Annotated in this window: 43 protein-coding genes; 24 read left to right on the top strand and 19 right to left on the bottom strand. The window is 56.3% G+C overall.

The features are described 5' to 3' along the window. Positions 1-128: 128 nt before the first annotated feature. Together G1E_RS11930 and G1E_RS11925 are read right to left on the bottom strand one after the other, a co-directional pair. On the bottom strand, positions 129-1,484 hold the full coding sequence (locus G1E_RS11930) for a sigma-54 dependent transcriptional regulator (RefSeq protein ID WP_029887010.1): 1,356 nt from the start codon (positions 1,482-1,484) through the stop codon (positions 129-131). Further along, positions 1,484-2,701 carry a PAS domain-containing sensor histidine kinase gene (locus G1E_RS11925; protein ID WP_009684226.1) on the bottom strand — a complete coding sequence of 406 codons (1,218 nt, stop codon included), beginning with the start codon at positions 2,699-2,701 and terminating at the stop codon, positions 1,484-1,486. The genes G1E_RS11930 and G1E_RS11925 overlap by 1 nt, the downstream gene beginning before the upstream one ends. Positions 2,702-2,978: 277 nt before the next feature. Between G1E_RS11925 and ihfB the strand changes: the two genes are divergently transcribed. The 11 genes from ihfB to G1E_RS11870 all read left to right on the top strand — a co-directional run bounded on the left by ihfB (position 2,979) and on the right by G1E_RS11870 (position 17,757). Next, entirely contained in the window at positions 2,979-3,275 is a 297-nt protein-coding gene (gene ihfB / locus G1E_RS11920) for an integration host factor subunit beta (RefSeq protein WP_003252675.1), read from the top strand. 19 nt (positions 3,276-3,294) lie between these two features. Continuing rightward, positions 3,295-3,558, top strand: coding sequence for a lipopolysaccharide assembly protein LapA domain-containing protein (locus G1E_RS11915; RefSeq protein ID WP_009685995.1), 264 nt, complete (start codon positions 3,295-3,297; stop codon positions 3,556-3,558). A 102-nt stretch (positions 3,559-3,660) separates the two neighbouring features. Beyond that, positions 3,661-5,094: an MBL fold metallo-hydrolase RNA specificity domain-containing protein gene (locus G1E_RS11910; RefSeq protein ID WP_033691029.1), complete on the top strand. Its 1,434-nt coding sequence runs from the start codon at positions 3,661-3,663 to the stop codon at positions 5,092-5,094. A 324-nt stretch (positions 5,095-5,418) separates the two neighbouring features. Next, complete coding sequence (locus G1E_RS11905) at positions 5,419-6,861, top strand: mannose-1-phosphate guanylyltransferase/mannose-6-phosphate isomerase (protein ID WP_047149838.1); 1,443 nt, start codon at positions 5,419-5,421, stop codon at positions 6,859-6,861. A 129-nt stretch (positions 6,862-6,990) separates the two neighbouring features. Further along, positions 6,991-8,352: a phosphomannomutase/phosphoglucomutase gene (locus tag G1E_RS11900; RefSeq protein WP_009685991.1), complete on the top strand. Its 1,362-nt coding sequence runs from the start codon at positions 6,991-6,993 to the stop codon at positions 8,350-8,352. Between the two features lie 8 nt (positions 8,353-8,360). Then, entirely contained in the window at positions 8,361-9,554 is a 1,194-nt protein-coding gene (locus G1E_RS27530) for a glycosyltransferase family 1 protein (RefSeq protein WP_084728201.1), read from the top strand. A 114-nt stretch (positions 9,555-9,668) separates the two neighbouring features. Beyond that, positions 9,669-10,469 carry an ABC transporter permease gene (locus G1E_RS11890; protein ID WP_009685988.1) on the top strand — a complete coding sequence of 267 codons (801 nt, stop codon included), beginning with the start codon at positions 9,669-9,671 and terminating at the stop codon, positions 10,467-10,469. A 1-nt stretch (position 10,470) separates the two neighbouring features. Then, positions 10,471-11,679: an ABC transporter ATP-binding protein gene (locus G1E_RS11885; RefSeq protein WP_009685987.1), complete on the top strand. Its 1,209-nt coding sequence runs from the start codon at positions 10,471-10,473 to the stop codon at positions 11,677-11,679. 361 nt (positions 11,680-12,040) lie between these two features. Next, positions 12,041-13,246 (top strand): class I SAM-dependent methyltransferase, encoded by a 1,206-nt coding sequence (locus G1E_RS27050; RefSeq protein WP_165944124.1) that lies wholly within the window; start codon positions 12,041-12,043, stop codon positions 13,244-13,246. A gap of 18 nt (positions 13,247-13,264) precedes the next feature. Beyond that, positions 13,265-16,147: a glycosyltransferase gene (locus G1E_RS11875; RefSeq protein ID WP_009685984.1), complete on the top strand. Its 2,883-nt coding sequence runs from the start codon at positions 13,265-13,267 to the stop codon at positions 16,145-16,147. Next, positions 16,144-17,757: a glycosyltransferase family 4 protein gene (locus G1E_RS11870; protein ID WP_009685983.1), complete on the top strand. Its 1,614-nt coding sequence runs from the start codon at positions 16,144-16,146 to the stop codon at positions 17,755-17,757. Before G1E_RS11875 ends, G1E_RS11870 begins: the two co-directional genes overlap by 4 nt. A 72-nt stretch (positions 17,758-17,829) precedes the next feature. Here the strand turns inward: G1E_RS11870 and G1E_RS11865 are convergent, their stop codons facing one another. The 6 genes from G1E_RS11865 to rfbB all read right to left on the bottom strand — a co-directional run bounded on the left by G1E_RS11865 (position 17,830) and on the right by rfbB (position 23,484). Further along, complete coding sequence (locus G1E_RS11865; protein WP_009685982.1) at positions 17,830-18,774, bottom strand: NAD-dependent epimerase/dehydratase family protein; 945 nt, start codon at positions 18,772-18,774, stop codon at positions 17,830-17,832. A 63-nt stretch (positions 18,775-18,837) separates the two neighbouring features. Beyond that, positions 18,838-19,950: an acyltransferase gene (locus G1E_RS11860; protein WP_009685981.1), complete on the bottom strand. Its 1,113-nt coding sequence runs from the start codon at positions 19,948-19,950 to the stop codon at positions 18,838-18,840. 93 nt (positions 19,951-20,043) lie between these two features. Continuing rightward, complete coding sequence (rfbC, locus tag G1E_RS11855; RefSeq protein WP_009685980.1) at positions 20,044-20,592, bottom strand: dTDP-4-dehydrorhamnose 3,5-epimerase; 549 nt, start codon at positions 20,590-20,592, stop codon at positions 20,044-20,046. Next, positions 20,592-21,473 carry a glucose-1-phosphate thymidylyltransferase RfbA gene (gene rfbA / locus G1E_RS11850; protein WP_009685979.1) on the bottom strand — a complete coding sequence of 294 codons (882 nt, stop codon included), beginning with the start codon at positions 21,471-21,473 and terminating at the stop codon, positions 20,592-20,594. The genes rfbC and rfbA overlap by 1 nt, the downstream gene beginning before the upstream one ends. Positions 21,474-21,484: 11 nt before the next feature. Beyond that, on the bottom strand, positions 21,485-22,387 hold the full coding sequence (rfbD, locus tag G1E_RS11845; protein ID WP_009685978.1) for a dTDP-4-dehydrorhamnose reductase: 903 nt from the start codon (positions 22,385-22,387) through the stop codon (positions 21,485-21,487). After that, on the bottom strand, positions 22,384-23,484 hold the full coding sequence (rfbB, locus tag G1E_RS11840; RefSeq protein WP_009685977.1) for a dTDP-glucose 4,6-dehydratase: 1,101 nt from the start codon (positions 23,482-23,484) through the stop codon (positions 22,384-22,386). Before rfbB ends, rfbD begins: the two co-directional genes overlap by 4 nt. Before the next feature lie 368 nt (positions 23,485-23,852). Here rfbB and G1E_RS27525 point away from each other — a divergent pair, with 368 nt between their 5' ends. After that, positions 23,853-25,157, top strand: coding sequence for a hypothetical protein (locus tag G1E_RS27525; protein WP_081264838.1), 1,305 nt, complete (start codon positions 23,853-23,855; stop codon positions 25,155-25,157). A gap of 98 nt (positions 25,158-25,255) precedes the next feature. Here the strand turns inward: G1E_RS27525 and G1E_RS28305 are convergent, their stop codons facing one another. The 8 genes from G1E_RS28305 to G1E_RS11795 form a co-directional block, all read right to left on the bottom strand. Further along, positions 25,256-26,533, bottom strand: coding sequence for a hypothetical protein (locus G1E_RS28305; protein ID WP_132475617.1), 1,278 nt, complete (start codon positions 26,531-26,533; stop codon positions 25,256-25,258). Between the two features lie 496 nt (positions 26,534-27,029). Next, positions 27,030-29,348, bottom strand: coding sequence for a rhamnan synthesis F family protein (locus G1E_RS11830; RefSeq protein WP_033691024.1), 2,319 nt, complete (start codon positions 29,346-29,348; stop codon positions 27,030-27,032). Between the two features lie 17 nt (positions 29,349-29,365). After that, on the bottom strand, positions 29,366-30,415 hold the full coding sequence (locus tag G1E_RS11825) for a hypothetical protein (RefSeq protein ID WP_033691023.1): 1,050 nt from the start codon (positions 30,413-30,415) through the stop codon (positions 29,366-29,368). Between the two features lie 86 nt (positions 30,416-30,501). Then, positions 30,502-31,668 (bottom strand): nucleotide sugar dehydrogenase, encoded by a 1,167-nt coding sequence (locus G1E_RS11820; RefSeq protein WP_009685973.1) that lies wholly within the window; start codon positions 31,666-31,668, stop codon positions 30,502-30,504. Between the two features lie 20 nt (positions 31,669-31,688). Continuing rightward, on the bottom strand, positions 31,689-34,094 hold the full coding sequence (locus tag G1E_RS27520) for a glycosyltransferase (protein ID WP_009685972.1): 2,406 nt from the start codon (positions 34,092-34,094) through the stop codon (positions 31,689-31,691). After that, a complete protein-coding gene (locus G1E_RS11805) occupies positions 34,091-36,562 on the bottom strand; it encodes a glycosyltransferase family 2 protein (RefSeq protein WP_009685971.1) in 2,472 nt (823 codons plus the stop codon). Before G1E_RS11805 ends, G1E_RS27520 begins: the two co-directional genes overlap by 4 nt. Positions 36,563-36,706: 144 nt before the next feature. After that, positions 36,707-38,146, bottom strand: a complete 1,440-nt coding sequence (locus G1E_RS11800) for a DUF4214 domain-containing protein (RefSeq protein ID WP_047149837.1) — start codon at positions 38,144-38,146, stop codon at positions 36,707-36,709. A gap of 17 nt (positions 38,147-38,163) precedes the next feature. Continuing rightward, positions 38,164-39,045, bottom strand: coding sequence for a hypothetical protein (locus G1E_RS11795; protein WP_009685968.1), 882 nt, complete (start codon positions 39,043-39,045; stop codon positions 38,164-38,166). Positions 39,046-39,577: 532 nt separating this feature from the next. Between G1E_RS11795 and G1E_RS11790 the strand changes: the two genes are divergently transcribed. From G1E_RS11790 to G1E_RS11740, 11 genes are all read left to right on the top strand, one after another. After that, the gene (locus G1E_RS11790; RefSeq protein WP_047149836.1) at positions 39,578-41,386 is read left to right on the top strand and encodes a type I secretion system permease/ATPase; all 1,809 of its coding nucleotides are present in this window, start codon (positions 39,578-39,580) and stop codon (positions 41,384-41,386) included. A 12-nt stretch (positions 41,387-41,398) separates the two neighbouring features. Continuing rightward, a complete protein-coding gene (locus G1E_RS11785) occupies positions 41,399-42,724 on the top strand; it encodes an HlyD family type I secretion periplasmic adaptor subunit (protein ID WP_009685966.1) in 1,326 nt (441 codons plus the stop codon). Continuing rightward, complete coding sequence (locus G1E_RS11780) at positions 42,721-44,136, top strand: TolC family outer membrane protein (protein ID WP_033691017.1); 1,416 nt, start codon at positions 42,721-42,723, stop codon at positions 44,134-44,136. Before G1E_RS11785 ends, G1E_RS11780 begins: the two co-directional genes overlap by 4 nt. A gap of 325 nt (positions 44,137-44,461) precedes the next feature. Further along, on the top strand, positions 44,462-45,493 hold the full coding sequence (gmd, locus tag G1E_RS11775; protein WP_009685964.1) for a GDP-mannose 4,6-dehydratase: 1,032 nt from the start codon (positions 44,462-44,464) through the stop codon (positions 45,491-45,493). Next, positions 45,493-46,389, top strand: coding sequence for a GDP-mannose 4,6-dehydratase (locus G1E_RS11770; RefSeq protein ID WP_009685963.1), 897 nt, complete (start codon positions 45,493-45,495; stop codon positions 46,387-46,389). The genes gmd and G1E_RS11770 overlap by 1 nt, the downstream gene beginning before the upstream one ends. Next, the gene (locus tag G1E_RS11765) at positions 46,386-47,528 is read left to right on the top strand and encodes a glycosyltransferase family 1 protein (RefSeq protein WP_009685962.1); all 1,143 of its coding nucleotides are present in this window, start codon (positions 46,386-46,388) and stop codon (positions 47,526-47,528) included. The genes G1E_RS11770 and G1E_RS11765 overlap by 4 nt, the downstream gene beginning before the upstream one ends. Next, the gene (locus G1E_RS11760; protein ID WP_047149835.1) at positions 47,525-48,634 is read left to right on the top strand and encodes a glycosyltransferase family 4 protein; all 1,110 of its coding nucleotides are present in this window, start codon (positions 47,525-47,527) and stop codon (positions 48,632-48,634) included. Before G1E_RS11765 ends, G1E_RS11760 begins: the two co-directional genes overlap by 4 nt. Before the next feature lie 141 nt (positions 48,635-48,775). Further along, positions 48,776-49,747: an SDR family oxidoreductase gene (locus G1E_RS11755; protein WP_009685959.1), complete on the top strand. Its 972-nt coding sequence runs from the start codon at positions 48,776-48,778 to the stop codon at positions 49,745-49,747. Then, a complete protein-coding gene (locus tag G1E_RS11750; RefSeq protein ID WP_047149834.1) occupies positions 49,744-50,748 on the top strand; it encodes a glycosyltransferase family 4 protein in 1,005 nt (334 codons plus the stop codon). The genes G1E_RS11755 and G1E_RS11750 overlap by 4 nt, the downstream gene beginning before the upstream one ends. A 105-nt stretch (positions 50,749-50,853) precedes the next feature. Continuing rightward, positions 50,854-52,860 carry a nucleoside-diphosphate sugar epimerase/dehydratase gene (locus G1E_RS11745; RefSeq protein WP_009685956.1) on the top strand — a complete coding sequence of 669 codons (2,007 nt, stop codon included), beginning with the start codon at positions 50,854-50,856 and terminating at the stop codon, positions 52,858-52,860. Continuing rightward, positions 52,861-53,088 (top strand): KpsF/GutQ family protein, encoded by a 228-nt coding sequence (locus tag G1E_RS11740; protein WP_009685955.1) that lies wholly within the window; start codon positions 52,861-52,863, stop codon positions 53,086-53,088. Between the two features lie 47 nt (positions 53,089-53,135). On the opposite strand, the gene kdsA is transcribed toward G1E_RS11740, so the two are convergent. The 3 genes from kdsA to G1E_RS29445 all read right to left on the bottom strand — a co-directional run bounded on the left by kdsA (position 53,136) and on the right by G1E_RS29445 (position 54,979). Further along, positions 53,136-53,978 carry a 3-deoxy-8-phosphooctulonate synthase gene (gene kdsA, locus G1E_RS11735; protein WP_009685954.1) on the bottom strand — a complete coding sequence of 281 codons (843 nt, stop codon included), beginning with the start codon at positions 53,976-53,978 and terminating at the stop codon, positions 53,136-53,138. Between the two features lie 304 nt (positions 53,979-54,282). Continuing rightward, positions 54,283-54,558, bottom strand: coding sequence for a DUF3077 domain-containing protein (locus tag G1E_RS11730; RefSeq protein WP_009685953.1), 276 nt, complete (start codon positions 54,556-54,558; stop codon positions 54,283-54,285). A 298-nt stretch (positions 54,559-54,856) separates the two neighbouring features. Continuing rightward, positions 54,857-54,979, bottom strand: a complete 123-nt coding sequence (locus G1E_RS29445; RefSeq protein WP_009685952.1) for a hypothetical protein — start codon at positions 54,977-54,979, stop codon at positions 54,857-54,859. Positions 54,980-55,296: 317 nt separating this feature from the next. Here G1E_RS29445 and G1E_RS11725 point away from each other — a divergent pair, with 317 nt between their 5' ends. Continuing rightward, positions 55,297-55,632: a helix-hairpin-helix domain-containing protein gene (locus G1E_RS11725; protein ID WP_029885250.1), complete on the top strand. Its 336-nt coding sequence runs from the start codon at positions 55,297-55,299 to the stop codon at positions 55,630-55,632. The last annotated feature ends 111 nt before the right edge of the window (positions 55,633-55,743 follow it).

The raw sequence follows: 55,743 nt of genomic DNA, 5'->3' as shown, positions 1-55,743 counted from the left end.
GCCCTGATGCGATCCCCGTGCGGGCTTGCCCGCGAACACCGGCGCAGCCGGTGCCATGCAGCGCGTTGGATTCTTCGCGGGCGCGCCTGCTCCCACACACGCCGCGTCGCGCGTTCGAACTGGGCCTGTCAGCCGAACAAGCTGGCCTCGACGTCAAACCCGGCATCGCGCATCTGCGCCAGTTTGTAGCGCAGGGTGCGCGGGCTGATGCCGAGCCGTTCGGCGGCTTCCTTGCGGCGGCCACGCTCAGCGCGCAAGGTATCGATGATCATCTGGTACTCGTGGCGGCGCATGTCATCCCCCAGTCCGCTGGCTTCAGCGGCGGCTGTCGGTAATGGCTCATTGCCAGCTGACAAGGGAATGGCGCCTGCCAGACAGAAATCCGCCACTTCGATCACCCCGCCCTGCTGCAGAATCAGCGCCCGCTGCAGGGCGTTGTCCAGTTCACGGACGTTGCCCGGCCAGGCGTAGCCTTGCAAACAGGCCTGTGCCTGCGCCGACAAGCGCACCGGGGCATGCTTCATCTTCGCCACATGCCGCGCCAGCAGGCGCTCGGCCAGTTGCAAAATGTCGCCAGGGCGCTCGCGCAACGGGCGCCAGGCCAGGGGGAAGACCGAAAGCCGGTAATACAGGTCTTCACGGAAACGCCCCGCGGCCACCTCGCCAGCCAGGTCGCGGTTGGTCGTGGCCAATACCCGAATGTCGAGACTGACCGGCTTGCGCCCGCCTACCCGCTCTACCTCGCGCTCCTGCAGCACCCGCAACAGCTTGGCCTGCAGTGCCATGGGCATTTCCGAAATTTCGTCGAGCAGCAAGGTGCCGCCCTCGGCCTGCTCGAACTTGCCGGGCTGGGAGGCAATGGCACCGGTAAAGGCGCCCTTTTCGTGCCCGAACAAGGTGGCTTCGAGCATGTTGTCGGGGATCGCCGCACAGTTGATCGCCACAAAGGGCTGTGCCGCCCGTGGGGATTGCTGGTGAATGTAGCGCGCCAGCACTTCCTTGCCGGTACCAGACTCACCGGAAATCAGCACGGTGGAATCGCTGCGCGCCACGCGCGCCGCCAGCTCCAGAAGCTGGCGGCTAGCCGGCTCGCAGGCCACCGGCCCCTCTTCGCCCGTGACCCGGCCGGCCGCATGCCGCTCGACCAGGCTGAGCAGCGCCTTGGGCTCGAACGGTTTGACCAGGTAATCGGCAGCCCCTTGGCGCATGGCCTCCACCGCACGCTCGACCGCCGCATGCGCGGTCATCAACAACACCGGCAACTGTGGTTGCTGGCGGCGCAACTGCGCGAGCAACTGGTGGCCATCCATGCCGGGCATGTTCACATCGCTCACCACCAGGCTGAAGGCGCCATCGTGCAAGGCCTCCAGGGCTTCCTCGGCACTTCCGACTGCCTGGTAGGCAAAGCCGCCGATTGCCAGCGTGTCACCCAGGGCCTGGCGCAATACGCGGTCATCCTCGACCAGCAGCACCTTGATCGCCATTACACGCCCTCCGCCAATTGCCCGTCGATCAACGGCAGCTCGACCCGCACGCAGGTGCCACGACCGACCTTGGAGCGCAGGCTCAGGCTGCCCTGGTGCGCCCGCACCACCGCCTTGACCACCGCCAGCCCCAGGCCGGTGCCGGTGGCCTTGGTGGTCAGAAACGGCTCACCCAGGCGCGCCAACAAGCTGGCGTCGATGCCGCTGCCGGCATCACACACGCACAGGTGCAGGGTGCGCTGGCGGCGGTACAGGTGCACTTTCAACTGCGCCGGGCCTTCGCTGGCCTGCAAGGCATTCTCGATCAGGTTGAGCAACGCCCCCACCAGGGTGTCCCGATTGCAGAGCAGCTCACCCAGGTGGCTGTCGCACTGCCAGCGCACGGCGTGCCCCTGCACATGGGCCTGGGCGGCCTGCTGCAAGGCCTGGAACAGGGCCTTGGGGGTGAGCCGATCGCCCAGCGGCAGCTCGCCACGGGCGAATACCAGCATGTCGCGCACCTGGTGTTCCAGTTCGTGCAGGCGCTCTTTCAAGGTCGCGGCAAAGCGCTGGCGGGTTTCGGCATCAAGCTCGTGCGCGCTGTCGGCCAGATGGCTGGCGTAGAGCATGGCTGCCGACAAGGGGGTACGGATCTGATGTGCCAGCGAGGCGACCATGCGCCCCAGCGCCGACAGGCGCTCATGGCGCGCCAACTGGTCCTGCAGGCGTCGGGTTTCAGTCAGGTCGTTGAGCAGCACCAACTGGCCAGGCTCGGCGTCCAGGGAACGGGTGGCGATGGACAGGCGGCGGCCGTCGCGTAGCGAGACTTCATGGCCGTCGTCCTTGCGCGGTGCAAAGCTGCGGGCGATCACCTGGCGCCACAGCTGGCCGAGCAACGGCTCGCCGAGCAGTTGGCAGGCGGCCGGGTTGGCTTCACGCACAAGGCCTTGGCCATCGATCACGATCACCCCGCCAGGCAGCAGGTCCAGCAGGTTCTGCAGGCGGTTGGCCAGGCGTTCCTTTTCACTCAGTTCGTCGATGCGCTGGGCGCTGACCACCGCCAGTTCGCCCTTCAGCTCGCTGACCCGGGCTTCGAGCAGGCTGTAGGACTGGCTCAGCTGGCTGGACACCTGATTGAACAGGGCGAAGGTGTGCTCGATACCCTGGCGGCTGTCCTGCTCGACCGGGGTATGCCCCTGCGGACCGGGGGCTCGGGATAGTTTGGCGGCCTGGGGCATCGTGCTCTCTCGCGTGGCTGACCGTCATAAAAACGGTGTGGTGCCAGCGGTGTAGCAATAGCCGTGCCGGGGATGGGGGCATAACGCTTGGCTTGAGATTTATGGCGGGGGCGCAAATCGAGCGCCGCCCGCGCGGCGCGGCCTCCCTAGACCATTCCGGTAAAACTTCAATCTTGAAATTTTTTATTAAGTCAAGATGCACCCTGTTCAAATCCTTCCCAGCGTGCTACAACCTGCTTAAGCAATGATCTAGCTGCTTGATAACGAAGGGAAAAATATGACGAAGTCGGAGCTGATCGAACGTATTGTCACCCATCAAGGGCTGCTCTCGTCCAAGGACGTGGAGTTGGCCATCAAGACCATGCTTGAACAGATGTCACAATGCCTGGCTACCGGCGACCGCATCGAGATCCGCGGTTTTGGCAGCTTCTCGCTGCACTATCGCGCCCCACGCGTGGGGCGTAACCCCAAGACCGGCCAGTCGGTCAGCCTCGAAGGCAAGTTCGTCCCGCACTTCAAGCCCGGCAAAGAGTTGCGCGACCGGGTCAACGAAGAAGATGAGGCCGAGGCCTGAGCACTCAAGGAGCAATCTGATGCGTAACCTGAAGCGCGCCCTGGCGGCTATTTTCGTGCTGCTGTTGGCGGCGGTGGTGTTGTTCTTCGTGCTGGAGAACCAGCAGCCCGTTGCGCTGGTGCTGTTCGGCTGGGCTGCGCCGGAAATGCCCGTGGCTGTCTTGGTGCTGGCAGCGCTGGTCATCGGCCTGGCTATAGGCCCGCTACTGGGCGCATACGGCGTTCAACGCAGCAAGCGCAAGATCAAGGCCTCTGCCCGGCAAGCGGCATTGAGCGGTAACTAAGGAAATTTCCTACGCCTTCCTGGGAATAGTCCGCCTATGCACAGGCTGGCCGCCATGAAGTAATAGCCCACTTCATTTATGGCCAAGTTGAGTGTGCGTAGCATGGAGTTCCCCTGCCTTTTCCATCACGGTGGCACCCGGGGTGTGACTGGGTCCTGCCACCAGTTGCACTTGGCCTCGTGTAGCAGTTTGCTGGTCGACTGTGGGTTGGAGCAGGGCACCGATGCGGCGCCTGGTGCAGAATCCGCGCCGCTCAGCTTCGATATTCAGGGCATTCGCGCGCTAATCGTCACCCACGTACATCTGGACCATGTCGGGCGCATACCTGCGCTGCTGGCTGCAGGTTACCGCGGCCCCATAATCTGCAGCGAGCCATCGGCGCGGCTATTGCCGCTGGTACTGGAGGACGCCTACAGGGTGGGCATCAACCGCGAGCCTGCTCAGGTGGCGCGGTACCTTGAACGGGTCACAAGCCTGATTGTGCCTTTGCCCTTCGAGCAGTGGCATGAAGTGGTGATGGAGCCGGGTTTGCAGTGTCGCATCCGCTTGCAGCGTGCAGGGCACCTGCTTGGGTCGGCATATGTCGAGTGCGACCTGTTGCATGGAAGTATCAACACCCGTTACGTGTTTTCAGGCGACCTGGGCAATGGTGCCAACCCATTGCTGCGCCCGCTTCGGCCCCCAGAGCGGGCAGATGTGCTGGTGCTGGAGAGTACCTACGGTGACCGCCTGCACCCGGTCAAGGGCGGTCGGCAGCAGCAGCTGGAGGCGGCAATTGATCGCGCCTTGGCCGACAAAGGCACCATTCTGATTCCGGCCTTCAGCCTGGGGCGTACGCAAGAGCTGCTGTACGAAATAGAGGATATTCTGCACTGCAAGGCATTGACCGGAGCCCGCGGCGAACCGGGTGACGAAGATCCCGTCAACTGGTCGCAGTTGCCCATCATCCTCGACTCACCCTTGGCCCAGCGTATTACCGGTGCCTACCGCGACCTGCACGAGTTCTGGAACGAAGAGGCGAGGGCGCGGCTGGCGCAAGGGCGTGATCCGCTTGGCTTCAACCAGTTGATCACAGTGGACACCCATGCCAAGCACCAGCAGGTAGTCAATTACCTCAGCAGCACCGTTCGACCGGCCATCGTCATTGCAGGCAATGGCATGTGTTCGGGCGGGCGGATTGTCAATTACCTCAAGGCCATGCTGGGGGATCGGCGGCATGAGGTGATGTTTGTGGGGTATCAGGTGAGGGGGACGCCGGGTGCGGTGATCCAGGCCAGTGAAGGGGCTGAAGGGTTGGTGCTGATTGATCTGGATGGGCAAATGTACGAAATACGCGCGAAAGTGTTGACCCTTGATGGATATTCGGGGCATGCCGACCAGGCGGGGCTGGTCGGGTTTGCAACCAGCGTGGCGCAAAGCCCCCGCAGGATTGTACTGGTGCACGGTGAGCGCCGAGCCAAAGTCGAGCTGTCCCGGGTATTGGCGCGGAGGCTTTGCGAGCTGGAGTGGGTGACGCAAATACAGATTCCCGCATAAAGTCGTTTTCCATGGAACATTCATAATCGTGATTGTCTTATGGCAGCCCTCAGGCGTTTCGCGCTCTCCCGCCAAGGCTAACGACCGGCCTAAATTGGGTGATTGCCGCGGGATAGCCAGCTGCCGGCCGGCAACCTACGAAGAAAAATCTCTGGTATTCTACGGGGTGAATCTTGCGTCTTGTGCCTATGGATGGTCGGGGATTTAAATACGCTGTGCGCTCTAATTTTCGCGCCGTTGCGCATTTGCGACGGTGATCAGCAGTAAGACACATGCCGGTTTCTTGAAGTGAAACAACATCAAGGGGCCGTTAAGGATCCGAATATGGAATTGATCCCGGTAATTTTATCCGGTGGCGTTGGTAGCCGTTTGTGGCCAGTATCCCGTGAGGCTCATCCGAAGCCGTTCATGACGTTGCCTGACGGGCAGAATCTAATCCAGAAGACCTTTCTTCGCGCAGCCCGGCTGGAAGGTGTGGTCGAAGTCCTCACCGTCACCAACCGCGAGTTGTTGTTCAAGACCGAAGACGAATATCGTACGATCAATACCAAGGGCCATGCACAGGGCTATATCCTCGAGCCATTCGGTCGCAACACGGCTGCCGCGGTGGCTGCTGCCGCGCTGCAACTGCACCAGAGCCACGGGCCGCAAGCGCATATGTTGGTGCTGGCAGCAGACCACCTTATTCAGGATGAAGTAGCTTTTTCTCGAGCTGTTGACAAGGCGATCCATCTCGCTGAACAAGGCTGGCTGGTGACGTTTGGCATCAAGCCGCAGTATCCAGAAACCGGCTTTGGCTATATCGAAGCCGCTGCCGGGGCGGCACTTGAAGGCGGGTTGAAGGTCGAGCGTTTTGTCGAAAAACCCGATGCCAAGACTGCCGAGGCTTACGTAGCGGCTGGCAACTACTTCTGGAATGCCGGTATGTTCTGCTTCCAGGTAGGCGCCGTAATTGAAGAGTTCAAAACTCATGCGCCTGATGTGCTGGAAGCTGTTGCCGCTACTCTGGAAGCTTCTCGCATTGCCTCGTCGGCAGGCTACCGCTGCCTTGCGCTTGATGCTGAAACCTTCGCCAATGTCCCTGATATTTCAATCGATTACGCCCTCATGGAGCGTTCTCGAAAGGTCGCGACCATCCCATGCGACATAGGCTGGAGCGACATAGGATCGTGGAACGCGGTCAGCGAACTTACCCCGCCGGATGAGCACGGCAACCGTTTCGAAGGCGAGGTGATGGCCTACGAAGCAACCAACAATTATGTCAGCACTGAAGATCGCCTTGCTGCCCTTGTCGGTGTGCAGGACCTGTTGGTGGTCGATACGCCCGACGCTCTGCTGATTGCCCACAAGGACCATGCCCAAGACGTCAAGCATATCGTCAAACGCCTGAAGGGCGATGGCCACGCCGCGCATTTGTTGCACCAGACGGTGCATCGTCCTTGGGGAACATACACCACGCTTGAAGACGGCGAGCGCTTCAAGATCAAGCGTATCGTGGTTAAGCCGAAAGCATCGTTGTCCCTGCAGATGCACCATCATCGTAGCGAGCACTGGATTGTGGTCAGCGGCATGGCCCTGGTGGTAAACGATGACCAGGAGCTGATGCTCAATACCAATGAATCCACGTTCATTCGTGCCGGTCACAGGCATCGCTTGCAAAACCCAGGTGTCATTGACCTAGTGCTGATTGAAGTCCAGAGCGGTGACTACCTCGGCGAAGACGACATCGTTCGTTTCGAGGACAAATACGGTCGTTGCGACGCCTGAACTCAGGTTTTTCCCGTCGGCCCGTGAGTGCCTTTTCGAGGTGCCGGGCCAATTTCATGCGACTGACCATCGCCCGCCATCCCCTTCTAGGCGTTGCACGCTCAGGCGGCAACGCATCCAGAGAGATGTATGTACGCACCTATCCAGACCCGCTGCTTCAAAGCCTATGATATCCGAGGCCAAGTTCCGGCCGACCTCAATGACGACATCGCTTATCGCATCGGGCGCGCCTTGGTGGCCCAACTGGGCGGTTGTAGCTATGTAGTGGGTCGTGACATGCGCCTGGAGAGCCCTGGCCTGGCAAGCGCTTTGGTAAAAGGCCTGACGGAAGCCGGGGTCGATGTAATCGACATCGGCTTGTGCGGTACCGAGGAGGTTTATTTCGCCACTAGTCACTACCAAGCCGACGGCGGCATCATGGTAACCGCCAGCCATAACCCCAAGGGTTACAACGGCATGAAGCTTGTACGCGAGCACTCCCGCCCGATCAGCGGTGATACAGGTTTGGCGGACATCCGTGCGCGTGTCGAAAGCGGCAATCTTGGTACTCCTGGCAAAACCCAAGGCGCTGTTCGTGAGGCATTCGACAAGAGTGCCTACATTGACCACTTGCTGACCTACGTTGATCGGTCTGCCCTCAAGCCACTCAAAGTGTTGGCTGACCCCGGGAATGGTGCAGTCGGCCCGGTGCTCGAACTGCTGAAAGCGCGCCTGCCACTGGAGATGACAATCATCAATGGGGAGCCGGATGGCAACTTCCCTAACGGTATCCCCAACCCACTGCTGCCTGAAAATCGCGACCTGACTCGGCAAGCCTTGCTCGATACGGGTGCTGATATAGGGATAGCGTTCGACGGTGATTTCGATCGCTGCTTCTTCTTCGACAACCAGGGGCGGTTCATCGAGGGTTACTATGTTGTCGGTCTGCTGGGTGAAATGCTGCTGGCCAAGCACCCAGGTAGCAAGATCATCCATGACCCGCGGCTGACATGGAATACCATTGAACAGGTCGAGGCCGCGGGCGGTATTGCCATCCAGAGCAAGACCGGCCACGCCTTCATCAAGGAAAGAATGCGTGCCGAAGATGCCGTTTATGGCGGTGAAATGAGCGCCCACCATTACTTCCGCGACTTCGCTTACTGCGACAGTGGCAATATTCCATGGTTGTTAATTGCCGAGCTGATGAGCACGACCGGGAAGAGCCTGGCGCAACTGGTGGACGAGCGCATCGAAGCTTTTCCGTGCAGCGGTGAAATAAATTATGAAGTTGGCGATGTGAAAGGCACTATCGAGCGCATCCTCGCTTTTTACCTGCCGCATAATCCAGAAGTCGACCGTACCGATGGTATCAGCGTGGCATTTGCCGACTGGCGTTTCAGCCTGCGCGGTTCGAACACCGAACCGCTGTTGAGACTGAACGTCGAGAGCCGGGGTGACAGCGCCTTGGTCGGACGCCGTGTCAACGAGATCGCGCGTTTGATCAGGGGCTGACTGGTTTCATGAAGCTTTTGCTCAATACTGAATCGCTGGTCCCGCCGTTGACCGGGATCGGGAACTATACCTTCAACCTTCTTGAGCAACTGCTTGCTCAGGAGGTAGGTGTGATCGAGTGTTTTCATGGGGCCAGGTTCTCAAGTGCAGAAGGCGCATTGGCCCAGTGTCTGGCCGCCACATCGCTCTATGTGAAGCCAGCTGCCGAGCAAGTGAAGCTCACTGGGCGTCAGGCTCTTGAAGCACATGTTCGGAGTATCCTTAAACGTTGGACGTTCACCTACCATGCCAGGGAGGCGTTGCTCAACGCACGGCGCTACTCTCGGGCAGGGGAACGCCGGCAGTACATCTATCACGAGCCGAATTTCATCCTTAAACCCCACGTAGGCCCTTGCGTGGCGACCATTCATGACCTCTCGTTCCTGCATTTTCCGCAGTTTCATCCGCGCAAACGCGTGGAGTGGCTAACTTCCAAGCTGCCTCAGACTTTGAAACGAGCGGATATGCTGATCACCGATTCGGATGTGATACGTGATGAGCTAGTGGGTGACTTCGGGGTAAGTTGCGACAGAGTGAAAACGGTATATCTGGGTGCGTCCCAGGCGTACCGGCCGCAAACGTCCGATGAAACCTGCGTGGCTCTTCAGCGGTACGGGCTTCAGCATGGGCGCTATGTATTGTTCGTGGGTACACTGGAGCCGCGCAAGGGCGTAGGCAGCCTCATTGAGGCTTGGTGCCGCCTGCCGCGGGCCGTGCGTGAGGAGTATCCACTGGTATTGGCTGGCGCACCCGGGTGGCACAATCAGGACCTTGGCGATCGCATCAAGGCCCTGGAACTCAGCCACGGCTTGCGCCAGCTTTCCTTTGTGCCGGGGGCTGACCTACCGGCCCTTTATGCCGGGGCCTCAGTATTTGCCTACCCATCGCTCTATGAAGGTTTCGGTCTGCCTGTGCTAGAGGCAATGCAATGTGGCGTGCCGGTGATCTGCACGGCAGGTACATCCATGGCCGAATTCACCCAGGGCAGTGCGTGGCTGGTGGAGGCTGGCAATATCGAACAACTGAGTGCGCAGCTCAACGACCTGCTTGGCGACCCCGCTGGCCGCTCCGCATTGGCGGATGCCGGCTTGAAGCGTGCTGCCGAATTTTCCTGGGGGCGTTGTGCTGAGGAGACGCTGGGGGTCTACCGTGAAATCGGCTAGTAGCCGGGCGGCCTTACCAAGTGCCATGCCTGGCATAGCCTGCGCCGTACGTTACAGATTGGGCGCGAATACCTTACATACAGGAAGTCTTATGAACATGGTGAGTCGAATACAATGAATACGCCGCTGTCTTTGATAAAAGACGTACTGCGCTATCGGGGTCTGATCTTTGCGATCACCCTGCGTGAGATCAAAAGCCGTTATGCGGGCTCTACTTTCGGTGCCCTGTGGTTGGTGGTGCCACCGATTTTCATGGTGTTTATCTATACGGTGATCTTCTCGCGCCTGATGCAGGCGCGGATGCCCGGTATTGAGCACCAGTATGCTTACAGTATATACCTCTGCGCGGGGCTGATTACCTGGAACCTGCTGCTTGAGTTGGTACAGCGGGGCAAGGGTGTATTTCTTGAGCATGCGAACCTGATCAAGAAGTCCAGCTTTCCCAAGTTCATCCTATTCATTCCAGTCATCGCGACGGCGGCGCTGAACAGCTTGATCCTGCTGGTGCTGGTGGTCATGTTCATGTTGGTGTCGGGCTTCCCGATCATGCCTACGACGCTGGTATTGATTCCGGTGTTGGCCACTGTCGTATTGCTGGGGGTTGCAGTAGGGGCCTTGCTGGCGACATTGAACGTATTCTTTCGCGATATCGGCCAGTTGAGCGATGTTTTTTTCCAAGCACTGTTCTGGGCCACCCCGATCGTCTATCCGCTGAGCATATTGTCTGAACATGTACAGTCGATGCTGTCGTGGAACCCCGTTTTCCCAATGGTACTGACGGCGCAGAAAGCATTGTTGGGTGAACCGGTCGGGATGTCCCAATTGGCTTACCCGCTTGGCTTCGCTGTTATCGTCTTCATCCTGGCTGTTGTGTTGTACCAACGCAGCTACAACGACTTGCTCGATCAGATCTGACATGACAATTCAAGTAAACCAGGTAGGTAAGGCCTATCCGAAACTCAAAGGTCGCTGGCACGCACTAGGTACTTGGCTCGGGCTGTGTAAACGCGACCAGAACTGGATTATCCGGGATGTCAGCTTCAAGGTAGGGCAGGGCGAATCGGTGGGCATCATTGGCGTCAACGGCGCCGGCAAGAGTACCTTGCTGAAGATGATCACCGGCACAGCGATGCCAACCGAGGGCTCGATCACCACCACTGGCCGCATTGCCGCGCTGCTCGAGCTGGGCATGGGTTTTCATCCCGAGTTCACTGGCCGGCAAAACGTTGCGTTAGCGGGGCGCATGCAAGGGCTCGAGCGTGCGGAAATTATCGCGCTGATGCCGGAAATTGAAGCATTTGCCGAAATTGGCCACTATTTCGACATGCCTGTCCGAACCTATTCATCGGGCATGTTCGTGCGCCTCGCGTTCAGTGTGGCGACAGCTGTGCGCCCTGAAGTCCTGATTGTTGACGAAGCATTGGCGGTAGGCGACGCCTACTTCCAGCACAAGTCGTTCGCGCGCATTCGTGAGTTTCGCGAGCAGGGCACGACCTTGCTGTTCGTTTCCCATGACCCAGGTGCCATCAAAAGCCTTTGCGACCGTGCGATCTTGCTGGGCGACCACAAGATGCTGATGGATGGCCGCCCCGATGAAGTACTGGATTACTACAACGCGCTGATTGCCCGCAAGGAAGAAGGATCGCTGCAGGCCCAGGCTGTAAATGCGCCGTATGCTGGGCGCTCGGGCAATGGCAAGGCTCGGATCGAGGAGCTTACCCTCAGCAGCAATGGCCGAGCGGCGACCATGCTGGAGGTAGGCGCGCCGCTCACATTGAGCCTGAAGATCCGCTCCAATGAGCCTATCTATGATTTGTCGCTGGGCTTCATGTTCAAGGATCGCACTGGCTACGACATTTTCGGTACAAACACTTGGTTGCGTGGAGAGTTGCGCGACCTGGGTGTCGAGGCTGGCAAGGAACAGACGCTGACCGTGACCATTCCAGCCTTCAATGTCGGGCCCGGAAGCTACAGCCTTACCCTTGCCTTGCATGGGGGCGCCGATCACATCGAGGACAACTTCGACTGGTGGGACAAGGCTGTTGTGTTCAATGTGATTGGCAACAGCAGCTACAAACATTTCGCCGGGGTATGCGCCATGCAGGCAGAGTTCAAGCTTGACTGAGGCGTTTGAGAGGTGCCCGGCTTGAACAAGGCCGAGGGTCTTGCCCATTGGGGCTTGCTCGACGCTAGCAAGACGACCTGCGTAGAATGACGGCCTCTGGTGTTCCCGTAGCGTACGAAGCTAGTGCCATACACTCATCCGCCTACACTGGCCACTCAACCAGTTTTGAACACAAATAATGACTATCGATCTTAAAAAACTGCAAAAAACCATTCAGGCTGAAGTCAATCGTCGCGAGTATGAGCGAGTTACTGCCAGTGCCGATAGTGCAAAGCTGCCTAGTAATGTACCCAACGACATTGTACGTACTTTCGAGCTTTTGGATCTTGAAGGGTACCTGCCGCCCAAGCCTGAAGCGCCAGTGCAACCTGAAGTAGCGGCCACCCCAGCGGCCAACGACGACACCCCGCAAGCCCAGACGCCGCCGCCGAGCCTGTATCGCCGGCTGCGCGGGTTGCCGATAGTCGGCAAGCTCTTCAGCCACCCGCGTATCATGAATTTCCTCACCAGGGTGCGGCAGCGCCCTGGTGGTGCCACGCTGAAAAACCTGTTCATTACCCTGGCACACGCGGTAGCCGTGCGTGTTCCCGGTGTCTTGCGCATGCGGCAGGTGCTTGCCGTGGTGCGTCACCTGCCCGAACGAGTGGGCGCGTTGGAGTGGCACATCGCCGACGGTGCTGCTCGTTTGCGCAACGTCGCTGTGCAAGTACAGAACCAGACCAACCAAAGCCTTTACACCCACGGTTTGGCAATCCAGCAGAACGAGCAGTACCTGATAGAGCGCATGCGCCGTCTGGAGCAGATGCTACGCGAACAAACCTTGACCATTGCCGAACTTCAGGCAGCACGACCGCGGCTCGACAACGCTGCCCAGGCAATGCCGGCGGTGGTAGATGAACCGGGCATGCCGGCAGAGCTCTACCTGGAGTTCGAGGCCAGTTTCCGTGGGGCGCCTGAAATGATCCGCGAACGGCTGAAGCGGAACCTTGACTACTTCCGGAATGATCCAGAGCTGGTTCAGTTGCCAGTGCTGGACTTGGGCTGTGGTCGCGGCGAGTGGTTGCAACTGCTCAAGGAAGAAGGCATCCCGGCGATCGGCGTCGACTCCAACAGTGCGATGATTGAGAACTGCAAGCAGTCCGGTCTTGAAGTCTACATGGGCGATGCGCTGCAGTATCTGGCAGCTATGCCTGCCAACAGCCTGGCGGGGCTTACTGCCTTCCATATCATCGAACACTTGCCATTAAACGTTCTAGTTCGCCTGATTGATGAGGCTCGTCGTGTCGTGTGCCCTGGTGGCGTTGTTTTGTTTGAAACGCCAAACCCGGAAAACCTGATTACCGGGGCCTGCAATTTCTACGTCGACCCTACGCACCGCAACCCATTGCCACCCGCGCTGGTGGCGTTCCTACTCAAGGCGCGTGGGTTCGAGCGAGTTGAAATCGACCGTCGACACCCGGGTGACCCTTCCCTGTTGCTGCAAGGCAACGATGAAGCCATCACCACCCCTCTCAACCGATTGCTGTTTGGCCCACAGGACTACGCCGCCATCGGTTATGCGCCCTGAACAGGTTGAATTGATTCCATGCATCTGATTATCTGCAACGAGCGCCTGCTGTTCCGTTTTGGCGTAGACCGTGTATTGCTGCTGCTGGCGCAAGGCCTCAAGGCCTCGGGTTGGCACATTACCTTTGTCGCCCAGCGCGCCAACCATGATGTATTGCGCCGTATCACTGACGATATCCATACCCCGCCAGAGCATCTGGGGCCGTATACCGACCTGGATCAGGTGACTGCCGAATGGTTACGCGACAACCGTCATCTCTTCTCGCCGGCCGGTAGTGACCCGTCCGGCACGGTAGCGCTGATCGGCGGTTGGCCGTTCTATGCCTCGATTGCAGTCTTCCGCCAGTGGGGCGTACCCACCGTGGCGCTAGATTGCGGTGGTGTCCCTTATGAAGATATGAAGGGCCCTGCGCGTATGGTGCAGGAGCGCTTGCGCGCCCAGCGTCGCGAATACCTTCCCGAAGCGCGAGTGGTCACCCCGATCAGCCATTTTGTATCGCGTAGCCAGAGCTTGCCCGATGCTGGCCCCGAAGTAGAAATCGCCATGATTCACCTGGGCGCTGACCACTTGGCCGGTGGTGTTGACCAAAGCCTGTGGCTACATGGTCATCAGGTGGCTGGTGATCAGGCTGGCGCCGATCCAGCCGACGGCCCCATGATCATCAACCTGGGCCGCTGGGAAACCGGTAACTACAAAAATAGCGAAGGGCTTTACCCGATTGCCCGGCAAATCATTGCCGTACACCCCAAAGCACGTTTCAGCGTACTGGCGACTGCCGACGAACTGAAACTGCCGGCTGACCTAGTGGGGTATATCTTGCCTTTGGGCCACCCCAGCGATGCCGAACTGTCTGCATTGATGGCCAACGCCCAGTTGGGCTTGAGCGTATCGCACTGGGAAGGTTTCAACTTGCCGCTGGCCGAGATGCAGCAGTTGCGCAAGCCTGTGCTGGTGTTGAATATTGGCGCGCATCCCGAAGTGGTTGCCGACGCTCGGCAGCTTTGTGCCGACGAGCACGATATGGCTGCAAAGGCACTGCGGGTGCTTGCGGGCGACCTGCTGACAGGCCCCGAATGGGAAGCCAACCTGGACAACTTCCAGCAGACCTTTACCTGGAAGCGCACCATCAAGGCATACGCCGATTTGCTCGCCACCTTGAATCCTATCCAGGAATTGCCCGTACCTAAGCTTGTCATCGACACCAGCGCCTGCCTGCGCGATACCGCCAACACGGGCGTGGCGCGGGTAGTGCGTAGCCTTACCCGTAAGTTGCAGGACTTTGGCGAGCCACTGTTCGTGACCTGGGACGAAACCTTGCGCGAGTATGTGCTGCCCACCGAGGGTGAGTATCACAACCTGGCTTTGTACGGCGGCCCCAAACCTGACCCGCAACACTACGTACTGCCCCGCTCCCCGGCCCACCGTCGGCAGACGTTGTCCAGCCTTGGGGGCAGAGCCCTGCGCGGTGGCTGGTTGCTGCAAAGCGAGATCGTCTTCGAGCGGCAAGGACCTGCACGCCGTGCCGCAGCCCGGCAGCTAGGCCTCAACGTTGCGGCGATTTTCTACGACGCCATTCCGGTCACGCACCCCGAATGGGTTGCCGATACCGCTATTCGTGACAACCACGCTGCTTACATGCGTGGCCTGGCCGAGACCGACCGCGTGCTACCGATTTCTCCGGATGCCGGTAAGCAGTTGCAAGCCTTCTGGGAGCGTGAAGGCATCAACCCGCATGCCCACGTTAAAACCTGCTGGATTCCCGGCGAATTGACCGCATCTGTACGAGCTACTACGCCGGCTGCTGCGCCTGGTGCGGGTGAACCGCTGCGTATCCTGTGCGTTTCGACACTCGAACCGCGCAAGAACCACAAAGTGCTGCTCGAAGCTGTCTCTCGCCTGGCCAGAGACTACCCGCAACTGGACTGGCAACTGGACCTGATCGGCAATCGGTATGCTGGTGCCGACCATATTGTCGATGCAGTACGTGCGGCCAATGCTGCTGACCCGCGCATTGTCTGGCACGGGGTGGTCGACGATGCCACCCTCAACGACTATTACGCCAAAGCCCATGTCAGCGTGTATGCCTCCCTCGTAGAAGGTTATGGCATGCCGATCGTCGAATCGCTTTGGCATGCGCGTCCCTGCATCTGCCATAACGGCGGGGTAATGGCCGAGCTGGCGGCGGAAGGTGGTTGCCGTACAGTAGACATGACTGACCCCGATGCACTCGCCAGGCAAATCTATGCGCTGGCAAGCGAGCCGCAGGCTTACCTGAAACTGGCCAGCGAAGCCGTGGCCCGGCCAATCCTGACCTGGCGCAGCTACGCGCGGGCCATGCTGCGGCAATTGGCCAGTCACACATTGCGAACGGTTGCCAAGCCGTTGCCGCGCCAGTGGCAACATTTGCTGATCGACCCGCAGCTACAATTGGTGGACGAGCCTGGTCAACTAGCCTTGGCTTGCCTGCTGCACCAGCGGCCGGCCCAATGCGCACTGCTGCTGGGCGAGCATCCCCAATGGGTTACCGACTTGATCGGCCACCACGCACTGCGAGCTTGGCAAGTGGCGGATGGGACCCTGTTGGGTGACGTAAGCCGACAAGGCGCGATTAGCCGTATTGAAGCGCCCGTGGATGCAGCCTTGCCGTTGCTGCTGGCCGAGTTGCGCGACAACGAAATTACCGTCGACTTGGTCGTGCTGGCAGCCGAGCCGTACAACCCTGCATTGCGTGAAGCGCTCAGCCCGTTACTGACGGGGCAGGCTGAAGGGCTGCTGTTAATAGCGCAAGGCCTGAGTGCAGAGACAACGCTGGCATTGGGCTTGCCACCCGAAGCTGCTATCGAGCTGCCAGGGTTGCGTGGCTATCATTACCCTCTGGTGAAGCTAGGGGCGGATAAATGAAGGTTCTGGTCATCTCCAACTTCTTCCCGCCGCACGTCATTGGTGGCGCGGAGATCATAGCCTACCACCAGGCCCGGGCGTTGGCAGCGCGGGGCCATGAAGTGCGCGTGCTGGCAGGGGATAACAGCCGTGGCCTGCCAGGCTATCCCATTGAGCAGGAGATGTTCGATGGGCTGCCGGTTACGCGCGTTTCACTCACTTATCTGGATTTTGCGCCCACCGGCAACAATGTCGCTCACCTGGGCGTAGAGCGAATTTTCCTTCGACTCATCGCCGATTGGCGCCCCGATGTGATTCATGCGCACCACATGGCTGGCCTGTCGCTCGGTATTCTGCAGTTGGCCCGGGCGCGCGGCATTCGTATCGCGCTGACTTTGCACGACCACTGGGGTTTCTGCATGAACAGTACGCGGATCACCACCCAGGACACGCTGTGCCAAGACAGCACGCAGTGCCACAAATGCCACTCGCATATCTACAACGGCGACCTCTTGCTGCCGCAGCGTATGCGGCAGGACTACCTTCGCTGGCAGTTGGATGCAGTCGACCACTTCATTTCGCCCAGCCACTACCTGGCGCAAACCTACATCGCCAACGGCCTGCCCGCCGAACGCATGAATGTGATCGCCAATGGCATCGAGCTGGAGCGTTTCAGTTCAACCACACCTGCGCCCCCCGGCCCTCGCCTGAATGTGCTTTTCACGGGCTACATGGGGGGCCATAAAGGTGTGCCGTCCCTGCTCAAGGCGTTGGCTTTGCTGCCGCCTGACAAGGTGCATGTCGACATGGTTGGCGACGGCCATATGCTCGAAAGCTACAAGGCTGAACTGCGAGCAATCGCCCCGCGTCTTTCGGCAAAGTTCTGGGGACGGTTGCCAAACGCGCGTATTGCCGAGCGTTTCGCCCAGGCCCACGTGTTCGTGCTGCCATCGGTGTGCCCGGAGAATCAGCCAGTGACTATTACCGAAGCCATGGCCTGCGGCCTGGCCGTAGTCGGTTCGCGTATCGGGGGTATTCCGGAGCTGGTGGATGAAGGCGTTACAGGCCAGCTCTTTGAGCACGGCAATGCTGAAGAGCTGGCACGTTGCCTGCGTCTCTATATTGACCAGCCAGAGCTGCTGGCGGCCCATGGTAAAGCCGGTCGGGAACGGATCCAGGCTTATGCCTTCGACCTGCAAATAGACCGCATTGAAGCACTGCTCGCCGGCCCAGGGGCTGAGCGTGGCGAGCAGATGCAACTGATTGCCTGTCACGGGGCGCCCTTGGCCAGTACATTCGATACAGTACTCAAGGCGTTGTGCCCGGTGCCGGCCAACCGGCCCCAGCCAGCGAGCCAGCCATGCTGCGTTCCGGCAAACTGGATCGCGCCGGAACAGGCAGATGTGCTCTGGGTGGCAGGGCCCACCGCTCATGATCCGGATGCAGCCATGCAGCTAATCGAAGCCTACCGGGCACAGGGCAAGCAGGTGGTGGTGGATGAACGGCACCTGCTCGTGGCCCGCAATACCGAATCAGCCCTGCTGGCGCGGGGTGGAGCAGAGGTTGCATTGGGCCTGGAATACCTGCTGGCTTATGTCAAAGAGCCTGAAGCCGACATTGTTATCCAGTGACTGTGCAAGGCTGACCCGCGTTGCACGGAACATGGCGACGGGCCTGTTCCGCGCAATTCAACGCACCCTGGTTCAAGGCGTCAGCAGTTGGGCAAGGCCCTCGCTGATGGGGGTTGGTTCAGGCAATTCAAACATGCTCAACAGCCGCTGGTTGTTGGCCCTGGAATGGCGGATATCGCCGGGCCGCGCAGGCTGGTAGTTGACCTCTGGCGTCTTGCCGAGTACCTGCGACAGAGCCGCCAATACCTGATTGAGTGAAGTTGCCTGGTTCAAGCCTACGTTGACTGCACCCGTTACGGCGCCGGGACGTTCCAGACCCTGCATCAGCAGCTTTATGAGGTCGCTGACAAAAACGAAATCACGGGTTTGCTCGCCATCACCAAACACCGAAACAGGCAGGCTTTTTTGCGACCTTTCGGCAAAAATACTGATCACGCCGGAGTAGGGCGAGGATGGATCCTGACGCGGGCCGTAAATATTGAAGAAGCGGAAAACCACCGGCTCCACGCCGTGTTGGCGCTGGTAGAAATCCAGATAATATTCGCTCGCCAGCTTGTCAGATGCATACGGGGTCAATGGCGCTTTGGGCGTATCTTCGGCAATGGACGCCCCTTCGCCGTTGTTGCCATAAACCGCTGCGCTGGACGCGAACAGTACACGCTTCACACCTGCCAAACGCATAGCCTCGCACACATTCAAGGTGCCGATGAAATTGCTCTGGTGGGTGCGCACAGGGTCATCCACCGATGCCTGCACCGAAGCCACCGCTGCCAGATGTACCACCGCTTGGCAGCCGCTTACTGCCTGCGCTACCAAGACGGCATCGGCCACATCGCCCTCTATGAGTTGCAATCGCGGGTTGGCCAGTTGCAAGTTGCTGCGCTTGCCTGTGGACAGGTTATCAAGCACGCGCACTGTGCGGCCGCTGGCAAGCAAAGCATCGGCGAGGTGTGAGCCAATGAAGCCCGCACCGCCAGTGATAAGGATGGGGGCGTCGGGCGAAAAGTTTTTTGGCATACGAGTATCCAGGCTGCAAATAAGAAAGATGCTGTGACAGTGAGTTCAGGTGCGCGCGGCCAATCATGCCTGCATCTGCTTGCCGGGCCTACTTACGCCAGCCAGCCAGCGTGCGCGCAAGTAGCGCTGAACCGGGCGCTCGAACCATCGGTGGCAGGCAAGGCTCAGGGGTACCAATACCGCGAAGAACAACAGCATGACCCAAGGTTGGTAAAAGATTTCGCGAACAAAGCCCAAGCTATCGAGCACCAGGGCAAACACTAGCTGCAGCGGAAAATGCAGCAAGTATGAGGCGTAACTGATGTCTCCGACCCATGCGGTCGAGCGCAGCAGGGCTGGCCGGTGCATGCCGGCTGCCGCCAGCATTGCCAAGGTGGCGGGGAAGCACAGGCACATGACGAAATAAACATTAACGCTAGGCGCTAGGTGTAGTTGGTAAACCCAGGCCGCTACGGCGATGCCGGTGGTGATAGCCAGCGCCATCCCACTGCCAGCCAGGCGGCGCAGGTGCACCAGCAGTGCATAGGCGAGGCCGCCGATGTAAAAGCACAGCAACCCGCTGCCGATCTTGTAGCTGCCCGGGTATAGCAGCAGACCAACGCAAGCGACCGCGGCCGCTAACAGCCAGCGCCAACGGCCAGCCAGACAGATCACAAAGAACGAAGCGTAGAGCAACACTTCGACCGATACCGACCAGATAGGCGCGTTGTACGACCAGCCCTTTTCGAACCCCCAAGCTGGGGCCAGCAGCAGGTTGAGCAGGGCATGGTAGCTGTCGTTGTACTGATACACGAAGGCGTTCGAGTTATAGGTCGTGTAAATCCACTGAAGGCCAGCTACCAGTGCGAAGGACAGCAAGTGAAGAGGGTACAGCCGACTGAAGCGATCAACCGCAAACCTGCCGAGGGGAATTTGGCGCGCGGCAATCGCATTTGAGAACAACCAGAAGAAGACGAACCCCGAGATCGAGAAAAACAGCTGAACGGCAAGCCCACCGTATTGGTAGAGTGGTGTCAGCGCCGTAAAGAAGGGCTGGCGCGCCGGGTCAAAGCCGGCAGGGCTGTCACCTACATAGAAAAAATGCTGCCAGTGCCAGAAAACCACGCTGAGGGCAGCGATACCGCGCAGCGTATCCAAGGTGTACAGCCGGTCGGCTGGGGCAGCAGGAGCAGTCATTGACACTTCACTGGCGGGCAAAAGGGAAATGCTGTCACCCGCCGATGTGAAGTGTCAATGCACGTTAAGCAATACAAGAAATTGCCTAACGCTTCAGTCGAATACCTCAGCCAGGCTCAGCGCCACACCCTGCTGATCTTTGCCAGACAATTGCGGCTGGCCATCAAATCGCCAATCGATGGCGATTTGCGGATCGTCCCAAGCAATGCACCGTTCGCTCTTTGCAGAGTAGAAGTCGGTGGTTTTGTAGACAAACTCCGCCGTCTCGCTCAGGGTAACGAAACCGTGTGCGAAACCTGCCGGGATCCATAGCTGTTGCTTATTTTCAGCCGACAGCACAGCCCCAACCCATTTGCCGAAGGTTGGCGATGAACGCCGAATGTCCACGGCCACGTCAAACACTTCACCCTGGATTACGCGCACCAGCTTGCCCTGGGCGTGCGGTGCCAGCTGATAGTGCAGGCCACGCAGCACGCCTTTAACCGAGCGCGAATGGTTGTCTTGTACAAAGTCGGGCTGCAGCCCGGTGACTTCGGTGAAAACACGGGCGTTGTAGCTTTCGTAGAAAAAGCCGCGGTCGTCGCCGAATACCTTGGGGGTAAACAGGACTACTTCTGGGATATCGAGCGCAATGGCTTGCATCAGAATACCTTCTCTTTCAGCAAGTTTTGCAGATACTTGCCGTAACCGTTTTTCAGCATGGGTTGAGCCAGCCGCTCGAGTTGCTCGGCGTCGATCCAGCCAGCGCGGTAGCAAATTTCTTCAGGGCAGGCCACTTTCAAGCCCTGACGGCGCTCCATCGTGGCGATGTATTGGCTTGCTTCGAGCAGGCTGTCGTGCGTACCGGTGTCGAGCCATGCGTAGCCGCGGCCCATGATTTCAACCTGCAACTGCTGCTGTTGCAGGTAGAGATTGTTGAGGTCGGTGATTTCCAGCTCGCCGCGCGCGGAGGGCTTCAGGTCGCGGGCCAGGTCGACGACTTGGTTGTCATAGAAATACAGGCCAGTGACGGCATAGCTCGACTTTGGAACAGCCGGTTTTTCTTCCAGAGACAACACACGGCCGCTGTCGTCGAACTCAGCCACGCCGTAGCGCTCTGGGTCGTGCACGTGATAGGCGAATACCGACGCACCGGAATCCCGCTTGTCGGCATTCAGCAGCAGCGCCTGGAAGTCATGGCCGTAGAATATATTGTCACCCAGTACCAGCGCAGATGGGTCATTACCAATAAAGTCAGCGCCTATGGTAAACGCCTGCGCCAACCCGTCCGGGCTCGGTTGTACCGCGTAAGACAGGTTCAGGCCCCATTGGCTGCCATTGCCCAGCAACTGTTCGAAGCGTGGGGTGTCTTGCGGGGTAGAAATGACCAGGATGTCCCGGATCCCGGCTAGCAGCAGCGTGCTGAGCGGGTAATAGATCATCGGTTTGTCATAGACCGGCAGCAGCTGCTTCGAAACCGAAAGTGTGGCCGGATGCAAGCGTGTACCCGAACCGCCAGCCAGAATAATTCCTTTACGAGCCATGAGAGTCCCTATTACTGGATTTCGTCCAGCATACGTTGCACGCCTTGCTCCCAAAGCGGCATTTTGAAATTGAACGTTTTTTCCAGCTTGGCCAGCGCCAGGCGCGAGTTGCGCGGACGCGGCGCAGGTACTGGATAAGCTTCGGTGCTGATCGGGGCAACCTTATCAGCCGTCACTTTGAGCGCCACGCCGTTGCGCTGAGCGTGCGCCAAGACGAACTGAGCAAAACCATGCCAGCTGGTTTCACCGGCTGCGGCCAAGTGGTAAACCCCTGCCAGGTGACGGTTGTCTTGCCCGTTGAAGATTTGCCGTAGGATGTGAGCGGTAACGTCGGCAATTAGTTCAGCGCCCGTCGGAGCACCAAACTGGTCTGCCACCACGCTCAAACCTTCACGTTCAGCAGCCAGGCGCAGCATGGTCTTGGCAAAATTATGCCCGCGCGCAGCATACACCCAGCTTGTGCGCAGCACCAAGGCCTTGGCGCCGCTGGCAAGGATGCCACGCTCGCCATCAAGTTTGGTACGGCCATAGACCGAGAGAGGGCCGGTAGCTGCGGTTTCCTCCCAGGGCTGGTCACCGCTGCCGTCAAATACATAATCGGTGGAATAGTGAACCAACCAGGCACCCAGCGCTGCTGCTTCGCGTGCCAACACCGCGGGGGCTTGCGCATTGATCATTGCGGCTAATGCCTGGTCGCTTTCTGCTTTATCTACTGCTGTATAGGCAGCAGCGTTGACGATTATGTCGGGCGCCAGTTGACGAACAGTGGCGGCCAAACCATCCGCTTGGGACAAATCGCCACACAAGCCTTCAGCCCCTTGGCGGTCCAGTGCGATGACCTCGCCTAGCGGCGCCAAAGCGCGCTGCAGCTCCCAGCCTACTTGACCGTTTTTCCCTAACAGCAGGATTTTCACGCTTTATTCGCCCCGTATTGCTGTGCCACCCAGTCACGGTAGCTGCCATCCATGACGCCTTTGACCCATTCCTGATTGGCCAGGTACCAAGCGACTGTCTTGCGAATGCCGGTTTCGAAGGTTTCCGCAGGTTTCCAGCCGAGCTCACGCTCGATCTTGCGGGCATCGATTGCATAACGGCGGTCATGGCCTGGGCGGTCGGTGACATAGGTGATGAGTTCGGCATACTGCTCAACAGGCTTGCCGGTTTTCTGGTTGATCACCTGGCGCGAGGCCGCTGGTGCAAGCTCGTCGAGCAAGCTGCAAAGGGTATGGACGATGTCGATATTGGCTTTTTCGTTCCAGCCGCCAATGTTGTATGTCTCGCCAAACGCACCGGCTTCCAGTACACGACGGATGCCCGAGCAGTGGTCCTCGACATATAGCCAGTCGCGAATTTGCTGGCCGTCGCCATAGACCGGCAGCGCCTTGCCTGCCAGGGCATTGACGATCATCAGCGGTATCAGTTTTTCCGGGAAATGGAACGGTCCATAGTTGTTGGAACAGTTGGTAGTGAGTACCGGCATGCCGTAGGTATGGAAATATGAACGTACCAGGTGGTCGCTGGCTGCCTTGCTGGCCGAGTACGGACTGTTTGGCGCGTAAGGGGTGGCCTCGCTGAAGGCCGGGTCGTTTGGCCCGAGTGTGCCGTAGACTTCGTCCGTAGAAACGTGAAGGAAGCGGAATGCCTCCTTCTCCGCGCCTTCCAGGCTGTTCCAGTGGGCCCTGGCGGCTTCCAGCAAGCGGAAGGTGCCCATCACGTTGGTCTCGACAAACGCTTCAGGGCCAGTGATCGAGCGATCAACGTGCGATTCGGCGGCGAAATGAACCACGGCGCGTGGGCGATGCTCGGCGAAAAGCTGGGCCAGCAGTGCTGCATCGCAGATATTGCCTTGGACGAATTGGTGCTGTTCGTTACCTGCCAGCGATTGTAGGTTCGCCAGGTTGCCTGCGTAGGTCAGGGCGTCCAGGTTGAGCACGGGCTCCTGGTTGTGCGCACACCATTGCAGAACGAAATTTGAGCCGATGAAGCCGGCTCCGCCTGTTACTAGAATCATAATTGAGCCTTACGTTAAATTTCGTAGCTTTATGACACTGATGGCGAATTGCGTTGATTTGGCCTCCAACATGGTCGAAATCAACTCTGTCACCAGTTCTCCTAATAATACATCACTGCTTGGGGTGATAGCTATAGAGTAGAGCCAGCCATGGAGCGACGCGTGGTCTATTTTCGTGAATCTGTTGATCTAGAGTGCTGCCTGGATTAGGGTTGTTGATGCTTTGTAGGTAGGGGGGCGTCAGGCGGAACAGTCTGAATTTAGTAAGGCTGGATTTGGCTTGATGGGTTTTTCTTTTTCGGGGTGCTTTATTTTTAAAAAAGAGCATTAGTAATGAATGAAAGTTGAATTCTCAATGTGATTAGATCATGCATAAACAATTTAAAGTTATTGTTCGCAGCCTGGATGCTGTTAAAGAAATAAGATGCTCTTTGGATTTGCCAAAGGCGGGAATGATTACGGAGTCATCAAAATCATATTTGGCCATGGCTGGCTGGATTTACATTCCGGGCGAGAAGGATGTAAGTGTGGTTGTTAGTCACATGCCCGAATTAAGTATGCCACTTAATACAGAGCGATCAGATGTAAAGGCAGTGATTCCAGCTGCTCCAGTTTTGACTGGATTTAAATATCCTGTTGACTTTTCAACAGATTTCAAGGTGGGCGTGACAGTTGCTGGTAAAGCCGAATGGCTCTTTCAAGTTAGAGTTGAAGAAGCTAAGGTGCTTGTTGGGTCCAATGGGCACTTATTTTTGGATAATGATTTAAACAAAAGTGTTCAGCAGTTCACTGGGGAATTTTTAATACCGGATTCGGAGCTTCAGAAGTGGGATAAGTATTTCTCTAGGCTTAATGCTTGGTCCGTTGATAATGCTAGACAATACACCTTTGTGGTTGCCCCAGCGAAAGAATATATTTACTCAGATAGCTACCCACACAAAAAAGGGATTGTCACTCCATTAGAGCAGTTTTACAGCCGGTTTTTGAATGTTGCTAAAATAACTGATCTAACTGAAAGCCTCTCTAGAGATCGTGAGTTTGCATACTACAAAACCGATAGTCATTGGAATGATTATGGCGCATCACTGGCTGCATCTTCATTTTGCCGTTACGCAGGATTCAAAAGTGTAGATCCAGGTGTTGAATATTCGATACTTCCGATTGGCGGTGATTTGGGCTCAAAATTAATGCCTGTGCAATTGGAGAATTCTTTAGTAATCCGGGATAGAGAAAAATTAATCAAATTTAGAGTTTATGAAAATAGGATAAAAGTCAGAGGTGAGATTGTAATATATGAGAATCCTAGTGCTCCAAATCAGATAACACTCATGATATTCGGGGATTCCTTCTCTGTTTCTTTTGGTGACTTTCTATCGCACTCATTTTTAAGAGTTGTTCGGATCTTTTCCGGTGCCGATGTAGATTGGGCTGCTGTAGAGTTTGAAAAGCCGGACTATATTTTAGTGGAAACGACATCTCGGTTTTTGATTCGATCACCTTCCCTTGATTTTAGTATATACGATGAGATTCTGAGAAAATATAGCGCGTTGGGAGAGGCTGAGTTAGAAGAGCAACGATCATTCGTAGATTTGGAACATTCGAAGAGTTTTGAGTATTATGTTCACGCCTCTCGAAAAGCCCTTGAAAAGGCGAAAAAAATACTCAAAAAATGATTTCGTTCAAGGCCCGCGTTTGAGTTTCTGCGGGCCTTATAGGCCGAGGGTTTCGGTTAGGAGCGGAGTAATGAGTGGCTATTGAAACTCAGCGTTTCTCAAGATGTAGCCTCCAAAGATCCACCTGAAACTACTACATTATCAAGAAACGTTACTTTTACTTTGTCGCCTGGATTGATCATGCCACTTAAATTAACAAAAAAACCACCTTGCCCTTTTGATATACCTCCACTTTTTAGATCAGGCCGGCCGATGACTGAGTGTGCAATTAGGCGCTCAATTCCATTGATGTAGACTTTTAGAGAGGTGCTATTGCCAAAATAGTCTACAGCCCAACCTGTGATCTTATTAGAAGACAATCCGTCAATATGGCCGCGATATTGATGTTTTAGGCTAGGCGTAGAAGTGGTCGAATCGCCTACCAATCTAATCAGAGACTTGTCCTTGTCCGGGAATGCAATCGATGATGTCGGACTCAAAAAAGTAGCTAGTAAATCCCTCTCTTTTTCAGAGAAAAAGCTTAACGCGCCGAGTTTGTCTAACTTCAAGTGGCCGGCGGATAAAACATCAGTTTTTATTGCATCTTGAGAGTGAAGTTTTCGGATTTCCTCAAGATATAGCTTGATGTTTAGATCTGTATGTGCAGAGGTTTTTGCATTGAGAACATCATCAATCGTGTCATCTTTGCTAATAAATCCTCGCGCAACCAGCTTTCTGAGGTTTGCGTTTATTCGTTGGGTGGGTGAGAAGTTATTTAAGTGCAATACAAAAACGGCGCGATGCTGGAGCCCATCATAAACGTGCTCAAGCGCCTGTATATTATGGTTGATATAGCCATCGAGCTTTGTATAAGAGCTGAAGATGGGCTTTCCCCAGGTTAATCCCGTTTCAAGTTTTTCGCCGGAATCACCAATAGAGAAGATATTTTTAGAACCCGGAGCGTTGCTAAGCCATATGCCAGGGATACTAACATCCAATTGACTTAGGTACTCAATAATTGACGTCGAGTAACCTTCTTCGCTCATTAAGTATAGGCGTTCATCACTGTCTAAAAACGTAAAATGTCTACTGGAGTGCTGCAGCGCCTGGTATAAAGGGGTAAACTTTTCAGGGCTATGAATGTCGTTGTGGAAAGTATCAAAGCTGAACACATTTTCAGGAATCGGCAATTTCTTGTATTTGTCAAGAAGTTCAGCGTTAGTGGAGTTATTATCAAATACGTAAATATTTTGAGCGCCCACTATTTTAGCATGATGATCAAAAAAGTCTGGAAACATCTCCCAGTCATCTTTAATTTTCAGAACTATCTTAAGTGGTGAATAGTTTGATCGAATTAATGAACAAATCTCTTGTTGTTCAGTTTTCCACTGCATCACTTTAGATCTCTCCCTAGCGCTTGTGGGGCTCACAATTGTTCAAGCGCATGCCTGATTCAAGTAGGCTGCCCTGCGCTATGTCGTTTAAATATGATAGGTTAAAAGAAAGAAGTTACGCATTATCATACTTTGTGTAACACCTGCAGTTGCGTATGTCTGTAAGGCTATTGGCACGTGTATTCCTAGATAAGGCTACCGACTTAAGATCTATTACTGATGATTTTAAATATCTACCAATATCTACTAGGGTTATAGCTGATTGAAAGAAAAAAATCAAGTTGAATGCTTGCGTGATATCAGCGATCAAGTAACCAAGAGGTTAGATACTGGGGTTCAACAAAAGAATGTGCAGCACCCATGACTATCATCAGCTCTAGGTCGTGAATGTAAATCGTTGAATTTTTGCTCAAGAATGCGGATTGTTCATAATATGTCACCTCTGCGACCCAGTACTGCATTGCGGTTCACAGGCGAGAGGTGACTGGCGCGCGCTCGCCTAGATGAACGGTAGCCTACCGACACAATTTATCAATTTGCCCCATTTAAGAACGTGCGCTTCATCAACAGACGCATTCGATTCGTTAAAGGCTGGAAATCCCAAAGCTTTCCATTTGTCGAGAGGGTGAAGAATATGAATGGAGCTGATGCCTCTATCTCCTGGAATTTGGCAATCTGCGACTACGTTATCGCCAATATGTACATGATTTTTCGCCCCTTCGCGGGCGAGATCCTCTTTGACCAAGTCCCACATGGTGCCATTATCTTTCCGCTTCTGCTCTGCACTGGACACTAGCAATCGATAAGGCGCACTTACCCCAACCTTTCTCAATAATAAGCCAATCTGCTCCCGGGTGTAGTAAGTGTCGGAAATAACCCACAATATATGCCCATGACTTCCAAGGGTATTGAATAGATCAACCATTTCGTCTTTGGCTGTGATCATGTTTAAATCAAGTTCAAATTCACGATTCATCAGTCTCTCGGCCTCATTGGTCGAAATATGTAGACGTGAAGCTAGGCTGGCATAGATGTCATTTATTGATACATCACCTTTGAAATTCATTTTCTTACGAACTTGTAGCTCGGCATCATTGCGCACTGCTATGAACTCATTTGCGCATTTAACAATACCTAGCTGGACCAACTCTTTGCCAAGTAAATACTTCGCATAATCAGGGGTTGTGTATGTGCGTCTAACTAGAGTGTCGAATACATCAAAGCTTATGTGACTAAATGTTTTCAGGTCGCTTGTCAGACTATCTAAAGTGCGAGAGTAGCTTGATGTTATGTAACTTTGATCAGTTGTAAGTTTTCCGCTTGTTGGATGGTAGAAAAACTGCTGATAACCATTTTTTTCACAAACCGGTCCAATTACCCGCTCCAGAGCGTGTAGCATTGATCCGTCATTGGGGAGCGGTTCATTTGGAAAGTCATCATAAGTATAGGTTTTGTTCAAAATGTCAACGAGTGCTTTGGGTCTTGCCCAGAACATCCCGCCTGCAGGGTAACTTAAGAAGTCATCGAAATGTCCGAAGCCTAGAGCGGTTTGCAAATTCCGCATGTGGGGCTTATTCATGGTTACATGGTTCACCCACGAAGGCATCATCCAAAACGTAGTCGGATAATAGACCCCGAACTGCGGGTTGTCAGAAAATGCATTCAGAACCCTTTTAACTACAGAGCAGTCATTGAGCAAATATTCGGACAAATAGTCAGCCCATTGTGTTTGCTCGCGGCCAGAATACAATGATTTTTTAGAGTGCAAGTGGCAGAGTAAATCATACGTAAGCAACTCTTGAGCGAATTCGACGAGAAGCGGACCAAAATTTCTGCCGCGATTAGGTACAGATTTTATAGTGACCTTCTTAACTGCTTGAATCTTTGAGAAAGTCTGATAGGCCCGATCTCTAAAGCTCTCGTTGGCGATAGTTATTAAAAGATCCACCTCTGTTGGGAAAGTGTATAAAGCTTCCGCGAAACGCTCGATATAGTCATCGTAATAAATATGCAGGCAGATGGCGATCTTTTGATTTGAGGCTTTTGGGGTTAACTCGCTCGCTGGGTTAATTTCAAATTTTGGTGTCCATTTTGGCATAACGCTGGAGTATGCCCGGCCTTCTGTTTGGCCTGAAATAATATAATGGAATAGTGGGCTTATTTGTGCGTGGAATACATCTATATTACAGCGATGATAAATCTCATTGTCGAAATTTTCAGACGGGTTTACAGGAGAAAATCTTGATTTATGAAGGTAGTCTTTGAAGGCGTCTAGCTCTGACGCAAATGCTGGGTTATAGGTTTTCTTGTACCATTCAAAATCAAACAATTGCAAAGATTTGGCTTTGGCAAGTATGGATGAAATGTCGCGGTTAGACAGTTTGTCTTTGATGGTGGACGCTTTTTCGCCATTTTTCGCACGTGCTGTCTGCCCATACTTCATCGTAAAATGCTTCAATGGGTTAATGTCGTTCTCTTCGATCTCCGGATGAAGAAGGCGATATTCAGACAGTGAGAAGTCAGCACGCGTAAATCTATGCTCACGGTAGCCATACATGATGAAGTGTAGGAAAGGGTGGATGATTAGGTCTTTAAGGTCTGGATTGTGCTTTAAGTAGAAAACTGTGTCAAAGCATGGGTGGGGATTGAAACCGCTAGTCCACCCTTCAGTGAGATAGTGCTCAATAAAGTTTTTTGGATATATCCCTTTCGCGGCTGTCTGTGACTTGTAATACTTGTTGTCGAATGCCCCGCTGGATTCAACTAAGGAGATCATCTCTTTTCGGTTTTGCTTCAATAGTGTGCTGTTAGTATTCATGGTCGGCACAGTTACTTTCAGTGGAGGCCAAATAATTGGGTTGGACTTATAACGCCATTGCCGGAGAAGTCGTCATCAATATTGAATAAATGAAAGGCTTCCTTTGGGATAGCGCTAGGAGGAGTGGCATACGCGCAGAAAAGGCACTCAATTTCATCAATGGTGTAACTGATATTGAGTTTTAATCCTTCGCGGATCGCATCGATTGCTCCTGAAAATATAGTCTGGAGATCTTGATACTGTCGTTGCGGTGTTGCTAGTCGGCCGTGGAAAAACTGCAACTCACCATTCTCTTGAAGCCTAATATCTACCAGTTGGCCTTCTGGAGCGGTCATTATGCTTTCGAGCAATAGTGATCGTTCTAACATCAGGTAGCCGTCGGACCACTTGGCGTTCTCTTTAAATACCCCATTCATTGTAGCTGTATGTTTTCCAATGCTATGGCTTCCAGACTCTGTAGTAATAAAATACAGGCCGTCTGTGCTTTGGCCGAACATTCGAGTCAGAATTTTTTGAATTGTTCCAGCGTAACCAAGATCAAGCATTAGAGATTTCGGGCTGCTTGAAGTAAGGCCTTCACGGTCGAAATATGTGAGTAATGCATCACGTGTGGGGGCTACGTATGCATGCATGCGTTTATTATGAGGTTTTAACCATTCGGTAAGTTTATCAAGATCTGCGGGTAGAACTACCTTAAATTCTAATAGTTCTTGGGGGAGCAGTGAAAATGCCTCATGAAGTTGCAAGCCAAATCTCTTCATTAGCAAATCGAGGACGGTGCCGTCAAATTTACTCGCGAATGAAAGTTCGTAAATGTCTGGATTGCCGAGTTGGCTGCGAAAGAGAACGGTCCTCGAAACCTTAAGGTAAATAGGATTTGCTTTAAAGGAGAGTAAACCATTTTCTTGAAGGTGCTTAAGCGCAGCGAAGAGAATCCACCCCTCTCTTGCAAGACAGATTGGTCTGTGGGTTTCTGAGTGCTCGGCAATTTTTCTAATGTAATGGTTTAGTATTGGGCCTAAAAAGCCGTATCCGAATTCATATAGTGCTTTGTAGGAGTTACTCATGGTGTTGGCAAGTCTCGGAGGTTAAGCAGTATTTCAAAATGGTAAGAGAGGTAATTGAGCACTAGGACTGATTGGTCTTCGCTGCGTTAATCTTCTCCGAACAGGTCTCGCGTATAAACTTTATCAATGACATCGGACAACTCCGGAGATACGCGATTGGCTACAATTAAATCGCATTTTTTCTTGAAGGTTTCAAGATCTTTAATAACGCTTGAGTTGAAGAATGTACTCTCTTCAAGGGCGGGTTCGTACACGATTACGCTGATGCCCTTGGCTTTTAGCCGCTTCATAATTCCTTGAATGGAAGAGGAGCGGAAATTGTCAGAGCCGGACTTCATAATTAATCTGTAAATCCCTACAGTATTAGGAGCTCGCTGCGTAATGGCCTCGGCGATAAAGTCCTTTCGAGTTGTGTTGGATTCAACTATTGCTCGAATCAAGTTGTTGGGTACGCTCGAGTAATTCGCAAGCAGTTGCTTAGTGTCTTTCGGCAGACAATAGCCACCGTATCCAAATGACGGGTTGTGGTAATGATTTCCAATTCTTGGATCTAAGCCCACGCCTTCAATAATTTGTCGGGAGTCGAGTTGATGGTGTATCGCATAACTATCCAGCTCATTGAAATAGGCTATTCGCATTGCCAAATAAGTATTTGAGAAAAGCTTTATAGCTTCTGCTTCTGTGGAGTCGGTTAACAAAATGGGTGCATCATCAACTTGCGCGCCAGCAAGCATCAAGTTCGCGAAAAAACTTCCGAATGGCGAGCGGTCCCCTACGATAATTCTCGACGGGAAGAGGTTATCTTGAAGGGCCTTGCCTTCTCGTAAGAACTCCGGAGAGAAAAAAATGTCCTGGAAAGAAAACTTTTCCCGCATAGCCTTTGTGAAGCCAACCGGTACAGTTGACTTGATTATAACTTTCGCACTAGGGCGCAGGGTTATCGTATCGCTTATTACAGACTCAACAGATTCAGTATTAAAGTGATTCGTTTTGGGGTCATAATTTGTGGGCGTGGCAATTATAACTACATCAACACCTTCGTAGGCAAGATGCTTATCAGTTGTAGCGTTTAGGTCTAGATTCTTTTCTCGCAAGAAACCCTCGATTTCTTGATCAGAAATCGGAGATTTTCTATCGTTGATAAGGTCGACTTTTTCTTGAATCACGTCTAGTGCTGTTACGCTATTGTGTTGCGCTAACAAAATTGCATTAGATAATCCGACGTAACCCGTCCCTACAACTAAAATTTTCATATTCTATCCTTGTATATTTGTTAAGGTGCGGTGGGGTTGTAAGTTGAGTTTGTGGTCCTTGGATTTGTATGTCGTGGAGGAATAGATAGTCCTCCATAAGGGCCGCTGAGATAGTCCAGACTTATCGCCGGATGGTAATAAGAGTCGCCATGCTCAGTCGCGCTCCATTTTTGAGTGAACTCCTCCTGCTCTCGGATGGCTCTAGCGCGCTTTTCTGAGGTTTCGTCTTTGCCGCGGCTCGCAGACTCTGCATGGATAAGTTTTGCAGAGGCACACCAAATGATTTTCAAATGTTGTAACCTGATTTTTAAGCAGAGGTCTACGTCGTTAAACGCTACTGGAAACGCAAATTCATCAAGCCCGCCAACTTCAAAAAATGTTTTTTTGCGCAGGAGCAAACACGCTGCAGTAACTGCGCTTTGCTGGCGAGTAATCTGATTACTAGCAAGGTATCCGGCATCAAGTTCATGTAAATTGTTGCCTGTATGCGCCGCTAGCCCGTTAACCCCTACGACGACGCCTCCATGTTGAACCATTCTATTAGGCCAGAGTAATTTCGCCCCCACGGCGCCGACACCTGGGCGGACCAAATGTGCGACCATTTCTTTCAACCACAAAGGATCAATAATCTCAATGTCGTTGTTTACAAGCCCTATAAGTTCACCTGTAGCGCAACGAGCGGCTCGATTATTGATTGTTGAGTAGTTGAATGGATATGGATGATCAAGAACGGTTACGCCGCGGCTTTTCAGCTCTGATAAATACTTTAATGTCTGAGGGTCGCTGGACTGGTTATCAACAACTATAATTTCGAGATCAGGATATTCTGTGTCATTTAAAAGTCCTTCGACACATTTGTGTAGGAGCTTGTATTGATCTCGTGTGGGCACAATAAGGCTCACGCTCGGTAGTGTTTCAGGTAATGGCCAATGAGCTCTGAGCAGGGCAGGATATTCTGTAACGCGGCTTACCGAAGAGCCTGGCGACAACGCTTCACATAACCATTCCACAGCGCGGAGGCGTTGATTTGAAGGTTTAGCTTGCTCCGGGCTAATTGGTGCTTGGCTGCTCCGGTGATAGAGAACACGTGGCATGTGTGATACAACTGCTTGACTTTGTTGGGTAGCTAGTGCGATAGCAGAAAACAAGTCATACCAATTTACTGAACTGTCTTTGCTACGAGCCGCCAACAGCGCCAATCCATGCTCGAGTATATCTGCACCTAAAATCGAGCCACTGGAAAAGATGTCTGCACCAATGAATACGTCCAAATCCCAAATTGGCTTGAGCCACGGCTGGCTGCGCTCCCCCTGCGGGCCGTCGCGATCGCAGTCGGCGAATGCCCATGCGCTCCCATCGTCGAGCAAGGCACTCAGGTGCGCCAGCGCCAGAGGCGCCAAGCGATCGCCCGCCACCATTGGCAGGATGCGATCGCAGCCGCCTTCAAGCAGTTGAGTGAGCGCTGGCAATAGGTTGCGTGGGGGGGCGATAGCAACTGCATGCGTGCCAGCGTCCCAGGCACCTAGGCTGTTCAGGCTCAATTGTTCCAGTGCCGTATCGCCGTCGCTCAGCAGCAGCACTCCCAACTTGCCTTGTAGCGGCGGTAAGGGCAGGGAGTCTAGGCGCTGGAACACCTCGAACCATTGTGGGTAGTGATGCCAGCCTGCACTTTTCGGCAGGCGCATGGTTTGGTCCTTGGCAACCTCAGTCAGCAGGGCGACCGTTGCGGCGTCGTGCGCCGGATCCAATTTATGAAGCAGCCCTTCAAGGCCCTCCGGCCAGCAGCACAAGCGAATGGGGCTACCTGCCAGTGGCTGGCCAAGATCATTGATGATTTCCAGCACATGCACCTTGCCATCGGCCAACTCCCAAGGCAGATCGATAGCAAAGCCGTGGTCACTGGTGGCGCGGTACGCCAAGGCCTGGTTGTGCTCTTTACATACCGCCCGGCCAACCACTTGATCGCCTTCCCGTACCGTAACCTCCACATGTCGATCAGGTGCCTTTGGATCCCAGCACCAACCACCGACACGCAAGCCGCCTGTATGCCAAACCTGGGACGCAATCGAGGCACTGTCGTCACTGGGTGCTGCCGGGAGCGACAGTTGACCTTCCAATTCGAATGACTGGTTGGCGATGCGTGCGGTGATCAAGCATGCCTCGTCAAGCCAGCGCTGGCGCAATTGCACGGCAAAGCCATGGTACTGGTCGCCCATTGGTGCGTTAGGCTCATATTGGTCGGCACGTGCCAGAGCAACGCTGGCTCCATCGATGAACACCTCGATGACAGGCCGGTTTTCCGGTTGCGTGTTGTCCATCGCCCAGCCGTGCAGTACGTCCCCCTGAAGGCCAAATATGGCGCCGCTGAAGGCGGGTAGGGCGACCGGCTGAGCCGTTTGCTGTTGATCCACAAGGTGTTCGGTCATTGGAGCAGGCTCAGGGTGAAAGGCAAGGCGGTCAGGGCTGCGGCCCCTGTGTCTCTTGCCAACAAATTGGAGGGTGCGAACAGCGGTATACCCAGCTGGGCTGCCAAGCGAGGGGCCGCCCAGTCGCTGCCAGGATTTTCAGCCAGGCTGAGCACAGCATCACATCCGGCGGCTTGGGCTCGCTCGGCCAAGGTGAAGCCATTCAAGTCGGGCAGCACATATACGGAACCGGTGGCTTGCAGTTGTTTCAGCAGGGGGCCATCGCTTGGCGCAACCAAACGGATGGACAATTCCGCGCGTTTAATATGCCTTGCAACGTCCAGCCAATGCTGTGCAATGCTGGCATCGCGCAGGCTGTCACCAATGACGAGTGATTGAGGCATATGCACAGCCAACCCGCTGGTGACCGCAGTCGCCTCTGTTACTAAGTTGGAATCTGGCAGCGCATCGCTGTAAACAGGTTGTAGCGCTGGCCATGGCAACTGAACGCTGGCCGCTTCGCGAGCAAAACGCCGCCAGTCATAATCACCCCGCGAATCGAGCAGGCGGTCGTCGTTGCACAGAATGCGGTACGGAATGTCCAGCATTGCCGGTAGATCACATAAGCCAATCGGGCAGCGGGCAAGGTTCTGGAACAACATTGCCTGCAATGGCAGGCTGCGCAGGCATTCGACCAAGTGAGTGAAATCGCCCGGCAGTTCGTACTCCAGATTCAGAGGCAAGGGGCACAATGGGGCGGTCAGCACTACCCAAGTTCGATGACTGCTGTGGTGATAAGCCAAGCTGAAAACAGCATCGTCATTTGAGCCATCGTGGATGTAGAGCGTCTTGTCCTCACCCATCTGCCAACTGAGATTTCGCTCGCTCGCCGGTTTACGTAGCAAGTGCTCAAGGCGCGCTTGCTGTAAAGCCTGGCGTGCAGGTTTGATAGGGTCGCGCAGGCAGAATGCTTGATAGCTGCTGGATGCGTCGGGGTAGCGTTGGCGCAAGGTTGCGTTGTTCAACGCCACTCGCATTACCTTCTCGGCACCGAACGAAATACCACCCCGGTGTGCCACAAACACGTTAGGCGCCCCCATATGCCGCCAGCCGTGGCTGCGGGCGCGCAGGCACCAGTCGGTTTCTTCACCGTAGCCCCGTGCCAGGTGTACTTCGTCCAGGTAGCCTACCTGGTCGAGTGCGGCCCGCTTGATATAGAGGCAAAAGCCGCAGCCCGTCTCGATTTCAACGGGTGGGCTGGCCACCTGCCGGGCGAGTTCATCCAGTTCGGCCTGGGCCTTGGCGCTGGGCATTTCGTGGCAGATCTGGCTACGGGGGAAGCTCATCAGCTCGCCGTTATTGGTGAACGGCGTTACCGACGCAATGCGTTCGTCGCTATAAGCAACTGCCCGCAACCGATCCAGCCAGGCGCCGTGCACGCGGGTATCAGCGTTGAGCCACACCACGTCCTTGCTCGGGCTAAGGGCCATGGCGCGGTTCATGGTACGAATGAAACCGAGATTGACCGCGTTGTTGATCAACGTGATCTTGCCCTTGGCAGCAAGCACCTTGAGTGCCTTGGCCAGGGCAGGGACCGGCGTCTTGTCTTCGATAACCACCAGGCGGTGCGGGGTGCGGTTCAATTTGCGGGCTTCTAGCGCGCTGTTGATGCACTCCAGTGTTTCCTCAAGGCCGTTATAGACCGGAATCAGCACATCCACTGGGTTGTTTTCGCCGCCACCTACGCTAGCAGGCGGAACGAAGACCGGCATGGCGTAAACCGGGCTGCCTAGCAGGGGCATGCCGTTGGTAAATTGAACGTGCACTGCAGGGGTGGGGTTCGGTACGCTCACCCGCAAACCACCATGGGTCGCTGGGAGCCCCGCTGCACCAAGCAGCGGGTGGGCGGCGCTGGCAGTCGCGTTAATGCGAGCGCCATTGGCTTCAATCTGCAGCGCTGCGGGCGCTTGCAGATTCTGCAAGTCGATCGCCCAGCCCTGAATTTCCTTCTGTTCCGGCAGATAACGCACAACACCGATAGTGCCCGGAGCGTCGCTTTGCGCCGCCAGCAGCTTGACTACCAACCCAAGCTCTTTACCCGTCTGGATATCGGGCAGGTGGGCCAGAATCGTGCGCCGCAACTCTGCAGGCGTTTCTGACCGGCTACGGGCCTCCCAAAGGGTTAGCCGCAGGGCAAGATCGTTGGGCTGAAGTTTCCAGGCATTTGTAAGGTAGCGCGTGGCCATCGCGAAGTGGCCTTGCGCCAGTAGGCTGCGCCCCACCAACGCGTGAACGTCGGCCCGCTCGGGCAAAGCCCTGGCGGCATTGGCAAAATATAAAAAAGCCAGCTCGGGCGTCTGCGGCAAGGCCGCGATGCCTTTCCATACGAGTGCTTCGGCCCGATACTCGGGAACCTGCAACGCACGTTCGAGTGCAGTTGCCGCCGCGTCATGCTCGTTGGCCTGACGGTGGCGGTGGAAGATGCCCATGAGCGTCTCTCGCCCATGGTCGAGTTGTCTGGACATAAGCTTGGCTTGGCTACAGATAATAAAAAGAGGGGCGACCCGAAAGTCGCCCCTTTGGCATATGCCCGGCCCGAAAGCCGGACATACGCAGCGCTACAGCAGGGCTAGTTACACTTGGCCGTGCAGTACAACGACGTTGTCGATGTTAGCAACAGCTTCGTTCGAACCAACGATGCCGATGGCGACGTCTGCGTGGGAAGCACCTTGCTCGATCTGAGCGGTCCAGTAGTCCTTCTCACCAGCTTCCGAAGCGCGACCCAAGGCCGACTCGTACAGCGACTCGACGAAGTCGTTGTTGGCTTTGGCGCTAGCTTCGTTGGAAGTGATGATGTCCGAAACCACTTCGGAGCGGCTTGCGCCGTTGTACAGCGAGGATACCCAGAAGTCCAGGTCCTGCTGCTCAGCATCACGGCCCAGAACGTTGGAGTACAGCTCGCGGATGAAGTCACCGTTCGACTGGTCGAGAGTCTGAGCTTCGCTCGAGACGGCGATGGCAGCGGCTACATCAGCCAGCGAGCCGCCGTTGGCCAGCAGGTCGGTCCAGGTGCTCGCACCCGAATCATCAGCAGCACGGCCCAGCAGAGCTTGGTACAGCTCGTTCACGTCAGCAGCGTTTTTCGCGCCGGCGTATTCGGACGAGTTCAGGAACTCGTTGGCGATGTCGGACAGCGAGGTGCCGTTGTTGACTTGAGCAACGAACGACTTAGCGCCGGTCAGGTCAGCATCGCGGTCCAGGATGCCTTGGAACAGGCGCAGGGCAGAAGCTTCTGCTTCGCTGTGAGCCAGGGCTACGGTTTCAACTTCTTCGCCATTCACGAAGCTCAGGAACTCAGCGTTGCTGATGGCAGCAGTCTGGTTACCGGTCAGGTTCACGGTGAAGTTGTTGCCGACAGCGAAGGCGTAGTCATCGCGCGAACCATCCAACTGAACAACGTCGTAGCCTTCGCCAGTGTTGACGATGTCAGCGTGGTTGCTGCCGCTCAGGATGACAGTGTCATTACCCGAACCGGTGGTCACGTTGTTGTTGCCAGCACCAGCGATAACTACGTTGTCGCCATTGCCGGTAACGATGGTGTCGTTGCCGTCGCCAGCGTCGATCAGGGTGTTCTGGTCGCCTTTAACGGTGATTACGTCGTCACCGTTGCCGGTAGCCACTACCAGTTCGATACCCGAGGTGTCGACTGCGGCCAGGGCAGCGAAGGCTTGAACGTCGGCAGCAGGGGCGGCAGCTTGGCCTTCCAGGTTCACGACCAGGTTGGCGTCGCTCTGCAGGTGGTAAACGCTGGCGCCAGCAGCTTCAGCAGCGGCCAGGTCCAGTACCACGGTGTCGCCTTTAACGCCTTCAACAGTGCCTTGAACGATGCTTGCAGCACCGGAAGCTGGCAGCTGAACGGTAGTGCCGTTGATACCAGCAACCGAAACGGTCTCTGCGTTGTCCAGGTTCAGCAGGCTGTTGATAGCCTCGATGGTGGAGTCGGACAGGTTGGCGCTTTCAGCGGTCAGAGTAGCTTGTACGTCGCTGCTCGATACGGGGTTATCGTATTGCATGGTGTATTCCTGTTACTTCAGGCCGGTTGGCCTGCTGCAATAGTAGTCTGCTCAGTTGCAGAGTTTTCCCACGGAGACTTAAGGCGGGCAGCGTTCATCTTCGTAACGGGGGTCAGGGCGATATGCAGCGCCACCAGCGGCTCGTTGCCGGTGGGGCCATGCATCATCTGATTGGCGACCAGGCGTTGTGGTTCGGCATTGCCGAACACCACAACACCAGTCAATTCGTAGTTTTTGCGCAGAGGGCCGACCAGGCTGAAACCAACACACAGCAGTGGCAGGCCCTGCGCTTTGGCACCGACGAAGGTCCCCGTCGACACATTGCGACAAGGGCCTGAGCCAGCCACCATGCAGGTGTAGAGCAAGTCGACGCCTACCGGTTTTTCAGCCCATTCGACGGCAAACGATTCAATGAAGTCTTCGGTGCCGGGTGCACCTACCCAACCCTCATTGGAGGTTACCTCACCCGCCTTTTTCAGGTGGGCGGTAAGCTTGACGGGCAAGGGCTTGGCGCTGGCAGCAATGGCCTGGGCTGGCTCCGCGGTTGCGACAACAGCGTAGGTGCGCATGATGGCCGGCGAGGTGTCTATGCGGTCGATGCGAAGGTCGATTGGGTCGATCACTTCGTCGAACATGTGGTATTCGGTGATAAGAACGGTGGTCACGCCACCTTTCACTCGAGCCACGATGGTATCGCCCAGTTTGGTCAGCATGTTTTTGCTGACGCCCTCGGCGGGGAAGAAGTCGATGGAGCCTTTGCCCAATGGCGCTTGCTGTAGCGCGATGCACACGGGCTTGTCTGCAGGGGGCTGCGAGGCGTAGCGGAAGATGTACATGCCCGGCTCGAGCAGTGTAACCCGGGAACTGATTTTCAGGCCGTCAAGGGTCTGCGAAGGCATAGACATGGCGTTGTTAAGCTCCTTTTAAGCAAAAACACTGGTAGCTAACTTGCTCAAACCCGTGCGTGCACCAAACGGCCGGTGAAGGCTCCCTGCGAGTGGCGAAGATGCCGTCAGAGGGAAGGGTTGTCAACCAAGAAATCTAAAAAAAATTTCATATTCGTCCGGAACTTAGCGCTGACTTTCGCGCTCTCGAGGGTCTGGTTTTAGTACCCGACAAAAATAATAGGATTACCCAGGGCAGAGAAAAATGTTAGAAAAATCAGCAGCCTACCCAAAGCGCTACGCAGGTTTCGCCTCGCCCTGATTTTTTTGACAAAGACTTGGCAGGAAGGTTTGACCTGCTAGCCGTTTGTCGCCTTGTGTTGCGTCTGGCGAAAGGTGGAGGTTCAGGGCCGGATTGCTCAACAAACTTTCATGAATAATCGCGGCTGGTCGGGGAACGAGCCCGTTTCCGGATAATCTGAGAGCCAGACGTACCTATGCGGGTGTTACACTGCCTGCCGCTTCCGCCTTTCTCAGTATGGATACCATGAGTTCACAATCCGAAAATAATCTGCAAGCTGCCCTGAAAGCTTGTAAAAGCAGCTTCCTTTCGGTCGGTTTCTTCAGCTTCTTCGTCAACGCGCTGATGCTGGTGCCTACCTTCTTCATGATCCAGGTATCGGGTCGAGTCGTGCCCTCCAGCAGCACTTCAACATTGCTCATGTTGACGCTGATCCTGACAGTGCTGCTACTCACAATGGGGGCACTGGAGTGGGTGCGTTCTCGCATCATGGTTCGTATCAGTAACCGTCTGGATGTGTTGCTCAGTCGGGATGTATACCGTGCAAGCTTCAAGCGCGCGCTGACCAGTGGTGGTGCGGATGCAACTGCGCAATCCTTGAATGACCTCACAGCCTTGCGCCAATTTTTTACTGGGCCAGGCTTGTTTGCTTTCTTCGATGCTCCCTGGTTTCCGATTTACACCATCGTGATGTTCCTCTTTCACCCGTGGTTCGGCTGGATGACGCTGGCATGTGGTGCCGTTCTGTCGGTGCTGGCTGTCGTCAACCACCGCCTTACAGGGCAGGCGTTGGCTGCGGCCAATAAAGAGAACGTGGCCTCCAACGTGGTAACGACCAAGACGCTGCGTAACGCCGAAGTGATCGAGTCTATGGGTATGCTCGAGACGCTGATGAACCGGTGGGCTAAACGCCAACGCAACATCATGATGCTGCAGTCACAGGCCAGTGACAAAGGTGGGATCGTAAGCTCTACCTCTAAAACGTTCCGTATGTGGTCGCAGTCGATCATGCTGGCCATTGGCGCGTATCTGGTCGTTACCCATGAAATTAACCCTGGGTTGTTGATGGCGGGCTCGCTGCTGCTGGGGCGTGCGCTAGCGCCGATCGACCAGATGATCAGCAGCTGGAAAGGCTTTGTCGCAGCCAAAGTGCAATATGACCGTCTCAACAAAGTGATGGATGACCTGAACAATGAGCCTGAACGCATGCCATTGCCTGCGCCGGAAGGCCACATTCAGGTCGAGAACCTGATCGTAGCGCCTCCTGGTGCCAAAGCCCCTGTATTGCGAAGCATCAGTTTTGTAGCGCCGGCAGGTTCAATCGTGGGTATCGTTGGTCCGAGTGCTGCGGGCAAATCCACGCTTGTGCGTGCTTTGATGGGGATCTGGCCGCCACAGCATGGCGTGGTGCGCCTTGATGGCGCCGATATCGCCAGCTGGGATAAGCAGGCGCTTGGCCCGTACGTGGGTTACCTGCCGCAAGACATCGAACTGTTCGAGGGCAGCATCAGCGAAAACATCGCGCGCTTCGACAAGGTTGACCCTGAGAAAGTAGTGCAAGCCGCGCAGATGGCCGGTGTGCATGAAATGATCCTGATGTTGCCAGACGGTTACGACACGGTCATTGGTAGTGAGGGCGTGAATTTGTCAGGTGGTCAGCGCCAACGGATCGGTCTGGCGCGCGCCATTTACGGCAACCCGCGCCTGATCGTGCTCGACGAGCCGAACTCCAACCTGGACGATGTGGGCGAGCGCGCATTGGGGGTGGCACTGCAAAAGCTCAAGGAAACTGGTGCCACGGTATTTATCGTCTCTCACCGCCCCAATATCCTTACCCGCCTGGACCGTATTCTGGTAATGGCCGGTGGCACCATTTCGCTGTACGGCGAGCGCGATCGCGTTATCGCTGAACTGGCCGCCCAGCAAGCCAAGCTTCAGCAGCGTGGGGCGCAAGCGGCGGCTGCCCAGGCGCCTGCCACTGCGCCAACTGCTCCACCCGCGCCAGATGCTGCGCCTGCGGCGGTTGTGCCCGCAACTACCAGTACTGGCGCTTGAAAGGACTTCTAGATGAGCAGTAAAGCAATTACAAATTTCGACCACAATTTCGATGACATGCCAACGTCGGACCGCGGTATACGCCGGATTGGTTTGACCATCGTCTTTGTCACCTTCGGCATTTTCGGTACCTGGGCGGCTTTCGCCCCTTTGAGCAACTCAGTGCACGGCACTGGCGTGGTCACCGTGCAGAACTACCGCAAGACCGTGCAGCACCTGGAAGGCGGTATCGTCAAAGAGCTGCATGCCCGGGATGGTGACCTGGTGAACAAAGGTGACCCGCTGATAGTGCTGGACGAGTCACAGCTCAGCGCTGAATACGAGTCCACCCGCAACCAGCTTATCGTTGCACGCTATAAAGAGGCACGCCTGCGCGCCGAGCGCGACGGCCTGGCGTCGATCCCGGCGGTGACGATGGAGGGCACCGACTCTGATCGTGCCCAGGAAGCGTTGGCCGGTGAGCAGCAAGTGTTCAAGGCGCGCCATGATTCCTTGCAGGGCGAAATTTCTGTCAACCGCGAGCGCATTCAGCAAATGCAGCAGCAGATTGCTGGCTTGAACGACATGATTCGCACCAAGACAGGTCTGGAGAAGTCGTATTCCGGTGAAATCAAGCAACTGAAAGAGTTGCTGGCAGAGGGGTTTGTCGACAACCAGCGGTTGCTGGAGCAGGAGCGTAAGCTTGACATGCTCAAGACCGAAGTGGCTGACCACCAGTCCAGCATCACCAAGACCAAGTTGCAGATTGGCGAGACCGAACTGCAAATCGTGCAGTTGAAGAAGAAGTTCGATGCCGATGTTGCCAAGGAGCTTTCCGACGTACAGGCTCAGGTGTTCGATCTGCAGGAAAAGGAAGCAGCGCTTCGCGACCGCCTCTCCCGCGTAGTTATACGTGCCCCTGAAAGCGGCATGGTGCTGGATATGAAGGTGCACACCATTGGCGGTGTCGTCAGTGCCGCAACGCCGCTATTGGATATTGTGCCAGCGCAGTCCGAGCTTGTAGTTGAAGCCAAAGTAGCCCCGCGGGATATCGACCGGCTGGAATTGGGCAAAACTGCGGACGTCCGCTTCTCGGCTTTCAACCAGGCTACTACGCCGATCATCGAGGGTAAGCTGACGCGCATTTCGGCGGACAGCCTGGTTGATGAGCGCTCGGGCGATCAGTACTACCTGGTGCGCGTTAAAGTCACCGAAGACGGCATGAAGAAACTGGCCGGTCGCAAGCTGCAACCTGGCATGCCGGCCGAAGTCTTGATCAATGCAGGCGACCGCACCATGCTGCAATACCTGCTGAAACCGGCGCGCAACATGTTCGCCGAATCGCTGATTGAGGAATGATCGTGCTGCGTTTGCTACCGGGAGTAATGTTGTGCATGGTCGCCTGGCAGGCGGTGGCTGTAGAGGGGAGGGGTGGCGAAGGCGTTGCTCCGAAGGGCGTGTCGGCTTCTACTTATGCGTTGGACCTGGCCGGGTTGTACCGGGAGGCGCGCCTTGAAGACCCGCGGGTGTTGGCGGCCTACGCACGGGCGCGCTCTGCAAGTGAGCAGCAGCGTGCCGCGCTGGGTGGGTTGTTGCCCCAGGTGTCGGCCAATGCCAACTCCAGCCGGATTCTGCGAAAGAACGAACTCGAGCGCGACATCTACAATACCGAAACCTACTCGCTCAGCTTGACCCAGTATCTGTACAACAAGCCGGCGTGGGAGCGTTATCAGAAGTCCAAGAGCCTCAAGGCCCAGAAGGGGTATGAGGCGGAGGATACCCTGGCGGAGGCCACGGTCGACCTGGCCAAGCGTTACTTCGTAGCGCTGGCGGCAGACGACGAGTTGGCCCTGGTACAGGCGGAGCGCCGGGCCACCCAGAAAAACCTTGACCGCGTCAGTAGCATGTTCGACCGGCAAATGGCCAAGATTACCGACAAGCTGGATATGCAGGCGCGGGTAGACTTTTTGCTTGCGCAGGAAGTAGAAGCGCGCAACCAGGTGCAGGTCAGCCGCGAGGCGTTGGCCGAGATTGTCGGGCGCCCGATTACCGAGCCGCTTAGCCGGGTTCGTAATGACGTAGCGTTGCAGGCGCCTACCCGGCCCTTGCAAAACTGGGTCACTCAGGCTATCGAAACCAATCCGATGCTCAAGTCGTACCAAAGTGGAGCAGACGCAGCCACAGCGGCGGTGCGCGAAGGCAAGGGTGAGCACTATCCGCAGTTGGGCCTGAGCTTGACTGCGCAGCAGAACGACCAAGGTTATGACAACACTCAAACGCCGCGCAGTGACAGCTATGTAGCGTCGCTGGGGTTGAAAATTCCGATCTACAGCGGGGGTTCCACCTCTGCTCGTGTGCGTGGGCTGTACGATGATCAGCTGGCAGCTGAGGAGCAGCTGGAGGGCGTGCGCCGCCAGGTGGTCAAGGAAACTACCACTGCCTACCTGACCGCGCAGGCCGCTGTCGAGAAGATCCGCGCCAACCGCAATGCATTGTCATCGGCGCAGCAGTCCAGCCTGGCGGCGCAGAAGGCATTTTCTTTCGGCGTGGTCAACGCCGTGGATGTGCTGACCGCGGTGCAGAACGAATTCAAGGCCCGGCGCGACTTGCTGAAAACCCAGTACGACTTCATCACCAACCTGTTTCTGCTGAACCGCTGGGCAGGGGAGTTGACCGAGGAAAGCGTCAACAATGTCAACGTTTGGCTTAGCCCGGTGCCTGAAACCAGCCTGCCGGGTGGTGATGTGGCGCGGGTCAATGCGCGCGGCTGATTGAGCGCTGGGCGGCAGGCGGTGGTCGGCACGGGCCCCGCCTTCCGTTTCAGACCTTTCCTACACGCTAGAGGCTGGCAAGCCTTTGCCCGGGTACTTATCCTTCACCTCATCTACTAGGTCGTTCACCCGTTGCACCCTGCCCAAGGCACCGGCCGGCAAGCCGATACAGCACAACCGGCCACGCGGTTATTTTGCAAGTCGAGTCCTCCGTCCGACCTATGTATACTTCCGCATTGAATCTTTACACGCACGGCAGGAACGGCCCGCGTGGTTCCATTATTTATCCATGCCCGCACGGCACTATCGGAGTTGGTTAAGTCGCATGAAAGCAATCGTTACTGGGATCACTGGTCAAGACGGCGCCTACCTGGCGGAACTGCTGCTGGAAAAGGGTTACACCGTTTACGGCACCTACCGTCGCACCAGCTCGGTCAACTTCTGGCGCATCGAGGAGTTGGGTATCCATACCAACCCTAACCTGCACCTGGTCGAATACGACCTCACCGACCTGTCGGCCAGCATCCGTTTGCTGCAAACCACCGAGGCCACCGAGGTATACAACCTCGCCGCGCAAAGCTTTGTGGGTGTGTCGTTCGAGCAACCGCTGACCACCGCCGAAATCACCGGCCTGGGTGCGGTCAACCTGCTCGAAGCCATTCGTATCGTTAACCCCAAGGCGCGCTTCTACCAGGCTTCCACCTCGGAAATGTTCGGCAAGGTGCAGGAAATTCCGCAGGTCGAAACCACCCCCTTCTACCCGCGCAGCCCTTACGGTGTGGCCAAGCTCTACGCTCACTGGATGACCATCAACTACCGTGAGTCGTACAACATCTTCGCCACCAGCGGCATCCTGTTCAACCACGAGTCGCCACTGCGTGGCCGTGAGTTCGTGACCCGCAAGATCACCGACTCGGTAGCCAAGATCAAGCTGGGCCTGCTGGACAAGCTGGAGCTGGGTAACCTCGACGCCAAACGTGACTGGGGCTTCGCCAAGGAATACGTTGAGGGCATGTGGCGCATGCTGCAGGCTGCCGAACCGGATACCTTCGTGCTCGCCACCAACCGTACCGAAACCGTACGCGACTTCGTTACCATGGCCTTCAAGGCAGTCGGTATTGAAATCAAGTGGAGCGGCAAAGACGAAGCAGAGCAGGGCAGCTGCGCTGCAACCGGTAAGGTACTGGTTGTCATCAACCCGAAATTCTACCGCCCAGCCGAAGTCGAACTGCTTATCGGCAACCCGGAAAAGGCCAAGAATGTGCTGGGCTGGGAGCCCAAGACCAGCCTCGAAGAGCTGTGCCGCATGATGGTCGAAGCCGACCTGCGTCGTAACGAACAAGGGTTCTCGTTCTGATGCAAATGGCCAGCAAACGCGCACTCATCACAGGTATACACGGGTTCACCGGCCGCTACATGGCGGCAGAACTACGAGCTGCTGGCTATGAAGTTTTCGGCACTGGCAGCCAGCCCCTGCAGGCCCCTGACTACCGTCAGGCCGACCTTGCCGATGGGCCTGGGTTACGCGCGTTGCTGGCCGAACTGCAGCCGGATGTCATCGTCCATCTGGCTGCCATTGCTTTTGTAGGGCATGGTGCTGCCGACGCGTTCTATCAGGTCAACCTGATAGGTACGCGCAACCTGCTCGAAGCTATTGCGGCCTGCGGCAAAACACCCGAGTGTGTGTTGCTTGCCAGCAGTGCCAATGTTTACGGCAACGTTTCCGAAGGGCTGCTGAACGAGCAGACGCCGCCGGCGCCCGCCAATGATTACGCGGTCAGCAAACTGGCCATGGAATACATGGCCAGGTTGTGGTGCGATCGGCTGCCTATCGTTATCGCGCGGCCCTTCAACTACACCGGTGTCGGGCAGGCAGACAACTTCCTGCTACCCAAGATCGTCTCGCACTTTCGCCGCAAGGCCGAAGTGATCGAGCTTGGCAACCTGGATGTCTGGCGCGACTTCAGTGACGTACGCGCGGTTGTCCAGGCCTATCGTGGCTTGATCGAAGCACGGCCGGTCGGGCAGGCGATCAATGTCAGCTCTGGTACAACCCATTCGTTGCGCGAAGTGCTCGGCAAGTGCTCGGCTATCACGGGGCACCAACTCGAGGTACAGGTGAATCCGGCTTTTGTCCGCGCTAACGAGGTCAAAACCCTGTGTGGTGACAACGCAAAGCTGCGGGCCTTGCTACCTGGCTGGGAAACTCCGTCGCTGGATGAAACGCTGGGTTGGATGCTTGCAAATCAATGAAGCTCATTCTTTCAGTCGAGCCAATTCGCTTCCCGCTGACTGGCATTGGGCGCTACACATTCGAGCTGGCCTCCCGGCTGCAGCAAAATCAAGAGATTGAAGACCTACGGTTTTTTGCCGGTCGCAGTTTTTTGCCGGCCTTGCCCAAGCCTGCCGATCAGTCAGATGCGGTTCACGGGCTAAAGCGCTTAGTGCAAAAGAACGCTCTGGCAGTCGAGGCTTACCGGCGGCTGATGCCCTATCTGCGTAAGCGAGCATTGTCCGGCCATGAGGGGTCTATCTACCACAGTCCCAATTATTATCTGCCACCTTTCGGCGGGCGGAGCGTGGCCACGTTCCATGACCTTTCCCCATTCACCTGGGCACACTGTCATGCACCGCAAATTGCCCGCTACCTGCAGAAAGAGCTGGAACTTACGCTCAAGCGTGCTGATGCATTGATCACGGACTCACATTACACCCGGCAAGAACTGGCTGATTATTTTGCCTGGCCTATCGAGCGTATCCATACGGTACCGTTGGCAAGCTCACCAGGGTTTCACCCGCGCAGCACAGAGGCCCTGCGCGAGGCCTTGGCCCGCCATGGCCTGCAACCGCGCGGCTATAGCCTGTTCGTCGGCACCATCGAGCCGCGCAAGAACATCGTCTCGCTACTGGATGCCTACAGTCGTCTGCCGCTCGCCCTGCGCCAACGCTGGCCGTTGATTCTTACCGGTTACCATGGTTGGCGCAGCGAAGCCATTCATGACCGTATCGCCCAGGCGCAGCAGCAGGGGTGGGCACGCTACCTCGGGTTCGTGGCCAGCGCAGACCTGCCTTTGCTGTTCGCCGGCGCGCGCCTGTTCACCTTCCCGTCGCATTACGAAGGGTTTGGCTTGCCGGTACTTGAAGCCATGAGCTCCGGGGTGCCCGTTGTGTGCTCCAACAGCTCGTCGCTGCCGGAGGTGGCAGGCCCGGCTGCGCTGATGTGCGCACCTGATGATGTAGAAGGGTTGACTGCATTGTTGCAGCAAGGGCTTGAGGACGAAGCCTGGCGGGCAACGGCGGTGCAGCAGGGCCTGTTGCATGCCGGCGGCTTCTCGTGGGAGCGCTGTGCCCAGGCAACGGTCGAGGTTTACAAGTCGGTCAGGGAAAGATGATAAAGGTTCTGCATTTTTTCAAAACGTACTACCCGGACTCCATGGGCGGTATCGAGCAGGTAATCTTCCAGATTGCCGAAGGGACTCAAGCCCACGGCGTTGAACCTGAAGTGCTCTACCTCAGCCCACGGGGCTCAGGGCGTGACGAACGCGTGGCCAACCACCGCACCCATCGGGCCAAGCTGGATTTGCACGTCGCCTCCACGGGCTTCTCGCTGTCGGCAATGAAGGATTTTGCCGAACTCGCCAGCCAGGCAGACATCGTGCATTACCACTTCCCCTGGCCGTACATGGATGTTGTGCACTTCCTGGCCCGGCTGAACAAACCGACCGTGGTCAGCTACCACTCCGATATCGTCAAGCAAAAGTGGCTGCTCAAGCTCTACCAGCCCTTGATGCGGCGGTTCTTTTCCAGCGTTGATCGTATAGTTGCATCTTCGCCGAATTATGCCGCACATAGCCCGGTGCTGACCCAGTTCAAAGACAAGGTCGCCATAATTCCCTATGGTTTGGACCGGTCCACTTACCCCGCCGCCAGTGCCGAGAAGCTGGCCTATTGGCGGCAACGCCTGGGCGAGCGTTTTTTCCTGTTCGTTGGCGCCTTGCGCTATTACAAGGGCCTGGATTATTTGCTGGAAGCCGCGCGTATCAACGGCTTGCCGGTGGTGATCATGGGGGGCGGCTTCCTTGAGCATCAGCTGAAGCAGCAGGCGGCGGAGGCGGGGTTGCACAATGTCCAGTTCCTGGGCGGGCTTCCGGATGACGACAAGGCGGCGTTGCTTGAACTGTGCTACGCCTTCGCTTTCCCGTCCCACCTGCGTTCGGAGTCGTTCGGCATCTCGCTGCTGGAGGCGGCCATGTATGGCAAACCGCTTATCTCCTGCGAAATGGGATCGGGCACAACGTTCATCAACCTGGCCGACGAGACGGGGCTGGTAGTGCCTCCACGCGATGCCGCAGCGCTGGCGCAAGCCATGCAACGGTTGTGGGACGATCCGGCCATGGCCCAAACCATGGGAGGGCGGGCGTTGCAGCGCTATGAGCAGGTATTCACCGCATCGGCCATGGCGTCTGGCTATGCCGAGCTCTATCGTAGCCTGCTTTAGCTGTTCACCCGCGCAGCCAAGCAGCAAGTCCGGTAGGCCATTGCGGCACCGAAGCGCGTTGCACGGTGGTGGATCGGGCAGTGGTTGCGCCCTGGCAATTTCCGTTCAAACCTGCGCCCCGTTGACTCGAGACAGAGCTATATGGAAAAACGCACGATACTCGTTACAGGTGCAAGCGGCTTCATCGGCAGCGCGCTATGCCGTCAGCTGGCCAGTAACGTGGGCTTCGATACCCGAGCCGCACTGCGTGGCAATGGCCAGGCACCCGTTGCGGGTGCACAAGCGGTGCGCATCGCTGACCTCGCCGCCAGCACCGACTGGGCTGCAGCACTGGCCGGTGTCGATACTGTGGTGCATGCCGCTGCCCGGGTGCATGTCATGAGGGAAACTGCCAGCGACAGCCTGGCCGAGTTCCGTCGGGTCAATGTCGAGGGCACGCTCAATCTGGCCCGCCAGGCCGCTGCCGCAGGTGTAAGGCGCTTTATCTTCATCAGCTCGGTCAAGGTCAATGGTGAGCTCAGCCAGCCAGGCAAGCCGCTGCATGCTGATGATGTGCCGGCACCGCGGGATGCCTATGGGCTGTCCAAGCTCGAAGCAGAGCAGGGGTTGCGCCAGCTGGCAGCGACTACCGCGATGCAGGTGGTTGTGATTCGCCCTACGCTGGTCTACGGGCCGGGGGTCAAGGCCAATTTCCATAGCATGATGCGTTGGGTGCAGCGTGGTGTGCCACTGCCATTCGCAAAGGTCGACAACCGTCGCAGCCTGGTGTCGGTGGCCAACCTGGTCGACCTGATCATTACCTGCATTGACCATCCAAACGCCGCCAACCAGACCTTCATGGCCAGTGACGGGGAAGACGTTTCCCTCAGCCAACTGCTGCATGCCCTAGGTCGCGTGCTGGGGCAGCCGGCGCGCTTGCTACCTGTGCCGGTGGGGGTGTTGCATGGCGCAGCGCAGTTGGTGGGGCGGCGGGACCTCGCCCAGCGCCTGCTCGGCTCACTGCAGGTGGATATTGCCAAGAACCGGCAGTTGCTCGGCTGGTACCCTCCCTACACGTTGGAACAAGGACTGAAAATGACCGCTCAATCTTTGCTGGAAGCGCGCCGCCCATGATCTGGCTCGTTTTGGCGGCAGGCGTGGCAGCATGGTGGATGACGGCAGCGCTGCGGCGTTATGCGCTGTCCCGTAGCCTGATGGACATTCCCAATGCACGTAGCTCACACACACTGCCTACCCCGCGCGGCGGCGGCTTGAGCTTTGTGGTGGCTTTTCTGCTGGCAGCACTTTGTATGGCTATTGCAGGGCCTATCGCACCCTCCGTGGTGGTCGGGGTGCTGGGCGCCGGGGGGCTGGTGGCGGTGATCGGTTTCATGGACGACCACGGGCATATCGCTGCGCGCTGGCGCCTGTTGGGCCATTTTGCGGCTGCGGCCTGGGGCCTCGCTTGGCTGGGGGGCATGCCGCCCATCAATGTGTTTGGCTTTACGCTGGCCCCCTTGTGGCTGAGCAGCCTATTCGGCGCGCTGTACCTGGTATGGCTGCTGAACCTCTATAACTTCATGGATGGTATCGACGGCCTCGCCAGTGTCGAGGCCATCTGCGTTTGCGTGGGGGCCAGCCTGTTGTACTGGGTAACCGATCATGCTCATCACGCCTGGCTACCCCTGTTGCTGGCTGCCACGGTGGCCGGCTTCCTGTGCTGGAATTTCCCCCCCGCCCGCATCTTCATGGGTGATGCGGGCAGTGGTTTCCTCGGTATGGTGCTGGGCCTGCTGGCGTTACTGGCAGGTTGGGTAAACCCGCTATTATTCTGGGGGTGGTTAATACTTTTGGGTGTGTTCGTGGTGGATGCCACATTTACCTTGGTTCGGCGTTTGCTGCGCGGCGACAAGGTTTACCAAGCGCATCGCAGCCATGCTTACCAGTACGCGACCCGTCACCACGGCAGCCACCGCACAGTCACCTTGGCCGTGGCGGCCATCAACCTGGGTTGGCTGTTACCCGTGGCTATGGTGGTCGTGGTATTTCAGCTCGATGGTGCACTGGGAACCTTGGTGGCCTACGTACCTCTGATAGTGTTGGCGTTAATCTATAAAGCAGGGGAAAAAGAATAGGATGAGCAAGCTCCCAAGGCATCCAGCAGGTGAACCTACCCTGCGCCTGGCCCCTGAAACGCCGCCGGCCGTCATTCGCAGCCTGTTTGCGCTGAGGCATGCCAGATGAGCGCAGCGAAGAACAGCAGGGTGCGTGAATACCTCGTCAATCTGTCCAGGCGGCAAAAACGCCTGGTGCAAGTGTGCGCCGACGTGGTGTTGATCTGGCTAGCACTGTGGTTGTCGTTCATCGTGCGCCTGGGCATCGACGAGATGTACAACCCTATAGTCGAGCATCGCTGGCTGTTCATGGCTGCACCGGTAGTGGCCATTCCGCTGTTCATTCGCTTTGGCATGTACCGGGCGGTAATGCGTTATTTCGGTAATGACGCCTTGGTCGCCATCATCAAGGCGGTCACCCTGTCATCGCTGATATTGGCCGTGGTTGTGTATTGGTACAGCAACCACCAGGTCCTTGTCCCTCGCTCCATCGTGTTCAACTATTGGTGGTTGAGCATGGTGATCATTGGCGGGTTGCGCCTGGTCATGCGCCAGTATTTCATGGGTGACTGGTTTACCGGCGCCCATCAGATACCGTTCGCCAGCCGCGATGACGGCTTGGTCAAAGTGGCCATCTACGGCGCTGGCACGGCCGGCAACCAGTTGCTTGCAGCACTGCGCATGGGCCGTGTAATGCGTCCGGTGGCGTTCATCGATGACGATGGCGATCTGGCCAATCGGGTTATTTCCGGCTTGCAGGTCTACAAACCGAAGCATCTGCAGCAGATGATCAAGGAAACCGGAGCGCAAGAGATCCTGTTGGCCCTGCCTTCCGTGTCGCGCGCCCGGCGCAAAGAGATACTGGCCCTGCTTGAGCCGTACCCGCTGCATGTGCGCAGTGTGCCGGCCTTTGCCGACCTGGCCAGTGGCCGGGTCAAGGTAGATGACATTCAGGATGTCGACATTGCCGACCTGCTTGGGCGGGACCCAGTGCCAGCCCAGGAAGATCTGCTCGAACGCTGTATTCACAAGCAAACGGTCCTGGTTACCGGGGCAGGGGGCTCCATAGGCTCAGAGCTTTGCCGCCAGATCATCGGGCTCGGGCCTACTACCTTGCTGCTGTTCGATCATAGTGAGTACAACCTGTACGCGATTCTTACCGAACTGGAGCAGCGCATTGCACGCGAATCGCTGTCGGTGAGGCTGTTGCCCATTCTGGGCTCAGTGCGTAATCAGCAACATCTGGCAGATGTGATGGCGACCTGGCGTGTGGCCACTGTCTATCATGCGGCCGCTTACAAGCATGTGCCGATGGTTGAGCACAACATGGCCGAGGGCATTCTGAATAATGTCTATGGCACGCTCTGTACGGCGCAGGCGGCTTTGCAGTCAGGTGTCGCGAACTTTGTGCTCATCTCCACCGACAAGGCAGTACGGCCTACCAATGTAATGGGCGGCACCAAGCGTCTGTCGGAGTTGATTTTACAGGCCCTCAGCCGCGAGACGGCTCCCGTGTTGTACGGTGACAGCAGCAAGGTTGCGCGGGTCAATAAAACCCGCTTCACCATGGTGCGGTTTGGCAACGTACTGGGCTCCTCTGGCTCGGTGATACCGTTGTTTCACAAGCAGATCAAAAGCGGTGGCCCGATTACGGTTACGCACCCAAAAATCACCCGCTATTTCATGACTATCCCCGAAGCTGCCCAATTGGTCGTGCAGGCCGGGGCTATGGGCCAAGGCGGGGACGTGTTTGTTCTTGACATGGGCGAGCCGGTGAAAATCGTGGAGCTGGCCGAAAAAATGATTCACCTGTCGGGCCTTAGCGTGCGTAGTCCAGCGAACCCCAGCGGCGATATCGCAATTGAGTTCACAGGGTTGCGCCCGGGGGAGAAACTGTTTGAAGAGCTGTTGATCGGTGACGACGTTTCTCCTACGGTTCACCCCATGATCATGGTTGCGAATGAAGACTACATAAGCTGGGATCTTTTGCGTGACCGTTTGGGTGTATTGCTCAATGCCGTGGCCGTGGATGACTTTGCTCGTATCCGTCAATTACTGAGGGAATTGGTCAACGGGTACGCGCCATCAGGTGAGATTGTCGACTGGATCTACCAGCAACAACAAAAAAGCTGATTGCTGCTTTTCGTCCTGCGAGGTGCTTTGCTGAAGGGTAACCAGGTCATTCACTCCACCGTTATCGAATCCATGAAGTTGAACTCTCATACCATCCCGGCAGATTGCGGCGAGTCGGTCGCTGAAGCCTACATGCTGGAAAACAAGATCCGTGCCTTGATGGTGGTGGACCCCGGCGGCGCGATTGTCGGTGTTGTTGACACTTTCGACGGCAACCCTGGGTCTTGATACACGGCCGCTTCTGACGCAGAAGCGGCCCAGTTCATCATCGCAGCTTAAGCAATGGTCAACGGCGGGAACGACTTGACCAGATCATCGAGCGCCTTGATTTGCGCGAGGAAGGGTTCCAGCTTGTCCAGTGGCAGGGCGCTGGGGCCGTCACACTTGGCTTGATCAGGGTTAGGGTGGGCTTCGAGGAACAGGCCGGCCAGGCCCACGCCCATTCCCGCACGCGCCAGCTCTACCACCTGCTCACGCCTGCCCCCGGAAGCCGCGCCGGATGGGTCACGGTTTTGCAGGGCATGGGTGACGTCAAAGATGATCGGCAGGTCTTCGCAGGTGCGTTTCATGACGCCGAAGCCAAGCATGTCCACGACCAGGTTGTCGTAGCCCATGCACGTGCCCCTGTCACACAAGATCAGCTGGTCATTACCCGCTTCCTTGAACTTGTGCACGATGTTCTGCATTTGCGACGGGCTAAGGAATTGCGGCTTTTTGATATTCACTGGCTTGCCGGTTTTGGCAAGGGCGACCACCAGGTCTGTCTGGCGGGCGAGGAAAGCCGGCAGCTGCAGTACATCGACCACTTCCGCGACCGGGGCCGCCTGGTAGATTTCGTGAACGTCGGTGATGATCGGTACGCCGAACTCGGCCTTCACCTTTTCGAAGATCCGCAGCCCTTCCTCCATGCCGGGGCCACGGTAGGAGTGGATCGATGAGCGGTTCGCTTTATCAAAGCTGGCTTTGAACACATACGGGATGCCCAGCTTCTGTGTGACGCGCACGTATTCGGCACAGGCGGTCAGCGCCAGGTCTTCAGACTCGAGAACATTGATGCCGCCGAACAGCACAAAAGGAGCCGAGTTGGAGCATTCGATGGTGGAGTTGATCTTGATCATTTTTTACTCGATAGGCCCAAAGGGCAGCCATTGGGACATGGCAAGTGAATTGTAGTCAGCATGCCCTTGCTAACTGCGGACGGGGGGATTCTACAATCTTTCAGCCGCTCTTTGAGCATGAGCGGATAGGGGAGCTTTTGGCCGGCTCGTATGCATTCACTTTCCGTCGGGGGTATCGCCGCATTTGCCTGCTGTCCAACCGCCGGGTGCGGAAAACCGCACCTCCGGTGGTGTGGACGGGCGACGGGCTTGTCCCGTTACCGCGACCCGATCACTGGGTTTGGATTGCCTGGTGGCAGTGCTTTTAGTGGCGTTTGTTCTTGGCAATTTCGATGTCGTTCATCAGGGCCTTGGCCAGGGCCAGTAGGTAATCCGCTGCGCCCAGCATCTTGTGGTCATCCTCCATGTCGCCTTCGCGTACCAGGTGCTTGCAGTAGCCTAGCAGCACGGAGACATGCTCATACGCATCGTCTACCGGAACGCCGGGCTGCACGCGCAGCAGGTCCAGGGTGGGGTTGCCGGCTTCGAGGAAGGTTTCGATGCCTGCGGTTAGGATGGGGGCTTGGTCGTGGTTTTTCATGGCTGTAGCTCCTGAAAAGTGGAACCGCCACGCGGATCTTTCTCACGGATCAGGGTGGCAGTCGTACACGGGGTGAGAAACCGAGGGAGCTACAAAGCCCGGCCAGACCGTAGTCTGCCCGCGTACGACTGCCATTACAGTCAAGCCAGATAACTCGCGTCGGGTTCTCACACCCGGTCACCAAATCGGCGACCCGGTGAAGTTATCCCTAGGGCATTTCCCCGGCTATTCAGCTGCTTCTGACCGGAGCGTAGGATAGTTCGCTTGTTGTCCAAAGCTGAAGAGGCGGGGAAGCGTTTCAGGAAAGTCTGACATAATTGATTTCGACAGATTGACTGGTCCCATCGGGATCGAAGGCCAGGGCAAGGTCGATGTGTTGTAACGCGGCGTCCCATTTCACCTCCACCGACAACAGTGGCATGGTCAGGCTTCCGGTTCTTGGGGCATTGTGCGGCGTGCCTTGTGGGAAAACAGCCGGCTAAGGGTGGGCAGGCGCTTGCGGAGATTTAGGCACTTGCCCACACGTCGGTCGGCAGGGCCATGCCTCAGTGAGGACGACGCCTAAGGGGGGGCTGTGAACTCGGTTTGAGGGTCGGCGAGGTTGATAGGCTTGTTGACGGATCTGGTAACCATTCGCTGGTGGGCGTGGGTGTTTTGCTTCCGAGTTAGTCGCTAGGGTTGTTGGCACAGCCGAAGGAAACCGGCTGCTGTAAAAGACCAACCCAAGGAGTGTTCACCATGCGTAACAACGTTCTGTCGTACCTGCTGCTGCCGCTGTTCGCCAGCCTGTCCTTTTCCCTCAGTGCCGCCCCGGCCAATACGGCAGCGGTTGCCGAACCGGTGCCCATAGTCAGCCAGCAGCAGGTGCAGCAGCCGCAACGGCTGGACCTGAACAAGGCCGATGCCCTGACCCTGCAGAAGGAGCTGAATGGCATTGGCAAGGCCAAGGCCGAGGCTATTGTGGCCTACCGCGAAGCGAATGGGCCGTTTGCCTCGGTGGATGAGTTGCTGGAGATCAAGGGGATAGGCAATGCCCTGCTGGAGCGCAACCGGGATAAGGTGATGGTGGAGTAACTGCAGGAGGGGCAGGGGTCATGCCAGTCAGTTAAGTAATTTGGGGCCGCTTTGCGACCCTTCGCGGGCACGCCCGCTCCCACAGGGGATCGCGCATTTCTTGAGTTCAGC

The organism is Pseudomonas sp. TJI-51, assembly GCF_000190455.2.
In the GTDB taxonomy this organism is placed as follows: domain Bacteria; phylum Pseudomonadota; class Gammaproteobacteria; order Pseudomonadales; family Pseudomonadaceae; genus Aquipseudomonas; species Aquipseudomonas juntendi.
The sequence above is the reverse complement of the archived record's forward strand: the minus strand, read 5'-3'. Positions and strand labels throughout refer to the sequence as shown.

What these genes read in the sequence shown, in the direction of transcription:
- G1E_RS11930 (WP_029887010.1), bottom strand. Translation starts at nt 1,484, where the DNA reads ATGGCGATCAAGGTGCTGCTGGTCGAGGATGACCGCGTATTGCGCCAG.
- G1E_RS11925 (WP_009684226.1), bottom strand. Translation starts at nt 2,701, where the DNA reads ATGCCCCAGGCCGCCAAACTATCCCGAGCCCCCGGTCCGCAGGGGCAT.
- ihfB (WP_003252675.1), top strand. Translation starts at nt 2,979, where the DNA reads ATGACGAAGTCGGAGCTGATCGAACGTATTGTCACCCATCAAGGGCTG.
- G1E_RS11915 (WP_009685995.1), top strand. Translation starts at nt 3,295, where the DNA reads ATGCGTAACCTGAAGCGCGCCCTGGCGGCTATTTTCGTGCTGCTGTTG.
- G1E_RS11910 (WP_033691029.1), top strand. Translation starts at nt 3,661, where the DNA reads ATGGAGTTCCCCTGCCTTTTCCATCACGGTGGCACCCGGGGTGTGACT.
- G1E_RS11905 (WP_047149838.1), top strand. Translation starts at nt 5,419, where the DNA reads ATGGAATTGATCCCGGTAATTTTATCCGGTGGCGTTGGTAGCCGTTTG.
- G1E_RS11900 (WP_009685991.1), top strand. Translation starts at nt 6,991, where the DNA reads ATGTACGCACCTATCCAGACCCGCTGCTTCAAAGCCTATGATATCCGA.
- G1E_RS27530 (WP_084728201.1), top strand. Translation starts at nt 8,361, where the DNA reads ATGAAGCTTTTGCTCAATACTGAATCGCTGGTCCCGCCGTTGACCGGG.
- G1E_RS11890 (WP_009685988.1), top strand. Translation starts at nt 9,669, where the DNA reads ATGAATACGCCGCTGTCTTTGATAAAAGACGTACTGCGCTATCGGGGT.
- G1E_RS11885 (WP_009685987.1), top strand. Translation starts at nt 10,471, where the DNA reads ATGACAATTCAAGTAAACCAGGTAGGTAAGGCCTATCCGAAACTCAAA.
- G1E_RS11875 (WP_009685984.1), top strand. Translation starts at nt 13,265, where the DNA reads ATGCATCTGATTATCTGCAACGAGCGCCTGCTGTTCCGTTTTGGCGTA.
- G1E_RS11870 (WP_009685983.1), top strand. Translation starts at nt 16,144, where the DNA reads ATGAAGGTTCTGGTCATCTCCAACTTCTTCCCGCCGCACGTCATTGGT.
- G1E_RS11865 (WP_009685982.1), bottom strand. Translation starts at nt 18,774, where the DNA reads ATGCCAAAAAACTTTTCGCCCGACGCCCCCATCCTTATCACTGGCGGT.
- G1E_RS11860 (WP_009685981.1), bottom strand. Translation starts at nt 19,950, where the DNA reads ATGACTGCTCCTGCTGCCCCAGCCGACCGGCTGTACACCTTGGATACG.
- rfbC (WP_009685980.1), bottom strand. Translation starts at nt 20,592, where the DNA reads ATGCAAGCCATTGCGCTCGATATCCCAGAAGTAGTCCTGTTTACCCCC.
- rfbA (WP_009685979.1), bottom strand. Translation starts at nt 21,473, where the DNA reads ATGGCTCGTAAAGGAATTATTCTGGCTGGCGGTTCGGGTACACGCTTG.
- rfbB (WP_009685977.1), bottom strand. Translation starts at nt 23,484, where the DNA reads ATGATTCTAGTAACAGGCGGAGCCGGCTTCATCGGCTCAAATTTCGTT.
- G1E_RS27525 (WP_081264838.1), top strand. Translation starts at nt 23,853, where the DNA reads ATGCATAAACAATTTAAAGTTATTGTTCGCAGCCTGGATGCTGTTAAA.
- G1E_RS11830 (WP_033691024.1), bottom strand. Translation starts at nt 29,348, where the DNA reads ATGAATACTAACAGCACACTATTGAAGCAAAACCGAAAAGAGATGATC.
- G1E_RS11825 (WP_033691023.1), bottom strand. Translation starts at nt 30,415, where the DNA reads ATGAGTAACTCCTACAAAGCACTATATGAATTCGGATACGGCTTTTTA.
- G1E_RS11820 (WP_009685973.1), bottom strand. Translation starts at nt 31,668, where the DNA reads ATGAAAATTTTAGTTGTAGGGACGGGTTACGTCGGATTATCTAATGCA.
- G1E_RS27520 (WP_009685972.1), bottom strand. Translation starts at nt 34,094, where the DNA reads ATGACCGAACACCTTGTGGATCAACAGCAAACGGCTCAGCCGGTCGCC.
- G1E_RS11805 (WP_009685971.1), bottom strand. Translation starts at nt 36,562, where the DNA reads ATGGGCATCTTCCACCGCCACCGTCAGGCCAACGAGCATGACGCGGCG.
- G1E_RS11800 (WP_047149837.1), bottom strand. Translation starts at nt 38,146, where the DNA reads ATGCAATACGATAACCCCGTATCGAGCAGCGACGTACAAGCTACTCTG.
- G1E_RS11795 (WP_009685968.1), bottom strand. Translation starts at nt 39,045, where the DNA reads ATGCCTTCGCAGACCCTTGACGGCCTGAAAATCAGTTCCCGGGTTACA.
- G1E_RS11790 (WP_047149836.1), top strand. Translation starts at nt 39,578, where the DNA reads ATGAGTTCACAATCCGAAAATAATCTGCAAGCTGCCCTGAAAGCTTGT.
- G1E_RS11785 (WP_009685966.1), top strand. Translation starts at nt 41,399, where the DNA reads ATGAGCAGTAAAGCAATTACAAATTTCGACCACAATTTCGATGACATG.
- G1E_RS11780 (WP_033691017.1), top strand. Translation starts at nt 42,721, where the DNA reads ATGATCGTGCTGCGTTTGCTACCGGGAGTAATGTTGTGCATGGTCGCC.
- gmd (WP_009685964.1), top strand. Translation starts at nt 44,462, where the DNA reads ATGAAAGCAATCGTTACTGGGATCACTGGTCAAGACGGCGCCTACCTG.
- G1E_RS11770 (WP_009685963.1), top strand. Translation starts at nt 45,493, where the DNA reads ATGCAAATGGCCAGCAAACGCGCACTCATCACAGGTATACACGGGTTC.
- G1E_RS11765 (WP_009685962.1), top strand. Translation starts at nt 46,386, where the DNA reads ATGAAGCTCATTCTTTCAGTCGAGCCAATTCGCTTCCCGCTGACTGGC.
- G1E_RS11760 (WP_047149835.1), top strand. Translation starts at nt 47,525, where the DNA reads ATGATAAAGGTTCTGCATTTTTTCAAAACGTACTACCCGGACTCCATG.
- G1E_RS11755 (WP_009685959.1), top strand. Translation starts at nt 48,776, where the DNA reads ATGGAAAAACGCACGATACTCGTTACAGGTGCAAGCGGCTTCATCGGC.
- G1E_RS11750 (WP_047149834.1), top strand. Translation starts at nt 49,744, where the DNA reads ATGATCTGGCTCGTTTTGGCGGCAGGCGTGGCAGCATGGTGGATGACG.
- G1E_RS11745 (WP_009685956.1), top strand. Translation starts at nt 50,854, where the DNA reads ATGAGCGCAGCGAAGAACAGCAGGGTGCGTGAATACCTCGTCAATCTG.
- kdsA (WP_009685954.1), bottom strand. Translation starts at nt 53,978, where the DNA reads ATGATCAAGATCAACTCCACCATCGAATGCTCCAACTCGGCTCCTTTT.
- G1E_RS11730 (WP_009685953.1), bottom strand. Translation starts at nt 54,558, where the DNA reads ATGAAAAACCACGACCAAGCCCCCATCCTAACCGCAGGCATCGAAACC.
- G1E_RS29445 (WP_009685952.1), bottom strand. Translation starts at nt 54,979, where the DNA reads ATGCCACTGTTGTCGGTGGAGGTGAAATGGGACGCCGCGTTACAACAC.
- G1E_RS11725 (WP_029885250.1), top strand. Translation starts at nt 55,297, where the DNA reads ATGCGTAACAACGTTCTGTCGTACCTGCTGCTGCCGCTGTTCGCCAGC.